53 protein-coding genes (2 of these 53 cut by a window edge) are annotated in these 57,671 nt (G+C 56.2%); 23 read left to right on the plus strand and 30 right to left on the minus strand.

All coding sequences use genetic code 11. The annotated features are described in order from the left end of the window. Positions 1 to 510 carry the 3' portion of a metallophosphoesterase family protein gene (locus ACR3EH_RS09815; RefSeq protein WP_171676889.1) on the plus strand. It extends 432 nt beyond the left edge of the window, so 510 of the gene's 942 nt are visible here — the last part of the coding sequence; its start codon lies off the left edge, out of view; it ends in the stop codon at positions 508 to 510. Here ACR3EH_RS09815 and ACR3EH_RS09820 read toward each other — a convergent pair whose 3' ends face one another. Continuing rightward, the gene (locus tag ACR3EH_RS09820; RefSeq protein WP_170428316.1) at positions 511 to 1,269 is read right to left on the minus strand and encodes a DUF4956 domain-containing protein; all 759 of its coding nucleotides are present in this window, start codon (positions 1,267 to 1,269) and stop codon (positions 511 to 513) included. 182 nt (positions 1,270 to 1,451) lie between these two features. Here ACR3EH_RS09820 and ACR3EH_RS09825 point away from each other — a divergent pair, with 182 nt between their 5' ends. Further along, positions 1,452 to 2,381 carry an SdiA-regulated domain-containing protein gene (locus ACR3EH_RS09825; protein ID WP_171676891.1) on the plus strand — a complete coding sequence of 310 codons (930 nt, stop codon included), beginning with the start codon at positions 1,452 to 1,454 and terminating at the stop codon, positions 2,379 to 2,381. An 88-nt stretch (positions 2,382 to 2,469) separates the two neighbouring features. On the opposite strand, the gene ACR3EH_RS09830 is transcribed toward ACR3EH_RS09825, so the two are convergent. From ACR3EH_RS09830 to ACR3EH_RS09860, 7 genes are all read right to left on the minus strand, one after another. Continuing rightward, entirely contained in the window at positions 2,470 to 4,842 is a 2,373-nt protein-coding gene (locus tag ACR3EH_RS09830; RefSeq protein ID WP_480634831.1) for an autotransporter family protein, read from the minus strand. Between the two features lie 713 nt (positions 4,843 to 5,555). Continuing rightward, entirely contained in the window at positions 5,556 to 5,753 is a 198-nt protein-coding gene (locus tag ACR3EH_RS09835) for a DUF3955 domain-containing protein (RefSeq protein WP_170428322.1), read from the minus strand. Positions 5,754 to 5,809: 56 nt separating this feature from the next. After that, the gene (locus ACR3EH_RS09840) at positions 5,810 to 6,523 is read right to left on the minus strand and encodes a FadR/GntR family transcriptional regulator (RefSeq protein WP_371810741.1); all 714 of its coding nucleotides are present in this window, start codon (positions 6,521 to 6,523) and stop codon (positions 5,810 to 5,812) included. A gap of 49 nt (positions 6,524 to 6,572) precedes the next feature. Next, complete coding sequence (locus tag ACR3EH_RS09845; RefSeq protein WP_170782139.1) at positions 6,573 to 7,523, minus strand: ABC transporter ATP-binding protein; 951 nt, start codon at positions 7,521 to 7,523, stop codon at positions 6,573 to 6,575. Next, a complete protein-coding gene (locus ACR3EH_RS09850) occupies positions 7,523 to 9,412 on the minus strand; it encodes a dipeptide/oligopeptide/nickel ABC transporter permease/ATP-binding protein (protein ID WP_171676424.1) in 1,890 nt (629 codons plus the stop codon). Before ACR3EH_RS09850 ends, ACR3EH_RS09845 begins: the two co-directional genes overlap by 1 nt. After that, entirely contained in the window at positions 9,409 to 10,356 is a 948-nt protein-coding gene (locus ACR3EH_RS09855; RefSeq protein WP_170782137.1) for an ABC transporter permease, read from the minus strand. The genes ACR3EH_RS09850 and ACR3EH_RS09855 overlap by 4 nt, the downstream gene beginning before the upstream one ends. A gap of 122 nt (positions 10,357 to 10,478) precedes the next feature. Then, the gene (locus ACR3EH_RS09860; RefSeq protein WP_171676422.1) at positions 10,479 to 12,059 is read right to left on the minus strand and encodes an ABC transporter substrate-binding protein; all 1,581 of its coding nucleotides are present in this window, start codon (positions 12,057 to 12,059) and stop codon (positions 10,479 to 10,481) included. Positions 12,060 to 12,226: 167 nt separating this feature from the next. On the opposite strand from ACR3EH_RS09860, the gene ACR3EH_RS09865 reads away from it, so the two are divergent. Together ACR3EH_RS09865 and ACR3EH_RS09870 are read left to right on the plus strand one after the other, a co-directional pair. Then, positions 12,227 to 12,910 (plus strand): DUF1028 domain-containing protein, encoded by a 684-nt coding sequence (locus tag ACR3EH_RS09865; protein ID WP_216601673.1) that lies wholly within the window; start codon positions 12,227 to 12,229, stop codon positions 12,908 to 12,910. A 16-nt stretch (positions 12,911 to 12,926) separates the two neighbouring features. Beyond that, positions 12,927 to 14,180, plus strand: a complete 1,254-nt coding sequence (locus ACR3EH_RS09870) for a M20 family metallo-hydrolase (protein WP_171676418.1) — start codon at positions 12,927 to 12,929, stop codon at positions 14,178 to 14,180. Here the strand turns inward: ACR3EH_RS09870 and ACR3EH_RS09875 are convergent. The 3 genes from ACR3EH_RS09875 to ACR3EH_RS09885 all read right to left on the minus strand — a co-directional run bounded on the left by ACR3EH_RS09875 (position 14,154) and on the right by ACR3EH_RS09885 (position 17,849). Further along, the gene (locus tag ACR3EH_RS09875; protein ID WP_253762162.1) at positions 14,154 to 14,690 is read right to left on the minus strand and encodes an adenylate/guanylate cyclase domain-containing protein; all 537 of its coding nucleotides are present in this window, start codon (positions 14,688 to 14,690) and stop codon (positions 14,154 to 14,156) included. The genes ACR3EH_RS09870 and ACR3EH_RS09875 overlap by 27 nt on opposite strands. 54 nt (positions 14,691 to 14,744) lie before the next feature. After that, a complete protein-coding gene (gene gyrB / locus ACR3EH_RS09880) occupies positions 14,745 to 17,162 on the minus strand; it encodes a DNA topoisomerase (ATP-hydrolyzing) subunit B (RefSeq protein WP_171096492.1) in 2,418 nt (805 codons plus the stop codon). 114 nt (positions 17,163 to 17,276) lie between these two features. Then, complete coding sequence (locus ACR3EH_RS09885) at positions 17,277 to 17,849, minus strand: TetR/AcrR family transcriptional regulator (protein ID WP_171105908.1); 573 nt, start codon at positions 17,847 to 17,849, stop codon at positions 17,277 to 17,279. Between the two features lie 99 nt (positions 17,850 to 17,948). Here ACR3EH_RS09885 and ACR3EH_RS09890 point away from each other — a divergent pair, with 99 nt between their 5' ends. Continuing rightward, the gene (locus tag ACR3EH_RS09890; protein WP_171188061.1) at positions 17,949 to 18,515 is read left to right on the plus strand and encodes a carboxymuconolactone decarboxylase family protein; all 567 of its coding nucleotides are present in this window, start codon (positions 17,949 to 17,951) and stop codon (positions 18,513 to 18,515) included. On the opposite strand, the gene recF is transcribed toward ACR3EH_RS09890, so the two are convergent. The 6 genes from recF to mutM all read right to left on the minus strand — a co-directional run bounded on the left by recF (position 18,512) and on the right by mutM (position 25,143). Next, the gene (gene recF, locus ACR3EH_RS09895; RefSeq protein ID WP_171188063.1) at positions 18,512 to 19,609 is read right to left on the minus strand and encodes a DNA replication/repair protein RecF; all 1,098 of its coding nucleotides are present in this window, start codon (positions 19,607 to 19,609) and stop codon (positions 18,512 to 18,514) included. The two genes, ACR3EH_RS09890 and recF, sit on opposite strands and share 4 nt — an antisense overlap. A 59-nt stretch (positions 19,610 to 19,668) precedes the next feature. Further along, positions 19,669 to 20,790, minus strand: a complete 1,122-nt coding sequence (gene dnaN, locus ACR3EH_RS09900; RefSeq protein WP_171188064.1) for a DNA polymerase III subunit beta — start codon at positions 20,788 to 20,790, stop codon at positions 19,669 to 19,671. A gap of 225 nt (positions 20,791 to 21,015) precedes the next feature. Next, positions 21,016 to 22,401 (minus strand): chromosomal replication initiator protein DnaA, encoded by a 1,386-nt coding sequence (dnaA, locus tag ACR3EH_RS09905; RefSeq protein WP_171188066.1) that lies wholly within the window; start codon positions 22,399 to 22,401, stop codon positions 21,016 to 21,018. 555 nt (positions 22,402 to 22,956) lie between these two features. Continuing rightward, entirely contained in the window at positions 22,957 to 23,220 is a 264-nt protein-coding gene (rpsT, locus tag ACR3EH_RS09910) for a 30S ribosomal protein S20 (protein ID WP_039541017.1), read from the minus strand. 228 nt (positions 23,221 to 23,448) lie between these two features. Next, entirely contained in the window at positions 23,449 to 24,225 is a 777-nt protein-coding gene (locus ACR3EH_RS09915) for an enoyl-CoA hydratase (RefSeq protein WP_171188067.1), read from the minus strand. Positions 24,226 to 24,291: 66 nt separating this feature from the next. Continuing rightward, on the minus strand, positions 24,292 to 25,143 hold the full coding sequence (gene mutM, locus ACR3EH_RS09920) for a bifunctional DNA-formamidopyrimidine glycosylase/DNA-(apurinic or apyrimidinic site) lyase (RefSeq protein ID WP_171648593.1): 852 nt from the start codon (positions 25,141 to 25,143) through the stop codon (positions 24,292 to 24,294). Positions 25,144 to 25,229: 86 nt separating this feature from the next. On the opposite strand from mutM, the gene ubiE reads away from it, so the two are divergent. Continuing rightward, on the plus strand, positions 25,230 to 25,982 hold the full coding sequence (gene ubiE, locus ACR3EH_RS09925) for a bifunctional demethylmenaquinone methyltransferase/2-methoxy-6-polyprenyl-1,4-benzoquinol methylase UbiE (RefSeq protein ID WP_171188069.1): 753 nt from the start codon (positions 25,230 to 25,232) through the stop codon (positions 25,980 to 25,982). Next, positions 25,982 to 27,511, plus strand: a complete 1,530-nt coding sequence (ubiB, locus tag ACR3EH_RS09930; protein ID WP_171188070.1) for a 2-polyprenylphenol 6-hydroxylase — start codon at positions 25,982 to 25,984, stop codon at positions 27,509 to 27,511. The genes ubiE and ubiB overlap by 1 nt, the downstream gene beginning before the upstream one ends. A gap of 94 nt (positions 27,512 to 27,605) precedes the next feature. Here the strand turns inward: ubiB and ACR3EH_RS09935 are convergent, their stop codons facing one another. Further along, positions 27,606 to 28,781 carry an acetyl-CoA C-acyltransferase family protein gene (locus tag ACR3EH_RS09935; protein ID WP_171676416.1) on the minus strand — a complete coding sequence of 392 codons (1,176 nt, stop codon included), beginning with the start codon at positions 28,779 to 28,781 and terminating at the stop codon, positions 27,606 to 27,608. 113 nt (positions 28,782 to 28,894) lie between these two features. Here ACR3EH_RS09935 and ACR3EH_RS09940 point away from each other — a divergent pair, with 113 nt between their 5' ends. From ACR3EH_RS09940 to ACR3EH_RS10005, 14 genes are all read left to right on the plus strand, one after another. Next, on the plus strand, positions 28,895 to 29,458 hold the full coding sequence (locus ACR3EH_RS09940) for a helix-turn-helix domain-containing protein (RefSeq protein WP_171096511.1): 564 nt from the start codon (positions 28,895 to 28,897) through the stop codon (positions 29,456 to 29,458). A gap of 110 nt (positions 29,459 to 29,568) precedes the next feature. Beyond that, positions 29,569 to 30,753, plus strand: a complete 1,185-nt coding sequence (locus ACR3EH_RS09945) for a glycine C-acetyltransferase (RefSeq protein ID WP_171676414.1) — start codon at positions 29,569 to 29,571, stop codon at positions 30,751 to 30,753. A gap of 14 nt (positions 30,754 to 30,767) precedes the next feature. Beyond that, positions 30,768 to 31,796, plus strand: a complete 1,029-nt coding sequence (gene tdh / locus ACR3EH_RS09950; RefSeq protein WP_171648608.1) for an L-threonine 3-dehydrogenase — start codon at positions 30,768 to 30,770, stop codon at positions 31,794 to 31,796. Positions 31,797 to 31,859: 63 nt separating this feature from the next. After that, positions 31,860 to 32,738, plus strand: a complete 879-nt coding sequence (locus ACR3EH_RS09955) for a tryptophan 2,3-dioxygenase (protein ID WP_171648582.1) — start codon at positions 31,860 to 31,862, stop codon at positions 32,736 to 32,738. Between the two features lie 3 nt (positions 32,739 to 32,741). Then, complete coding sequence (locus ACR3EH_RS09960; protein ID WP_171648580.1) at positions 32,742 to 33,569, plus strand: alpha/beta hydrolase; 828 nt, start codon at positions 32,742 to 32,744, stop codon at positions 33,567 to 33,569. Positions 33,570 to 33,842: 273 nt separating this feature from the next. Next, positions 33,843 to 34,946, plus strand: a complete 1,104-nt coding sequence (locus ACR3EH_RS09965; protein ID WP_171188079.1) for an MHYT domain-containing protein — start codon at positions 33,843 to 33,845, stop codon at positions 34,944 to 34,946. 148 nt (positions 34,947 to 35,094) lie between these two features. Next, complete coding sequence (locus ACR3EH_RS09970) at positions 35,095 to 35,949, plus strand: FAD binding domain-containing protein (protein WP_171648578.1); 855 nt, start codon at positions 35,095 to 35,097, stop codon at positions 35,947 to 35,949. A gap of 11 nt (positions 35,950 to 35,960) precedes the next feature. After that, entirely contained in the window at positions 35,961 to 36,455 is a 495-nt protein-coding gene (locus tag ACR3EH_RS09975) for a (2Fe-2S)-binding protein (protein ID WP_152457016.1), read from the plus strand. Beyond that, positions 36,452 to 38,878, plus strand: a complete 2,427-nt coding sequence (locus ACR3EH_RS09980) for an aerobic carbon-monoxide dehydrogenase large subunit (RefSeq protein WP_171188082.1) — start codon at positions 36,452 to 36,454, stop codon at positions 38,876 to 38,878. The genes ACR3EH_RS09975 and ACR3EH_RS09980 overlap by 4 nt, the downstream gene beginning before the upstream one ends. A 59-nt stretch (positions 38,879 to 38,937) precedes the next feature. Then, complete coding sequence (locus ACR3EH_RS09985) at positions 38,938 to 39,813, plus strand: AAA family ATPase (protein ID WP_171188084.1); 876 nt, start codon at positions 38,938 to 38,940, stop codon at positions 39,811 to 39,813. Beyond that, positions 39,810 to 40,997, plus strand: a complete 1,188-nt coding sequence (locus ACR3EH_RS09990; RefSeq protein WP_171188086.1) for a vWA domain-containing protein — start codon at positions 39,810 to 39,812, stop codon at positions 40,995 to 40,997. Before ACR3EH_RS09985 ends, ACR3EH_RS09990 begins: the two co-directional genes overlap by 4 nt. Beyond that, positions 40,994 to 41,779 carry an XdhC family protein gene (locus ACR3EH_RS09995; protein ID WP_171676412.1) on the plus strand — a complete coding sequence of 262 codons (786 nt, stop codon included), beginning with the start codon at positions 40,994 to 40,996 and terminating at the stop codon, positions 41,777 to 41,779. Before ACR3EH_RS09990 ends, ACR3EH_RS09995 begins: the two co-directional genes overlap by 4 nt. 103 nt (positions 41,780 to 41,882) lie before the next feature. Then, positions 41,883 to 42,335 carry an SRPBCC family protein gene (locus tag ACR3EH_RS10000; RefSeq protein ID WP_171188091.1) on the plus strand — a complete coding sequence of 151 codons (453 nt, stop codon included), beginning with the start codon at positions 41,883 to 41,885 and terminating at the stop codon, positions 42,333 to 42,335. A 202-nt stretch (positions 42,336 to 42,537) separates the two neighbouring features. Next, entirely contained in the window at positions 42,538 to 43,206 is a 669-nt protein-coding gene (locus tag ACR3EH_RS10005; protein ID WP_171676411.1) for a hypothetical protein, read from the plus strand. 173 nt (positions 43,207 to 43,379) lie between these two features. On the opposite strand, the gene ACR3EH_RS10010 is transcribed toward ACR3EH_RS10005, so the two are convergent. The 4 genes from ACR3EH_RS10010 to ACR3EH_RS10025 all read right to left on the minus strand — a co-directional run bounded on the left by ACR3EH_RS10010 (position 43,380) and on the right by ACR3EH_RS10025 (position 47,108). After that, positions 43,380 to 44,048 carry a hypothetical protein gene (locus ACR3EH_RS10010; RefSeq protein ID WP_171188095.1) on the minus strand — a complete coding sequence of 223 codons (669 nt, stop codon included), beginning with the start codon at positions 44,046 to 44,048 and terminating at the stop codon, positions 43,380 to 43,382. A gap of 354 nt (positions 44,049 to 44,402) precedes the next feature. Continuing rightward, entirely contained in the window at positions 44,403 to 45,383 is a 981-nt protein-coding gene (locus ACR3EH_RS10015) for a CobW family GTP-binding protein (RefSeq protein ID WP_171188097.1), read from the minus strand. 14 nt (positions 45,384 to 45,397) lie between these two features. Then, positions 45,398 to 46,864 carry a guanitoxin biosynthesis MBL fold metallo-hydrolase GntH gene (gene gntH, locus ACR3EH_RS10020; RefSeq protein WP_216600504.1) on the minus strand — a complete coding sequence of 489 codons (1,467 nt, stop codon included), beginning with the start codon at positions 46,862 to 46,864 and terminating at the stop codon, positions 45,398 to 45,400. A 10-nt stretch (positions 46,865 to 46,874) separates the two neighbouring features. Then, positions 46,875 to 47,108 carry a hypothetical protein gene (locus ACR3EH_RS10025; protein WP_171188099.1) on the minus strand — a complete coding sequence of 78 codons (234 nt, stop codon included), beginning with the start codon at positions 47,106 to 47,108 and terminating at the stop codon, positions 46,875 to 46,877. A gap of 99 nt (positions 47,109 to 47,207) precedes the next feature. On the opposite strand from ACR3EH_RS10025, the gene ACR3EH_RS10030 reads away from it, so the two are divergent. Beyond that, the gene (locus tag ACR3EH_RS10030; protein ID WP_171188101.1) at positions 47,208 to 48,527 is read left to right on the plus strand and encodes a tetratricopeptide repeat protein; all 1,320 of its coding nucleotides are present in this window, start codon (positions 47,208 to 47,210) and stop codon (positions 48,525 to 48,527) included. Between the two features lie 140 nt (positions 48,528 to 48,667). Here the strand turns inward: ACR3EH_RS10030 and infB are convergent, their stop codons facing one another. From infB to pip, 6 genes are all read right to left on the minus strand, one after another. Next, positions 48,668 to 51,142: a translation initiation factor IF-2 gene (gene infB / locus ACR3EH_RS10035; protein ID WP_171188103.1), complete on the minus strand. Its 2,475-nt coding sequence runs from the start codon at positions 51,140 to 51,142 to the stop codon at positions 48,668 to 48,670. Between the two features lie 8 nt (positions 51,143 to 51,150). Beyond that, positions 51,151 to 51,774 (minus strand): RNA-binding protein, encoded by a 624-nt coding sequence (locus ACR3EH_RS10040; protein WP_171188104.1) that lies wholly within the window; start codon positions 51,772 to 51,774, stop codon positions 51,151 to 51,153. A gap of 22 nt (positions 51,775 to 51,796) precedes the next feature. Further along, positions 51,797 to 53,416, minus strand: coding sequence for a transcription termination factor NusA (gene nusA, locus ACR3EH_RS10045; RefSeq protein ID WP_171676409.1), 1,620 nt, complete (start codon positions 53,414 to 53,416; stop codon positions 51,797 to 51,799). Then, the gene (rimP, locus tag ACR3EH_RS10050; protein ID WP_152459779.1) at positions 53,416 to 54,006 is read right to left on the minus strand and encodes a ribosome maturation factor RimP; all 591 of its coding nucleotides are present in this window, start codon (positions 54,004 to 54,006) and stop codon (positions 53,416 to 53,418) included. Before rimP ends, nusA begins: the two co-directional genes overlap by 1 nt. Positions 54,007 to 54,165: 159 nt before the next feature. Continuing rightward, complete coding sequence (locus tag ACR3EH_RS10055) at positions 54,166 to 54,987, minus strand: ABC transporter substrate-binding protein (RefSeq protein ID WP_171188108.1); 822 nt, start codon at positions 54,985 to 54,987, stop codon at positions 54,166 to 54,168. After that, positions 54,984 to 55,961, minus strand: a complete 978-nt coding sequence (pip, locus tag ACR3EH_RS10060) for a prolyl aminopeptidase (RefSeq protein ID WP_171188110.1) — start codon at positions 55,959 to 55,961, stop codon at positions 54,984 to 54,986. The genes ACR3EH_RS10055 and pip overlap by 4 nt, the downstream gene beginning before the upstream one ends. 48 nt (positions 55,962 to 56,009) lie before the next feature. On the opposite strand from pip, the gene ubiG reads away from it, so the two are divergent. Beyond that, positions 56,010 to 56,756 (plus strand): bifunctional 2-polyprenyl-6-hydroxyphenol methylase/3-demethylubiquinol 3-O-methyltransferase UbiG, encoded by a 747-nt coding sequence (ubiG, locus tag ACR3EH_RS10065; RefSeq protein WP_171105911.1) that lies wholly within the window; start codon positions 56,010 to 56,012, stop codon positions 56,754 to 56,756. 3 nt (positions 56,757 to 56,759) lie between these two features. On the opposite strand, the gene ACR3EH_RS10070 is transcribed toward ubiG, so the two are convergent. After that, complete coding sequence (locus ACR3EH_RS10070) at positions 56,760 to 57,200, minus strand: MarR family winged helix-turn-helix transcriptional regulator (RefSeq protein WP_171188112.1); 441 nt, start codon at positions 57,198 to 57,200, stop codon at positions 56,760 to 56,762. Between the two features lie 14 nt (positions 57,201 to 57,214). Beyond that, positions 57,215 to 57,671 carry the 3' portion of a carbon-nitrogen hydrolase family protein gene (locus ACR3EH_RS10075; RefSeq protein WP_171188113.1) on the minus strand. 374 nt of this gene lie beyond the right edge of the window, so only the last 457 of its 831 coding nucleotides appear in the window; its start codon lies beyond the right edge, outside the window; its stop codon occupies positions 57,215 to 57,217.

Here is a 57,671-nt window from a genome sequence, read left to right on the forward strand (position 1 = left end):
CCGTTCTTCTACGCTTTTGAGATGCAGGGCGTAACGTTTGCGTCTTTGGACGCTACGACCTTGGGACCTCTATCCGGCGACCAGCAGGACAGACTTGAGGAACTGGGGGCAAATGGAGACCCGATTGTCACTTTCAGTCACCTCCCACTCTGGCCCTTCGCGATTCAGCGCGAACGCGAAATCATCGGTGACCCAACACTTGAAAAAATCTACCTGGAAAGCGGTGTCGTACTGCATTTGTCAGGGCACCATCATGCCTTCTATCCAGGTTGGAAAGACGGCGTGGCTTACGTCTCTCAAGCTTGTTTGGGAGGTGGCCCGCGACGGCTTATCGGCTCAAAAGCCAGATCACCTCACAGCTTCACTCATGTTACGTTCCAGCCAAACGGAGAATTTGGGATAGCAGTATATCGTGGACCCGATTTCGAAAGGTCGGTAAACTTCAAGTCGCTACCGAAAGAGATCAGATCCCCGAATGCGGTATTAAAGCGCTTAGACCTTGTGAAATGATTAGAGGTTGAGTTTCAACTCAACTTTTTCAGGGACCAGATCGTTTATCATCTCTTCGATCCGAGCTTCCGACAATCCACCCGAAGTGATGAAAAGCAAAGAAACGCGAGATTTTCCAGGAACGTGGTGTTTTCGGACCAACTTCCAGCCAGCGTCTGCGGCCATGGCTTCAATGTCCCCGCTGACTTTCAATGAGTGCTCTTCGTTTGAAGCCTTGAGCGAAATTTCCACGCCCTTGTTTCGCCCACCGAGCCAAATGAAACACCAACATACAACCGCCACCAGTGTGGCCATCAAGGGCAAGCCCAGCCCTACCGCCAGCCCAAGCACGGTGACTATAATCATTTCCACCGTGTCGACCGGGTCATCCATATTTGATCGGAACCTTAACAGAGCTCCTATTCCAAAAATCACGAACCCGATCATCGATCCGTGCTGTACGACCAGAAACCCAACCGCCATGCCGACAAGCGCATAAAGGAAGAACAGTCGCGGCATGACGATATCGCTGACACTTCTACGGGCTTTACGTCTCACCGGATGATAGACGATCAAGCCAGCCAGAATGATCGTAACGATCACATCGAGAGTAAAGAAATACAGTTCCTGTTTGCCACGAAACTGCGTCCACCGGCGTTCGATAACGATTTCCGACCCCGAAGCCCCGGCCAGCATCGTCGCAGGGTCGACTTGTGACACCGCAGCACCTGGCAACAGCAGCATCAACAACACGGTCACAAATGTGAGGGTCGTATTCAACTTGTCTTCCTTCCTGCTCACGCCAAAGGCTTACGCTTCACCAAAGGCACATCGTGCCCTATTCAATTCAATCGCAACAGGCGGGATCAGGTAAAGAGATTACCGTGCATTCTTCGGACATCGCGTCCGGACTGTGATACGAACGCTGATACAAGGATATGGTCCAAGCGCGAGAAAACCCAATGTCAGAACACAAGCTGCTTCGGTCGAAACTTGGGTTTTCACGGTGCTTCCCCAAGCTTGGAACACTAGCTTCTTTTGCAAGCGCTACTGTTGCATTTCTTGCATGGATCGAGCTCGCCCACGCCGAGAGTCCCGGTTTGACTCTCATCGACTCCTTCAAGGTGGCGGATAAATCGGAAGGCTTCTCGGAGCCTTCCGGATTGTCTCTGTCCAACGCGGAAGGCTTCTTATGGTCAGTAAGCGACGCTGAACCTAAACTGCACCTACTTGGAATCGACGGGGCATTAGGAAACTCATTCAAGCTGCCTTCATTGGCGGGATCAGATCTGGAGGGCGTCGCATCACGAAAAGATGGGTCTGTTTTAGTACTTCAGGAAACTGATCGATCAATTCTAGTCGTTCACCCGACAGACCCCATTCAACTAACTACAATCCCTCTCACATCTCTCACGGGCTACTCGGACGCCTCTGAATTTCTCGTCGGCAACCCTTTGAACAAGGGACCCGAAGGCATCGCCGTTGACCCGGAATCTGGGCGGGTCTTTGTTGGCATTGAGGGACAACCAAGGTTGTTAATGGTGTTATCGCCAGAACTAGACGAAATTGTTGAGATTATTCCTTTAGCCCGCGATGCAGGTTTTATCTCCGAACGTGTAGATGATAATGAACTGGATTTGAGTGGCCTGGCATGGTCTCGGTCCTCGCGTTCACTTTGGATTGTGAGTGACAAAAGCCGTCAGATCTTCGTCTACAATCCAAAATCCAAGTCAGTAAAGTCTATCAGTTTGACGTTCTCAGAAGATGGCAAACAAAAGGAAGTTAAACATCCCGAAGGAATCGCTCTCGATGAGACCAAAGGGCTTCTCTACATCCTGACAGACGATGCCAAGAAATCGCGGCTCTATGTTTTTAATATCCCCAAATTTTGATCGCTGGGGAATGAAGCTCACATCGCCACAATAGCTTCCGCAAGTTGTTGCAGCTAGATTACTACTCCTCTTCGTTGGTGCGCCCTAATCAGAACCGAACACTTAAGTTTGCACCGAGGCCATGCTCTTGGCCGTTGGAGCGAACTGAATAGCCATATCCTGCCGTTAGTCTGGCCAGATCAGAGATCTGATACCCTAGCCCCAGGCCAAGAACGAAGCCATTTGCTCCTCGGTTTTGACCGACTTGCGTGAACGTGCCAAATATCGGGCTTGTTACAGTGATTTCGTGCTCACTGTCTTTGTTGGCAAAGAAGTCATATTCATACCGGGCAAAGGCGATTGGTGTTAGCAAACCATTCTCTGTCAAGAAGTCCCGTTGGTAGTCAAACCCAATGGAAGCGACCAGAGACTCTGCATCCGCTTTTTCAATTGAGTAGTTGAAGTCACCACCGCCAGTCTCTGTGCCTGAACCTTGTTGAATACGCCCGTAGTTCAATCCAAAAACCGTAGAAACCCTTGCACCGCTGTCCAGGTTAAACAACTTCCGTGCCTGGATACCGGCGTGGATTCCCTCTTGGTCCAAATCGGACTTTGCCTCGCCTCCGGTAAAGCCATCAACAGAAGGGTTATTCCGCTTGGCGTCGGTTTCACCGAACATGTAACCGATCAGTCCGGAGAACTCCCAAGTTCCGGTTGTTGTACGCCCATAGACGCCCACATGATAACTGTCGGTCGAAAAGTCCTGATTGACTTGATCGTGTTCATCCATGGAGGATGTCCCAAAACCTGCGTACACGCCTACCACACCTCTATTGGTACTTGCGACATCCGCTCCGACCAAAATGGTGCCCAGCGAATAGTCGAATGTCCCAAGGCCGTTGCTTCCATCAACGTCCCCGCTCACATACGCTGTGTCGATCCACCAGCGCCGATCAGAGCAGTCTATTGCTCCGCTAGGGCTCTGGGCCAAGTCGATGTCGCCTGCTGCGACGGGTTGATCCTCGTTGCTGAAGCCAACTGCTTGATACTTGCGGCAGTCAGCGTGGCTCAGCACGGTGTTGGTTATCAGGTCAAGTTGCTCCAGCCCAACGGTCAAATTGGAGGAATAGGGTTCTGCGTGCACACGATTAAACCCAGCTAAACCTGAATTGGTGAGCGTGTTAACGGTATTACCCAGGGTTGAGCCGTTGGTCAGGTTGGTTCCAGGTGACGTGTTTGTGGTGTTAGCCACCGCACCAGCAAGGTTGCTTGCATTGGGAGATCCAACAACTGATGGATGTTGCGGTAAACTCGAGACGGGGAGAGTCGAAAACATTATGTCGATTCTACCGTCCGCGGTTAGCGTGTTTGAGATACTCAGACTGGATAGGGCGGGCAAAGATCCTCCGGCAACAAGAGTTGGGGAGTTTCCATCGAAACGCGAGGCTTGAAAAACCGTGTAGTCGTTGCCAGCAGCATAGTCCTGCGCAGTCAGGCCGGGACGAGCGGCTTCGACTTGTATGGTGGCGCGGTTAATCCCTGTAACGGGCCCGCTGGATGACACCAAGTCGGCTTTCTGACCGGCCGTCGGATCGACTTCGCTTAAAAGTCTTGACCCAGTTTCAAAAGCGATTCCGCCACTATTGTTGAGCGTACCAATTGAAAAGCCCGGCGAAAGCACCCCTCCGTTCTTAACTGTGAAGTTGAATGCGTTCACGGTTCCCGTTCCGGCAAGCGTGCCAAAATTCTCAAAGTTTACGGTGTTCAAACTGCTTGCGGCATCAAGCCGAACAGTCGTGCCTGCGGCTATCGTCATGTCACTGGTTGAAGAAATCGAACTATTCGTCAGTGTGAAATCAGAAGCCTCAGCAACTCGGGTCTGAATATTATATGCCCCAAAGACTACTTCGGTGGCTCCCATAACGGTAAGGTTGTCGTAGGTTAACGGTCGGTCTGACTGGAAGTAAACTTCAGTGGGGTCGATATTCGCGCCGTTGAACGGAACGAACGTCATTGATCTGCCGGAACCAATCGACGTTCCGATGAGGTTCACTCTGAGCTTCCCGTTGATGTTTGTTGCCAACGCTTCCCGGGATACAAAGTCTCCGCTGCCTGCGGCGACATCAACATTCAGAAGCGTCAAAACTGAAGCATTGCTTGGAACGGTATTTTGGCCAGGAACATACAACTCAATTTCACCTGAGGACGTGATTGAGGAGTTTCCAATTGTAAGCCCTGTAATGGGCCCGTTTGGGATCGGGAGACACGTGCGTTCGGTCGTTGAGATTGTTTGATTGACACGAGTGCTTTCAGATCCAGAAGAGTACTCAATTCGAGGAGAACCTAATTCTACACAGGCCTGTGAGCTTTGGGCTTGTACTTTGATTGGCGACATCAAATAAGCCAAGATTAAGAATGCGATATTCGCCAGAGTGATGCGCTGAGCAATTCGACTTAGTGGGAACGGCCTATTGTTTGTCACCAACTTTCTCCTCTCGCGGTACAAGCGAAGCTACCTCAACTTAGGACTTGAAAAACAAAGTTTATCATTTTGGATTTTTTGTTGTGGCATATGAGCAAGCTCACAACACGGGAAGGTCTGCGCAATGCAGACCTGCTCGTGCATTTACTGCGAGGCAAGACAAGCCGGGTTTTACATTCCGACCATACCCACCTTTGCGTAAAAGCAATCGCAAAAGGTCAAGCCTTGAAACGATTTTCCCTAGCTTGATGGGCGCTGAACAGCGCCATTGAGTATAGGCATGGATCATTGGATTTAGGAGTCGATAGCTAAGATCAATGCAGATGCTCACCGCTCCGCCGATACGCACCTTCTCAAGCTAGTAGGCCAAAACTTCTGGACCGAGATTGATCTGATCGAGGGAGCGTCCCTTATTCAGAAACTCGACGAAACCAATTTGAAGTTTGAGTTTCAGAGTTTGCCAATTTTCGACAAGATCTGAAAGCTGGTTGACTGACACCAAGAGAATGAAACAATAAACTGAGCAATGACACGGAGTACGAAGATACTGTTGGCGCTCACCGTATTGACGGTCGGGTTATGCATGTTCCTAGCGGGACGTGCGGTCGAACGTTACCAATATGAGGAGGCCTGCCTAGACTTGGGCGGAGGTCGCCATCCTGGAGATTACCCGATTTGCGTTTTGGAACAGCGTTCTAACTGACGGACACGTTTCAGTCACGCTGCGATTGGAACAAAGAAACTACGAGCACAACGACGCCAATTGCTGCGAGAATGAAAGTCAGCGGCAAAAAGAAGCTTTCTTGCAGAACGCCGTTTGGGTCGACAACGCCAAAAAACAGGTGCTCTGAAAGCCCACTTAGTGCTGCAAGGAAAAGGATGACGATACCAAAAAGGCGAAGTTTGGTCATGTCAGCTCTCCTAGGGAATGGACCAATAGTTAGCATCGTTTTTCATAGCCATCCCCTCAATAGGCTTCAGAGATAAACTTCTTGTTTACCTGGAATTCTTGGTTTTGCATTTGCTGGAATGCAAACTCCATGTGACGCAGCATAATTTTACGGGCGGTTGCACCATCACCTTTGGAGAGGGCCTCAATCAACGCAAGATGAGAATCCCGTCCGAATTTCCATAGTTCAAAGTTGCGCGGTTCATAAAGGCCGCGGACAAGCGTAACGTCTGATAACGCACGAGAAACAAAGGAAATCACGAAACCCAAAAGTTCGTTATTGGCGTACTCGGCCAGCTTTCCATGAAACTTGAGCGACTGCACATGGTGGGCGCGTTCCGCGTCGAGGTTTTCTGGTGGCGCATTATAGCTTTCCACAATCGTCCTGAGTTCTTCGATTTGATCCTTGGAAATATTACCTGCCAGCCCCGCCGCCATTTCAGGCTCAAGCAAAATCCGCATCTGATACAGGTCGCCGATGTTTAGGTCCTTAAAGTAGAAATAGTTTCCCAATAGAGCCGTTGCGCGTTCGCGGCTGACGGCGTGTATGAAAGCGCCTCCGCCGGGACCTGTACGTGTCTTTAAGAGGCCCTGAGCTTCCAGCAATCGCGTTGCTTCGCGGATCGTGCCCTTGGACATGCCAAAGCGTTCAATCAATTCCGGCTCTGCCGGTAGCCGGTCGCCGGGCTTCAGCCCTTGTTCGACCACCCAATTCTTGATTTCTTCGGCCACCTGAACAGGTCTCGAACGCTTTGCCATTTTTCTCCCTCAATTCAGGCTTTTATGCGTGATGGCATGCCACATGATGGCTGTCATTCGTTATATTCAGATTGGGTTCGGTTGTGCGACACAATTCCGTGGCCATTTCACATCGTGCGGCGAACGCACAGCCTTTGGGCGGGTTCATCGGGTCAGGCAATTCGGCATTCGCGGCCTCGGTACGTCGTACATTGGTTCCAACAACAGGCGCGCTTTCCGCCAAAAGCTTGGTGTAGGGGTGGCGCGGATTGGTGAAAATCTCGCGTGCGTCGCCCATCTCAACAATTGAACCAAAATACATGACGGCGACCCGGTCACAGACGGCTTCGACCACGGCGAGATCGTGACTGATAAAGACATAGGTCAGGCTGAGTTTTTCTTTAAGGTCGGCCAGGAGGTTAATGACCTGCGCCTGAACGGATACGTCCAGCGCCGAAACAGGTTCGTCCAGGACAAGAATCCGGGGATTTGCGGCCAATGCCCGCGCTATGCCGATCCGCTGCGCTTGGCCTCCGGAAAACTCGTGCGGACGGCGGTTCAGGAATTCTGGCCGCAGGTTTACCTGGCCGAAAATTTCCAGAATACGCGCCTCTCGTTCGGCTCTCCTCATGCTGTGCAGATGGATCAAAGGTTGTTCGATGATCTGGCGTATCGTTTTGCGTGGATTGAGCGAACTGATTGGATCCTGAAAAACATACTGGATCATGCGCCCGAACTCGGCAGGTGCCTTGCCGTCCAGCGTTTCGCCCTCTACCTCAAGATGCCCTTCGGTCGGGGCCAGAAGTCCAACCAGCATACGGGCCAAGGTGGACTTGCCGCAGCCGGATTCGCCAACGATGCCCAGCGTGTCACCGGTTGCTACATCCAACGAAAACGGTCGCACCGCGTGTACATATCCCTTGGGCTTTCCAATCAGGTTACGACCTACAGCATAGGTCTTTGCGAGGTTTTCGAGTTTCAGAGCTACGGTCATCACATGGCCTCCTGTGCCAGCGAACTAATCTCGGGGCGGAAACAGCGTACAGCGCGACCATCTTTGGCGACCGGTTGTGGGCGCCCGGCAAGGCAGGCCTCATTGGCACGATCACAGCGGGCCGAAAACGCGCATCCCTTTGGTAAGTCCGAAACGATGGGCGGAAGGCCAGGGATGGCCTGCATCTCACGTTGGCCACCGCCCAATTCGGGAACGCAGGCAATCAGCCGACGGGTATAGGGATGCGCAGGCTGGTTCAGAACCTCATCTGTTGGGCCTTCTTCCACGATATTGCCCGCATACATGACTGCGACGCGACCGCAGAGTTGCGACACAACTCCGAAGTCATGCGTGATAAACAGGATCGACACTCCGCGTTCGCGCCGCAGGTCATCAAGCAAGGCCAGAATTTGCGCCTGAACGGTTACGTCCAATGCGGTAGTCGGCTCATCCGCGATGATGACTTCGGGTTCGTTAGCCAAAGCCATAGCGATGGCCACACGTTGCCGCATCCCGCCCGACATTTCGTGTGGGAAAACATCAATTCGGCTCTTGGCGTTGGGAATACGAACGGCTTCAAGCAGTTCAATTGCGCGTTTTCTGCCTTCGGCGTTGGAGATGGACCGATGCGAGCGGATCGCTTCGATCAACTGATCCCCGACACGGTGCAATGGATGCAGGGTCGAAAGAGGATCTTGGAAGATATACGCAACTTTCCGACCACGCAGGCTGCGGAGCACTTCGTAGGGGGCACCGATCAACTCTGTACCATCCACCTTGACCGAACCGCCGGTAATCACACCCGGAGGTGATGCCACTAAGCCCATTATAGACAAGGCAGTTACGGATTTGCCCGAGCCGGATTCGCCGACCAGCCCGAGCGCCTCACCTTCACGGATCGAAAACGAGACCCCGTTGACCGCTTCATAGACCCTTGGGCCAATTTCAAACCGTGTTTCGAGCTGTGTCACCGCAAGTGCCGCACTATCATCGGTGGTCTCTGGTGCGGGCTTATCACGGCGTACGAGGGTTGCAGGACGGGGGCGGGTCAGAGCGCCAGATGCAAGACGCGGGTCAAGCGCGTCTCGCACGCCGTCGCCCAAGAGATTTACGCCCATGACGATGACAAAGATCATGACTCCCGGAACTATTGATACGTGAGGATGCGTAATCAGCGCAGCGCGCGCTTCGCCCAGCATCGAGCCCAGGTCAGCCTGCGGCGGCTGCGAGCCAAGTCCAAGGAAACTAAGGCCTGCCGTCTCAAGGATCATCCAGCCAACAGTTGTCGACATCGCCACGATAATGACGGGTGCCACGTTGGGCAGAATTTCGGTCAGGATGATACGGGTGTGTGACATCCCCGACAGCCTTGCGGCTTCGATGAATTCACGATGTGCGAGGCCGACGGTGACGCCGCGAATGTTGCGCGCAAAGAACGGGATGTTAACAGCCGCCACAGCAATCAGGGCGTTGATTAATCCGGGCCCAAGCGCGGCAACAATGGCAAGCGCCAGCAGGATGTAGGGAAATGCCATCAGCATGTCCACGCCGCGCATTATCAGGTTATCCGTACGACCACCAAAGTAACCCGCGACGATACCGATGGCCGAGCCAATGACCGCCGCACCAATGGCCGCTCCGGCACCAACTGCGAGCGACAGGCGCGTGCCCCACAGAAGCCGCGATAGTAGGTCACGCCCTAAATGATCCGTACCCAATATATGGGCTTCGGAGCCGAATGGCAGGAACCGGTTAGCGGTGTTTGTCACGTCAGGCGAAGGCAACCCAAGGAACGGTGTTAGCAGCGCAAGCGTGACGACAAGCAGTATTAGAACACCGCCAAAACTGGCCAGTTGGTTGCGCGATAGCGATACAAGAAATGACTTCATGCCTTGATCCTCGGGTCAAGAAGGCTCTGCGCCACATCGACGATAATGTTGAAAAGCACGTAGCAGGTCGCGACGAGGACGACGCCGCCCTGCACAAGAAGGATGTCGCGCGTTAGGATCGCGTCTACCAGCATTCGGCCCACACCGGGCCACTGAAACACGATCTCGATATAGACCGCGCCGGACAGGACAAATCCTGCCTGAATGCCCAGAACCGGGATTATTGATACCATCGCCGCCCGCAATGCATGGCGGCGTAGAACGCGGCCCTCACGAACGCCCTTGGCTCGGGCGGTACGGATGAAATCCTGACGCAGCACTTCGAGCATTGCTGAGCGAGACAGGCGCGCAATCACGCCCGTTGCGACCACCGCCAAAGCGGAGGCGGGCAGAATGAGGTGACGTAACAGGTCCGGCAAATCGCCACCGCCCCAAACGGCATACATGCCCGAAGCAGGGAGCCAGCGCATTTTGACAGCAAAAAACAGGATCATCATCATCCCGAGAAAGAACGATGGAACGGAAATGCCGATCAGAACAACAAAGGTGATAGCTTTATCCGCCAGACCATACTGACGGGCAGCTGAAATCATCCCGGCAAGTATGCCGAGCACGGAACACAGCACAAAAGACGTACCTGCAAGGATCAGAGTCGCATTAAAGCGTTCTGAAACCTCATCAATCACAGGACGGTTGAGCGAGAATGAGGTGCCGAAATCTCCTGTCAGCATGTTGCCAAGCCAGATGAAGTATCTCTGAACCAGAGGTTTATCCAAACCAAGATCTGCGTTCAGCTTGGCGACATTTTCAGGTGTCGCATATGAGCCAAGAATGGCAGTTGCCGGATCACCTGGGATGAGCGCCATGATGACGAACACAATGATTGTTACGCCAAACAGGACCGGGATCGCAGACAATAGACGCTTGAGGATATAGGCACCCATTAACTCTCTCCTTTGCGGCACCTGCCGCATGGTTTTAACAATCGCTTGCGAGACTTATTTGTAAGGAGGGCGCGCCTGCCTATGCAAACGCGCCCTTTTTCAGTGGCAACAAAGCCAGCCTATCAGTTTTTCTCTACGTCCTTGAGCAGGAGCAGGAACGACGGTTCGAGAGAGAAGTTGCTAACACGATCCGATGTTACGGCGTTCTGCTTCCAGTTGGCGACGAAGACCCAAGGTGCATCTTCCTGTACAATGGTCTGCATCTCTTTATAGAGCCTGGCGCGCTCAGCCTGATCGGTCGACGAACGAGCAGCTTCAAGTAGTTTGTCTACTTCTGGGTTGGAGTAGTAGCCCGAGTTAAAGCCACCCTTGTCTGGCCAAGCGTCAGTGCGCAGCGCCAGATACGGCAGTGTGTCCGGATCGTTGGTCATCCAAGCCATTTCTGCCATGTCTGCCTTGCCTTCAAGGCCAGGATTTACCTCGCCAAGGAACGAGTTCCATTCATAGGTTTCGATCTTAACGTCCAGACCAACTGCCTTCAGGTCCGCTTGGATCGCTGTGCCCATGGCGACCGGGTCCAGCATGCCTGAACCACCTTCGGTGACATAGAACGTCAGTTCCGCGCCTTCGGCACCTGCCTCGGCCAGCAGAGCTTTGGCTTTTTCTGGATCATACGGATAAGGTGACAGCTCCTCGTTGTAGGCCCAAGCGAACGCAGGTGGCGTTGGCCCAGCAGCGACTTCTGCAGTGCCTTCGAGAACGTCATTGACCAGCGCGGTCTTGTTGATCGCATAGTTCGCTGCCTGACGCACACGTTTGTCAGCGAACGGACCCTCCTTAGCGTTCAGGATCAGGAACCAGACATGCGGGCCGGCCTGTTCATTGACGGTGTAGGCGTCACCTGCAAACTCTGACAGAGCAACGGGTGGAACCTCAACCATCATATCAATGCCACCTGAAAGCATTTCCGCAACACGAGTGTTCGCGTCAGTGATCGGACGGAACAGAACTGCTTCGGATTTTGCTACGCCGTCCCAGTAGTCTTCATTGCGCGTTACGACGACCAGTTCGTTGGATTTCCACTCTGCAAACTGGAAAGGTCCGGTGCCGACGGGATTGCGGCCAAATTCGGTGCCCTTCGCGGCAACCGCGTCCGAGGAAACGATAAGCCCGGTCGGGTATGCAAGGTTCGACAAGAACGGTGCATAAGGCGCGTTCAGTTTGAATTTGACGGTCTTTTCGTCAATTGCTTCGACAGTCTCAATCGCTGAGAAGAAGAACGACAGCGGGAACGGGCCCGTATCATGTTCGGGGTGGTCTTCGTTCAGCATCCGCTGGAAGGTGTAGACAACGTCGTCGGCGTCAAATGCCGTTCCGTCATGGAACGTCACGCCTTCACGTAGGTCGAATGTGTATTCGGTGCCGTCTTCGGAGATCGTCCAGCCAGTCGCCAACGCGGGCTCCACTTCAAGGGTGCCCGACTTGTAGCGTACAAGACCGTCATAGACGTTCATGAGTATGCGAAAATCATTTACTGCGGTCACGGTCGACGGATCCAGCGACTTGGGTTCCGCGATCTGGCCTATCACCAGAACACCCGGAGGGGTCTGCGCGATTGCTGGAACGGCTGTGGTCATCCCAAGTAGCGTCGCAGCGCCAGCTGCGGCCATCAACCCGCGACGTGTCATCTTTAAGAGTTTCATCTCTCGGTTTCTCCCAGTTGTCGTCTGTGTATAGCGAAATTACGATGCCACCATATTTATCATTATAAATTGATCAAGAAAAATTTTCATGATAAATTCGATTTTGGACTTAGAGTTTGCCGAGTGATTTTGGCTAAACCGAACAAAGCCCCTGAAAAAATAGGGGGATGGGGGATGAAGTGACATTTTCTATTCTGGCGTTTGACGACGAGACCGGAAGAATTGGCGGCGCTGCTGCAACTGGAAATCTCTGCGTCGGCGGTTGGGTCTTGCGCGCTGATTCCCTGGCCGGTGCGTCTGCAAGTCAGGGTGCGTATCCAAGTACGCTCTGGGGTGAGGAGGCGCTCAGGATGATGCGGAACGGCAAAACTGCAACTGAAACGCTTGGAGCTCTCGTGTCTGCCGACACGGGTGCCGTGCATCGCCAGTTGGCCCTGATGGATACCCAGGGAAAAACTGCGGTTCATACCGGAATTGAAAATGTCGACGCCAAGCATGCCATTGCCGAAGATGGATTGGTTGTTTCGGGAAATATGCTCAAAAGCGTGGACGTCATCGAAGCGATTTTCTCTACCTACAAAGCCAGCGGAATCCAGCCGTTCGAGGACCGGCTGATCAAGGCAATCGAAGCAGGCCAAAATGCCGGGAGCGATTTCCGCGGTCTCATGTCCGCAGCGCTGAAGATAGTCGGTCGCAACTGTGCGCCCTATGACTTGCGCATCGATTATCACCAGGCGCCCATAAAGGCGCTTCGTGATCTGCATGAGCGCGCGCAATCGCCCGAATATCACCAATGGCTAGATCGCGTGCCGACCGAGGACAACCCGAACCGACCTGCTGACGGCGAGTAGAAGATTGACCAGTGAAATGACAGAAATCAAAATCGATACGGCATATTGGGGGCAGCGCGCCTTCGGCATGCTGCAAGAGCTTGCAGCATGTTCCGAAAATAATGGCGGCCCTTTGGGTGAAGTTGGCGTAACGCGTCTGCCTTACACCGAACAGCACAAGGCGGCTAACGAACTCCTGTCTGAATGGATGGCCGAAGCAGGCATGTCCGTGTCGTTGGATGCAGCTGCGACGCTGATCGGCCGTCTGGCAGGTCAAAACGACAGCAAAATACTGCTTTTAGGTTCGCATCAGGACAGCGTACGGCAGGGCGGTGGATTCGACGGGATCATGGGTGTCGTCTTGCCCATTGTTGTGTTGCTAGCGCTTAAAGAGGCCGGTTGGAAACCTTCTTTTTCAATCGAGATTCTGGCTTTTGCAGATGAAGAGGGCGTCCGGTTTCCCACAGCCCTTACCGGTTCTCGAGCGTTGGCTGGCACATTGAATCCTAGTGTTCTGCAACTGCGAGACCGTGACGGAACCCGTTTAGGAGAAGCTCTTACGAACTTTGGAGGCGACGAGAAACAAATCGTGACTATCGCCCGATCTGCTTCCGATCTCCTGGGCTATTTGGAAATTCATATTGAACAGGGGCCGGTGCTGGAGGATCAAGATCAGCCATTGGGCATCGTCACTGGCATTTGCGGGATTGAGCGTCACGAAATCGTAGTAACCGGTGTCGCCGCGCATGCGGGGACAATGCCAATGCACCTTCGTCAGGACGCAATGGCAGGCGCGGCCCGGATTGTTGCACATATCGAAGAAATGGCCCACTCCGATGACCGGCTGCTGGGTGTTGTCGGAGAATTGAACGTGTTTCCCAATGCGGTCAACGCCGTTCCGGGTCGGGTGGAACTGACAGCGGAATTGAGGTCCGTTGACGATGAAACACGTGAGGGAGCTGGACAAAGGCTACGAGATTTTTGTTTGGACCTCGCGAACGAGCGTGGATTGGAAATCCAAATTGAACGCACCTATTTCCAAGCCGCAACGCCTTGTTCAGGTGCGCTCCAAAGCGCGCTGCAAGACGCGTGCCCCAGCGCGCCAAGGATGCCTTCCGGTGCCACCCACGACGCCTCTGCAATGGCCGATCTCTGTGACATTGGAATGCTCTTTGTGCGGTGTCGCAACGGTATCAGCCACAATCCGAAAGAATGCGCGACGGGTGAGGACATGGGGCAGGCAATCCAGGCGCTGGCGAAATTCTTAAGCCACACGGAAAGCCAGCTCTGACAACCGGACAGTACCTTTTGCGGTTATGCGTGACGCTTTGTTGACCACAGTGCCAAAAAAATCTCCACGAGATTGCACGACATCACCAGTATGAATCCCAATCCGGACACCGAAAGATGGCTCCTCGGAAGCCGATGCAATGGCCCCCTGAATCTTGATAGCGGCCGTTAGTGCTTCTTTCGCGGACGGAAAGACGGACAACGTTCCGTCTCCAAGGGATTTCACGAACTGGCCATGATACTTTTCGATGATCGCCGCCAAGACTTGGAAGTGGTTTTCGATCAGCACCGACCAACGCTGATCGCCCAACGCCTCCGCCAACGTTGTGCTGCCCTCCACATCAGTGAAAAGTACCGAAGCCAAACCTTCGGTTTGGACCAGCTCGGGTCCATCTTCACGCGCAGCATCCACCAGTTTTTGGATGGCCAGCTGTTCTTTACCCACGAGTTCAATATTTGGAGTGGGTACTGAAGCGTGGCGATTGATGATCTTCCAGGCCGCACCCTCCAAGACAAAAATCAGAACGGTGCGGTAAAAGACGGCTTCATCAAAGCCGACAACCGGTCAGAAATCAAGATTCTCCACGCTCAGGGCGTTTTTCTGGATGAACTCCCGACGCGGCTCGACAACGTCGCCCATGAGCTTGGTGAACAGATCATCTGCCTCGACCATGTCATCGACGCGCACCTGCAACAGCGTGCGGGCGTCCGGGTCAAGCGTTGTTTCCCACAGCTGGTCTGGGTTCATCTCACCGAGGCCTTTGTAGCGTTGCAGCGACAAGCCCTTTTCACCCTCTTCCAAAATGGCCCGCAGCAGGTCCAGAGGGCCGTGGATGACCTGAGATCGGTCACGGCGGATCAGCGTCGCAGGCGTGTTATACACCTCTTGCAGGCTTTGAGTGAAACTGCCGGTCTTACGCGCCTCACCCGAGCGCAACATGGGGCCATCCAGTGTGCGCACCTCTTCCACACCGCGCAGGATGCGGGCCAGACGGATGCCGTGGTCCTGAGTAATCCGACCTTGCCAGCCGCGCTCGTATTCCAACGCGATCAGGTCAAGACGGGCAGCAACTTTGTCGGCCACGCCTTGCAGGTCGGCATCAACCGCACCCGGCACGAAAGCCCCCGCGACGGCAGCCTGTTCCAGAATGTGACGCGGGTAATGCGTCGGGAAGGCGTCCAGAACGCGTTTCAGCTGGCGCGCTTCGTCGACCACTCGGGTCAGATCCTGACCGATGATCTCTTCACCCGAGCCAAGCTTCAACACGGCCCCTTCGACGCCCTGATTGATCAGATAGTCGTCCAGCGCCGCCTGATCCTTCAGGTAAACCTCTGATTTACCACGCGAAACCTTGTATAGCGGTGGCTGTGCGATATAGAGATACCCACCCTCGATCAGTTCCGGCATTTGCCGATAGAAGAAGGTCAGCAGCAGCGTCCGGATGTGTGCACCGTCCACGTCGGCATCGGTCATGATGACGATCTTGTGGTAGCGCAGCTTTTCGATGTTGAACTCATCGCGGCCAATACCAGTGCCCAGCGCCATCACCAGGTTGCCGATTTCCTGCGACGACAGCATTCGATCAAACCGCGCGCGTTCCACGTTCAGGATTTTCCCACGCAGTGGCAGAACAGCCTGAGTCAGACGATCCCGACCTGTTTGCGCGGAACCACCTGCCGAGTCCCCCTCGACCAGGAATACTTCGGTTTTGGACGGGTCTTTCTCGGAACAATCTTTCAGCTTCCCGGCCAGATAGTTCACATCCATCGCCGTCTTGCGGCGGGTCAGTTCACGGGCCTTTCGGGCAGCCTCACGGGCCAGAGCGGCCTCGATGATTTTGCCGACGATACCCTTGGCTTCATTGGGGTTTTCTTCAAACCATTCGGCCAGTTTTTCGTTCATCAAACCTTCGACCGCAGGTCGCACCTCGGACGAAACCAGCTTGTCCTTAGTCTGAGACGAGAATTTCGGATCCGGCACCTTCACTGACAGCACGCAGGTCAGGCCCTCACGCGCGTCGTCACCTGTAAAGCTGACCTTTTCCTTCTTTGCGATCCCGCTGGACTGCGCATAGTTGTTGATCGTCCGTGTCAAAGCGCCCCGGAAACCGGCGACATGCGTACCACCATCCCGCTGCGGGATGTTGTTGGTGAAGGGCAGAACCGTCTCATGGTAGCTGTCATTCCACCACATCGCGATTTCAACGCCGATGTCGTCACGCTCGCCCTTGATATAGATCGGCTCGGGCATAGCCGGGGTCTTGGACCGATCGAGATACTTGACGAATTCCTTGACGCCGCCTTCATAAAACAACTCGGTTTCCAACCGCTCAGCAGGGCGTTCATCAATCAGGATGATCCGTACGCCTGAGTTCAGGAAGGCAAGCTCGCGCAGACGCTTTTCCAGCGTTTCAAACGAGTACTCGAGGTTCGAAAACGTGTTGGTCGAGGCCAGAAACCGCACCTCGGTCCCGGTGCGATCGCCGCATTCACCCACGACCTTCAGATGTTCAGCCGTTTCGCCGCCCTCAAAGCGCGCGACATGTTCCTTGCCCGCACGCCAGATGCGCAATTCCAGCCAATCGGACAGGGCGTTCACGACCGAAACACCCACGCCGTGCAGACCGCCCGACACCTTGTAGGAATTGCTGTCGAACTTACCGCCCGCGTGCAGTTGGGTCATAATGACTTCAGCCGCTGAAACACCTTCTTCCGGGTGAATATCGACCGGAATTCCGCGCCCGTTATCACTGACCGAGACGCTGGAATCCGCATGGATTTTTACGGTTACATGGTCAGCATGACCCGCCAAGGCTTCATCGATCCCGTTGTCGACCACCTCATACACCATGTGGTGCAGACCAGAGCCATCATCCGTGTCCCCGATATACATGCCGGGGCGCTTTCGAACAGCCTCCAACCCTTTGAGAACCTTGATGGAATCTGCGCCGTATTCTTGAGGAGCCTGTGCGTCTTCGGACATTCAGTCAGTACCTATATTATTTTGGTAACTTATACGTTTTCTGGTGGGGAATGTCACGCGATCCCCCAAGATTTTGTGTTTGCGAGGGTCGTTTTTTGCCTGCTGGTTACAGGCTCACAAGCGATCAATGTCAGCGGCGATGTCCGCAGCGATTTCATCTGCGTCGACATCCTCGCGCTCAGCAGACAATCGCAATCCAAGAATGTCCGACTGATACCGCGCCGCCAGTCGATCCGGGTCATGTTCAGACCGGATTTCACCAGCATTCTGAGCGCTTCGGAACAGCTCGGCAAAACACGCTTTCATCTCAGTCATGTGCCGCGCGGCCTGATCCGCAAGGTCGTGATCTTTCGCCTGCAACTCCGCATATGTCTTTGCCAACATGCAGGCTTTCGTCGGGTTCTCGACCGCTTCGATCACCAAACGGGGCTGCGCTTTCAACGCCCCTTTTGGCCCCAACTTTTCAGCCAAAGCCTTTAGGCGTGCCACGCCTTCCCGTGTGTAGCTTTCCATTGTCAGCGCATAGAGCGCGTCCTTCGAGCCGAATGCCGCATAAAAACTGCCGGGCTTTAGTTTCAATTCCCGCTCCAGATCCTTCAGCGACGTCCCGGCCCAGCCCTGACGCCAGAAGATGTCCTTTGCTTTAGCAATCAGAGCATCACGATCATATGCGGGTTTCCGAGGCATCAACATCACCAATTCTTGAACGTTCACTCAAATATATACTTGAGTGATCGCTCAATAAACCCTAAATACGACTCATCGCGCCAAAACAGGAGTTCCGACATGGCCAATTTTCCGTCGCACGACCTCGAATCCGCCCCTGAAGGGTCCAAACCTCTTCTCGAAAAATCACAGGCCGCGTTTGGTCGCTTGCCCGGTTTGCACAAGGTGATGGCCGAAAGCCCGCAGCACCTGGAAGGTTATCAGGTTCTGCATGGCCTCTTCTTGCAAACCGATTTCGACAATGATGAGAAAACCGTTGTTTGGCAGACCATCAACGTAGAAAATGAATGTCACTACTGCGTGCCAGCGCACACCGGTATCGCCAAGATGATGAAAGTCTCGGACGAAATCACCGAGGCGCTGCGCAATGAAACTCCGCTGCCTTCGGCCAAGCTCGAGGCACTGCGCACCTTCACTCTGCAAGTGATGGAAACACGCGGCAACCCGACCGAGGAGCAGTTGCAGGCGTTTTTCGACGCGGGATATTCGCACCGCGCGGTTCTGGATGTGGTGCTGGGCTTGGCTCAGAAAACAATGTCGAACTACGTCAACCACATGGCCAAGACACCGGTCGACGAGGTTATGCGCGGCTTCCTGTGGGAACGCAAAGTCAGCGAACTAGCCTAAGCGGTCACGACCGAGCCCTCATCGCTTTCGGTGACAACCACCGTCTGGGCCCGGTCCCCCAATTCAGCAAACAACTCAGGCCCGGTGCCCGTCATCCAGGCCTGAGCCCCCAGAGCGCAAATTTCGTCATAAAGCGCCGCGCGCCGATCTGCGTCCAGATGGGCGGCCACTTCGTCCAAAAGAACAATCGGAGGTGCCCCAACCATCTCTGCCAGCGCCCGCGCGTTCGACAAAATCAAAGACACAAGCAACGCCTTCTGCTCGCCGGTCGAACAATCCTTGGCCGGAACGCCCTTTGCAGCGAACACCCCATACAGGTCTGACCGATGCGGCCCTACCAAAGTCCGGCCCGCCGCCAGATCCCGGAAGCGACTCTCGTTCAAGGCGTCACGCAGATCCTCTGCTGTCTGAGGCATCGCACCTTCTGTCTGGACCAATTCCAACTCAGCTGACGGAAAAGCCGTCTCCGCCCGATCCTGCGCGGCGCGCAAATAATCCAGCGCCGCAACGCGAGCGGCATGTATGCGATGCCCGGACTCCGCCATCTGACCCTCCAGGGCCGCATACCAATGGGCATCCCGCGCCTGCTCTTTCAGCAAACGGTTCCGCTCGCGCATAGCTTTTTCATAAGTCAAAGACGCTTCGGCATGGGCTGGGTCAAAACTCAGCGCGATACGGTCCAGAAATCGCCGTCGCCCTTCGGCTCCTTCAATCCAAAGCCGGTCCATCGAAGGGATCAGCCAAACAACCCGCGCCAGTTTCCCCAGCTCGATCTGGCTCGAGGTCTTTTCGTCAATCCGAACCTGCCGCGCCGCGCCACCCTCGGACCAGGTTTCCACCTCGTAACGCTGGCCCTGCGCATCCAATATCCCCGACAGCTTCCACCCCAACGCCTCGGGCCGACGTGTCATTTCGGCCGCGCTTGCCCGCCGCATCCCACGACCGGGCGAAAACAAAGAAACTGCTTCCAGAATGTTGGTCTTGCCCGCCCCGTTGGGCCCGTGAATCGCAACCGGCCTCCCGTCCAGCGACAGGCGCGCCAGCTTATGAGACCGAAAATGCGAGACCGTAAGCTCGGTCAGGGCCAATCCCATGACCCCTCCCTTCATCTTTTCAAAAATACTCCCGCCGGAGGCGTCGCGCGTCAGCGCGATCAGACGCGCATCGGCATCACAACATAAACCGCGCTTTGATCATTGCCTTCACGCATCAGGGTCGGATCACCTGCCGAGTTGAACAGGAACACAGCATTCTCACGATCGACCTGAGACGCAATCTCCAGCAGATACTTGGCGTTGAACCCGATCTCCAACCGTTCATCCCCATAGGCGACGGCCAGTTCTTCTTCAGCCGCACCACTATCCGGAGCATTGACCGAAAGGACCAACTTGTCGCCATCCAATTGCAGCTTTACCGCACGCGACCGTTCGGACGACACTGTCGCGACCCGGTCTACGGCCTGCGCAAACTCGGCAGCATCGACCTCAAGCTTGCGGGTGTTCCCTTGCGGGATGACGCGTGTGTAATCGGGGAAGGTGCCGTCGATGACCTTCGAGGTCAGGGTGATATCCGGCGTGGCAAAACGTACCTTGGTTTCGCTGACCGAAACGGCGATATCCATTTCATCGTCGTCCAGCAGCTTGCGCAGCTCGCCTACTGTTTTGCGTGGCACGATCACACCAGGCATATCTGCGGCCCCTTCAGGCAGGTCCGCATCAATACGCGCCAGACGGTGGCCATCGGTGGCAACGCAACGCAGCACTTTACCGCCATCCGAGCTGTCAGCGACATGCATATAGACACCGTTCAGATAGTACCGCGTCTCTTCCGTCGAGATGGCGAATTTCGATTTGTCGAACAGCCGGCGCAGCAGCGCGGCAGACGCGGTGAAATTCGACTGATATTCCGAGGACGCCATAACCGGAAAATCCTCTTTTGGCAGCGTTGCCAACGAGAAATTTGACCGGCCCGCCTCGACGGTCAACCGGCCTGCGGCACTGTCTGCGGTCAGCGTTACCAGCGCCCCATCCGGCAGCTTGCGTACGATTTCATGCAAAGTGGTCGCTGCAACCGTGGTCGCCCCGGCTTTCTCGACCTGCGCAGGCGCTTTGTCGACCACTTCGATGTCCAGATCAGTGGCGCGGAATTGGGCCACATCGCCCTCGGCCTCAATCAAAACATTCGCAAGTATGGGTATGGTGTTGCGCCGTTCCACAACGGATTGGGCCTGCGAAACGGCCTTGAGAAGGGTGCCGCGTTCAATGCTGATCTTCATACCCTCAGTTCCTCTGACTTGCGTACCGACATGGGCGGGACTGGCACGTTAGCGGTTCCACCCTGAGGCACAAGGATTTTTTACGGATTTCTGGGTTGGAAAGCCCTTAGCGTCAAGGGCATCGTGCCCAACAAGCCTCAGTTCTGGTCCAACCGTGGATTAATGCGCACAAGAAAACACCCCGGACGCAAAGTTCCGGGGCGTTTGCTTCATGAAATGCTCAGATCAGGCTTCCAGCGATCGCCGCAGCATTTCCACATCTTCAGCGATCTGACCGTCGGTCAGCTTCAGCTCTTCGATACGCTTCACGCCATGCATGACAGTTGTGTGGTCGCGCCCGCCAAAACGGCGGCCAATTTCGGGCAGCGAACGGCTGGTGAGCTGCTTGCACAGATACATCGCAACCTGACGCGGACGCGCGTATGACCGCAGACGTTTGGGGCCGATGATGTCAGACAGACGGATATTATAGTACTCGGACACTTTCCGCTGAATCTCTTCAACGCTTATTTTGCGTTCCGACGCGCGCAGCACATCAGCCAGACAATCCTGTGTCAGCTCCATATCGATTTCGCGGCCCACCAGCGATGCGAAGGCGAACAGACGGGTCAAAGCGCCTTCCAGAACGCGGACATTGGTCGAGATGCGGTGGGCCAGAAACTCAAGTACACCGTCAGCAATCTCCAGATCAGGATAGGTGCTGCTGTACTGCTGCACCTTGTTCTGCAGAATGCCCAGGCGCAGCTCGTAATCGGTCGGATGCAGGTCGACGACCAGACCGCATTGAAGACGCGATTTCACACGGTCTTCCAGATCCTTGATCTCACCCGGGGCGCGGTCGGCGGAAATGATGATCTGCTTGTTCTGATCCACCAGCGCATTGAAGGTGTGGAAGAATTCCTCCTGGGTTGAATCCTTGCCTGCGATGAATTGCACGTCATCCACCATCAGCACGTCAACCGACCGGAACAGGTGTTTGAAATCCATCATCCGGCGTTCGCGTAGGGCCTGAACAAAACGGTACATGAATTGTTCGGCGGACAGGTAGAGCACGTTCAGCTCAGGATGCTTGGTTTTCAATTCCCACGCGATGGCGTGCATCAGGTGGGTTTTGCCCAAGCCCACACCGCCATACAGCACCAGCGGGTTGAATGTGACCGGACCACCTTCGGACACACGGCGCGCAGCGGCATGTGCCAGTTCGTTGGGTTTGCCGACAACAAAACTGTCAAACGTAAAACGGGTGTCCAACGGCGCAGCCTGCAAAGACTCGAGCGCATCCTGCGCAACCTCTGTCACAGGCGCGGCAACAGGATCTGCACGCACCTCAGGAGCAGCTTGTACAGCAGGTTTCGGACGCGCGGGCGAGTTCGCGGGAACCCGAAAATCCAGCCGCTGCACAGTTTCCCCTGCCGTGTTCAATTCATACAATATGAGGTCTGCAAAGTTCTGGCTGACGTAGTTGCCCATAAAATTGGTCGGCACGGAAAAAACCGCCACACCGTTTTGCAGCTCTTTAAATTCCAAAGGCTCAATCCAGGTGGTGTAGTTATTCCGACCGACGGCCTTCAGCAATTTGTTACGCAGTAGTCCCCATTTCTCTTGTGTCATTCAGCGCCTCACGCATCCCATTCTTATTGGCCTGTCGGCCTTATTCATACGAATCCGGTTGCCCGGTTATGCATTCACGCACGCAAAGGTATCCCTGCGCCAAAACCTGCCCGGTTTGGCGGGATGTCTTTCGAATGCACACATGTCCCGCAGAACACCCGAAAATAGGTGAGCGTCCGGAAAACCGGGTTGCACGTAGCACTCTCAATTTTTTAGACAGGGCCGAGAAGACCGGGTTGCACCCGGGTTTCACGACAGATCGGCAGCCTGGCATCAGCCAGTCGTCGCCCATTTCCTCAAATCGATCTGATGCCCGTCAGTTCGACCAAAGAAACAGCCTGTCCCCCCAAGCGAGTGAATCGCTGATAACAGTGGTAACAACTCCAAGCGGGGCGCGGCAACGAAACTCTGATGTTGACTCGGTTCTTTGGCCGAAAGAATCTCTCAGTTTTGTGAAGGCGCGGTTTTCCGGCAACACGAAAAAAGGCGCCGCTCGAAGCGACGCCTTAAATTTAGATCAGCCTTGCTGACATGACCATTGGTCAATTTGCAGCCTTAGCCCAGCGCTTTGACGCGGGCCGACAGACGCGACATTTTGCGAGCTGCTGTGTTCTTGTGGAAAACACCTTTGGTGACGCCGCGCATCAGCTCGGGCTGAGCAGCGCGCAGAGCGGCAGTTGCTGCGTCCTTGTCACCAGAAGCAATCGCTTCTTCGACTTTACGCAGATAGGTGCGGATGCGCGAACGACGCGCTTTGTTTACTGCGAAACGCTTTTCGTTCTGACGTGCGCGTTTCTTTGCCTGGGGCGAATTTGCCATGTGTCTCTAACCTTCGTTCGGTACGGTTATCTTGGTTTGCGCGCCACGGACGTATCCGCACCGGATCAGAAATCACGAGTGTGAGTCGGGCCAAGCGGGCCGCACGCGCATGTATGGCGGCGGTATGTATCCAAGTTTTTCAGGTTTGCCAAGCCGATTCTCAGACCCACCAAAATGAAAACAAAAAGGCGGACACATGGCCCGCCTTCGAACTTGATCTGGAAGGTTTTACTTGTCGCGAAATTGCGCCGCGCGCTTTTCGAGGAATGCAGCCATGCCCTCTTTCTGGTCTTCGGTTGCAAACATCGAATGGAAGACACGACGCTCAAACAAAAGCCCTTCGCTCAACGGCAGTTCATAGCTGCGGTTCACAGCCTCCTTGACGGCCCCAGCTGTCAGCAAGGATTTTTCCGCAATCTTCTGCGCTGCACCCATGGCTTCTTCGATCAGTTTTTTGGCTGGAACGACACGGCTAACAAGACCGGCACGCTCTGCCTCTTCTGCATCCATGAACCGACCGGTGAGGTTCATATCCATCGCCTTGGACTTGCCAACAAAGCGCGTCAGGCGCTGTGTTCCGCCAATACCTGCGACAACACCCAGATTGATCTCGGGCTGCCCAAACTTGGCTGTATCTGCAGCAATAATGAAGTCACACATCATGGCCACTTCACAGCCACCGCCCAGAGCATACCCCGCCACGGCCGCTATGATCGGTTTGCGAATGGCCGAGACGCGGTCGTTTACCGAAGCAAACAGATCTGCGCTCAAGACATCGACAAAGCTCATCTCGGACATTTCCTTGATGTCCGCGCCTGCGGCAAATGCTTTGTCGGACCCGGTGAGCACGATGCACCGAACCTTGTCATTACGATCTGCTTCTTCCAGCGCATCGCAAAGCTCTCCCACCAATTGGGAGTTCAATGCGTTCATCGCATCCGGTCTGTCGAGTTTGATGAGGGCGACGTGGTCTTCGATTTCGACGATGATCGTCTCAAAAGCCATGAGTTGAAAGCTTCCGGTTGTTCCGTTCAGGTATGATTCCTTATCACGCGAATTCTCTGGATCAAGCTATCTTTGGCATTGCGCACAATAGAAGGATGAGCGTCCCGATTGAGTGATTCTCTTAATTTTGGCACCACAGCCCTCGGTCCGACAAGGCTCACCCTCGCGTCCATAGACATCAAAGCTGTGTTGAAAATATCCAAGCTCTCCATCGGCTTGGCGGAAATCTCGCAAGGAAGAACCGCCCGCTTCTATGGCGTCCTGCAACACTTTCCGGATGATCGGAACCAATGCGGCAACACGTGATGCAGAAATCTGCCCGGCTTTGCGACGTGGCGACACCTTGCCGCGATAAAGCGCCTCGCAGACATAGATATTGCCCAATCCGGCAACGATTCCCTGATCCAGAAGTGCGGATTTGACCGGAGTGTTCCTGCCTTTGAAGGCCTCGATCAGATGGTGTTCGTGGAAGTCATTGCCCAGGGGCTCTGGCCCCAGAACCGACAGCAGCTTGTGGTCATCTGCCTTGGCCGTCGGCAACAGATCCATCGCTCCGAACCGGCGCGGATCATTGAAAGTGATGCGCGCGCCGTTGGCCATGTGGAACACGACATGATCGTGTTTCTCCGGCATCGGATGCGTATGCACGAACTGACCCAGCGGATCACCCGAAACCGTCATCCGCCCGGACATACCCAGATGGATTAGCAATGTCTCACCGCTGCTGAGATCTGCCAGAATGTACTTCGACCGCCGCCGCAACCGCTCAACCCGCTGCCCGGTCAACCGTTCTGCCATTCGATCTGGGAAGGGCCAGCGCAGATCGGGGCGGTTCACATCGGCCCGTTCTATCACCACCCCTTCCATAGCAGGACTCAGGCCGCGTCTTACTGTCTCGACCTCGGGCAATTCGGGCATTACACGGCTCCTAATCCAAAGGGCCGCATTGTGCCCGCCTCTTATGGCCCTATAACAGAGGCGAAATTCGACAAACGGCAAGGCAAATGTCCGACAAAAGCGACAAGACCACTCATTTCGGGTTCGAAACCGTACGCGAGGCTGACAAGGCCGGACGCGTGCAGGGCGTGTTCAACTCGGTCGCCTCGAAATATGACGTGATGAACGATGTCATGTCGATGGGCATCCACCGCGTGTGGAAGGATGCGATGATGGACTGGCTGGCGCCACGCCCCGGCCAACGTCTTCTGGACGTCGCAGGCGGTACGGGCGACATTTCTTTCCGCTTCCTCAAGCGCGCAGGCCATGGTCACGCCACCGTTCTGGATCTGACCGAACCGATGCTGGTCGAAGGCCGCCAACGCGCCGAGGCCGACCAGATGGCGGATAGCCTGAACTGGGTGGTCGGCGACGCCATGGCCCTGCCGTTCGAAGACAACACCTTTGACGTCTATACAATCTCGTTCGGCATCCGGAACGTGACCCGCCCGCAAGAAGCGCTGAACGAAGCGTTCCGCGTGCTGAAACCCGGCGGCCGCCTGATGGTGCTGGAATTCAGCCAGTTGCCCAATGACGGGCTGCAGAAACTCTATGATCTCTACAGCTTCAACGTCATCCCGCGCATGGGCAAGCTGATCGCCAACGACTTCGACAGCTATCAATATCTAGTGGAATCGATCCGCAAGTTCCCTGATCAAGAGACGTTTCTGGGCATGATCCGCACCGCCGGGTTCGAAAACGCCAAGTATCGAAACCTGAGCATGGGCATCGCCGCGCTGCATTCCGGCTGGAAGATCTGATGCGCGGTCCTCACAACATCATCCGCCTGATCCGCACAGGCGCCACTTTGGAGCGCACCGGTGCCATGAATGTGGTGCTGGACGCTTTTGAGGCTCCCCGGTCGCTGCGGTTTATTGCCCATGCGCTGGGCAAACCGTTCCAATGGCTGGGTTACAAGGGTGATCCCGATATGCCACCCGCCACGCGTGCTCTGACGGCGCTTGGCCCGGCCTACATCAAGTTTGGTCAGGTACTATCTACCCGCCCTGATGTTGTCGGCAACGAATTGGCCGAGCAGCTGCGCGTGCTTCAGGACAAACTGCCCCCCTTTTCCAAATCCGAAGCCATGGCCGAGGTGGAAAAGGAACTGGGCCAGCCTGTTGCCGAGATCTTTAGCGATTTCAGCGAACCCATTGCCGCCGCATCTATCGCGCAGGTCCATAAAGCCAAACTGGTCAGCACTGGAGAGGATGTAGCCGTCAAAGTCCTGCGCCCCAATATCGAACGCGCGTTCCGCAAGGATGTAGACGCTTTCTATTTCGCGGCCCGTATCGTACAGCTTTTCGCCCCCGGCGCGCGCCGCTTGCGCCCAATGGAGGTGATCGAACATTTCGATGGCGTTGTCCGTGGCGAACTTGATCTGCGGCTGGAAAGTTCTGCCGCATCGGAATACGCCGCCAACACTAAGGACGACGCCGGGTTCTGGTTGCCGCCCGTGGTTTGGTCGCTGTCTGCGCGTCGCGTGATGACACTCAGCTGGGCCGACGGTATCCCGCTGGGCGATAACGCAGCTCTTGACGCAGCAGGCCACAACCGCCGCGACCTGGCCGAACGTGTACTACGCCTGTTCCTGCTGCACGCCCTACGCGACGGCTATTTCCATGCCGACATGCACCAGGGCAACCTGAAGGTCGCCGCCAATGGCGATATCATCGCCTATGACTATGGCATCATGGGCCATATCGACGAATACACCCGCCGGGTCTATGCCGAGATCCTCTTTGGCTTTATCCGCCGCGACTACAAGCGCGTGGCCGAGGTACATTTCGAAGCAGGATATGTCCCCGCAAACCAGGACGTAGATGAATTCGCCCGCGCCCTGCGTGCAGTTGGCGAACCCATCTTCGGCATGGATGCTTCACATATCTCGATGGGCCGTCTGCTGAACTACCTCTTCGAGGTGACCGAACGGTTCGGCATGGAAACAAGAACCGAGCTGATCCTGCTGCAACGCACCATGGTGGTGGTTGAAGGCGTGGCGCGCTCGCTCGACGACCACATGAACATCTGGGAGGTCGCCCGCCCCGTGGTCGAAGACTACATCAAGCGATCTATCGGCCCTCGCGCCGCTCTACGGGATTTTGGGAAAACCGCGATGGTTCTTGCCCGTTTCGGCCCGCGCCTGCCAGCGCTGGTCGAAAACGCATTGATCGCCCAGACACAAAAAGACGACCAAAAGAACAATGGCCTCAGCGCGTATGTCCTGCCTGCCCTTCTCGGTGCCGGGTTTGGCGTAGCCGCAACTCTTATTGCCATAGCACTCAGCTAAGACAAACCGCCCGCTTCATCTGGCTAAAAATACCTTCGGGGGGAATTGCGCATGGCGCAATGGGGGGCAAACAGCCCCCCTGCTCCATTCTGGCTCAGAGCCGCTCGATGGCAAGGGCAATCCCCTGACCACCGCCGATACACATGGTGATCAAAGCTTTTGTCCCACCCGTACGCTCCAACTCGTACAGCGCCTTGAGGGTGATGATCGCGCCGGTCGCGCCAACCGGATGGCCCAGCGCAATGGCACCCCCGTTGGGGTTTACCTTGGCCGCGTCCAGACCAAGCTCCTGATTGACGGCCAATGCCTGTGCGGCGAAAGCTTCGTTGCTTTCGATTACATCGAAATCACCTGCCGACAAACCGGTCTTCTTGAACAGGTTTTGAACAGCCGGGACCGGGCCAATACCCATGACTTCGGGCCGCACACCCGCATGGGCACAACCAATGACGCGTGCTTTCGGTTTCAGACCCGCTTTTTCTGCCGCGTCCGCCGTTGCCAGAACCATCGCCGCCGCGCCGTCATTGATGCCCGAGGCATTCCCAGCCGTGACGCGCCCGTCTTTTTTGAACACTGGCCTCAAACCTGCCAGCGCCTCGGCTGTAGTCGCTTTTGGGTGTTCATCGACCTTGAAGTCGACCATCTCGCGCTTGACCTTAACCTGCAGCGGCGCAATCTGGCTTTCGAAAAAACCGCCCTCAATCGCCGCTGCCGCGCGGGTCTGGCTGGTTATTGCAAACTCATCCATCTGCTCACGGCTGATCTGATGTTCGTCTGCCACGTTTTCCGCGGTGACACCCATATGCCCTGTGCCAAACGGGCAATTCAGTGCGCCCAGCATCATGTCCAGCGAGGTAACATCGCCCATCTTCGCGCCCCAACGCGCCTGCGGCACGATGTAAGGGCTGCGCGACATGCTCTCGGCACCGCCCGCCACAGCAAATTCCGCATCTCCCAGCATTAGGGACTGCACGGCGGATACAATGGCCTGAGCCCCGGACCCACACAGACGGTTCACATTCATCGCTGGCGTACCGTTGGGGATACCCGCCTGCATCGCAGCCACGCGCGATAAATACATGTCGCGTGGTTCGGTGTTGATGACATGACCAAAGACAACGCTGCCGATCTGCGCGCCTTCAACACCCGAACGTTCAAGGGCCGCTTCGGTGGCAACAGTGGCCAGATCAATCGGAGCGGTCGAGGCCAAAGCGCCACCAAATGTGCCGATGGCGGTACGCGCACCATCCAGAATCACTACGTCAGTCATATTTTCTCCTCCAAAACCCGCGCGCATTATGCACTTGCAGCATGATCTTCAAATTAGACTCACTGTCACGCCCGGAATTGACATTACGTTGCGCAACACGCATGGATTCCGTCATGACGGAAAACACAGACGATATCCTGAACCTTCTACCTGCTCGCCTGAAAGAGGCACGCCGGGCAAAAGGACTGTCGCTTGAGGCGGTTGCCAACCTCAGCGGCGTTTCCCGGTCCATGGTCAGCCAGATCGAGCGCGGCGAAAGCAGCCCTACGATCTCGACCCTGTGGAATTTGACTCGCGCCTTGCAGGTGGATTTTGCCGGTCTGTTGGAAGGTGCAAAAGCCAGTGACCAGATCGAGGTTCTGCGAAGCTCTGAGGTCCCCAGTATCGATAATATGGGGCAGAACTGCCGGATTCGCATTCTGTCCCCACCAGAAGAAGCCGGAGGTCACGAGGTTTACGATATTGAGTTCGACAAAGATGGGGCTTTGAACAGCCAGCCCCATGCCCGCGGTGCGCGTGAACAGCTGACAGTTCTGGAAGGTTCGGTCCGGGTCACATCGGGCAGCGCTATCTCGGATCTCAGCCAAGGGGACACCGCCCGCTATGCCGCTGATATTGTGCATTCCATTTCAGCCAAAGGGCCCGCGCGGGTCTTTTTGATCGTAAAGAACGCATGATACCGGCGATTTTCCGCCTTCACGGATTTTTTTCCTTCATATTGTAATTCCCCTATTTGGGAAATTCATCCGCTATGTTAGATGTGCGACTCAGTTGAACGGAGGTCGCCATGGCAGATGCATTCTTGTCCCACATCACGGACACACTCGCGCAAATCGAATCCGAAGGTTTGTACAAGCGCGAACGAATGATCACCTCGCCTCAGGGCGGTGAGATATCCGTGGGCGGCAAGCAGGTGATCAACCTGTGTGCCAATAACTACCTGGGTCTGGCCGATCACCCCGTGCTGATCGACGCCGCAACGAACGCAATGGGCCCAAAAGGCTTCGGCATGGCGTCGGTCCGGTTCATCTGCGGCACGCAAGACATTCATCGCGAACTGGAGCAGAAGCTGGCCAAGTTCCTGAACAAGGACGATGCGATCCTGTTTGCTGCCTGTTTTGATGCCAACGGGGGATTGTTTGAGCCTTTGTTAGGGCCTGAAGACGCGATTATCTCAGACAGCTTGAATCACGCCTCGATCATCGATGGGGTGCGGCTGTGCAAGGCAAAGCGCTATCGCTATTTGAACAATGACATGAACGACCTCGAAGCCTGGCTGAAACAGGCACGCGAGGACGGGGCGCGACACATCATGATCGCAACGGATGGCGTGTTCTCGATGGATGGCTATCTGGCCAACCTGCCGAAGATTCGCGAACTGGCGGACAAGTACGACGCCATTGTCATGGTTGATGATTGCCACGCCACCGGCTTCATGGGGCCGAACGGTGCGGGCACGCCGGATCATTTCGGTGTTGATGTCGACATTCTAACAGGAACTTTGGGCAAGGCACTTGGGGGGGCAATCGGCGGTTACATCGCCGGGCCGCAGCCAGTGATCGACCTGCTGCGGCAGCGGGCGCGGCCCTATCTGTTCTCAAATTCGCTGCCGCCCTCCATCGTCGCCGCAGGGCTTGAGGCGATCCGTCTTGTAGAAGAAGGCGACATGCTGCGTGCTCAGCTGTTTGGAAACGCAAAATACTGGCGTGCCGGATTGGAGAAACTGGGGTTCGACCTGCTGCCCGGCGAACACCCGATCATCCCGGTGATGTTGGGCGAAGCGACGCTGGCGCAGGACATGGCGTCAAAGCTGTTTGATGAGGGTGTCTATGTCTCGGGTTTCTTCTTCCCGGTTGTTCCACGCGGACAAGCGCGGATCAGAACCCAAATGAATGCGGCTCTGACCAAGGATGAATTGGATCGCGCGCTGACCGCCTTTGGCAAAGTCGGCAAAGAACTGGGGGTGATCTGATGCACCCCAACACCATGAAGGCACTGGAAAAATCCAAACCCGAAGAAGGCCTGTGGATGGTGCAGGCCTCGGTGCCCGAGATCGGGCCGGAAGAGGTGCTGATCAAAATCAACAAAACCGGTATCTGCGGGACCGATATTCATATCTGGAACTGGGATGAATGGGCCTCTGCCACTGTGCCGGTTCCGATGATCACCGGCCACGAATTCGCCGGTGAGATCGTCGAGATCGGGCGCAACGTGACGGGGCTTGAGATCGGTCAGCGGTGTTCCGGAGAGGGGCATCTGATCACCACCGACAGCCGCCAGAGCCGCGCGGGCAAGTTCCACCTCGACCCCGGCACTCGGGGCATTGGCGTTAACGAACAGGGTGCTTTCGCGCAGTATCTCAAGCTACCTGCTTTCAATGTGGTGCCCTTGCCGGATGACGTTCCGGATGAAATCGGAGCGATCCTTGACCCGCTCGGCAACGCGGTGCACACCGCGCTGAGTTTCGATCTGCTGGGAGAGGACGTGCTGATCACCGGCGCGGGCCCGATCGGCATCATGGCCGCCGCCGTTGCGCGCCACGCCGGCGCACGCCATGTCGTGATCACCGATATCAACCCAGACCGCCTGAAACTGGCCGGGCATGTGGTGCCGACGCTGCGCACGGTTGATGTGTCCAACGAAGACCTGCAGGACGTCATCAAGGACCTTGGCATGAAAGAAGGCTTTGACGTGGGTCTCGAAATGTCTGGGTCTCAGGCTGCGCTGGACCAGATGGTTGAGGCATTGGTCATGGGCGGTAAGATCGCCTTGCTTGGAATTCCACCGGGAAAATCTCCGGTCGATTGGTCTCGTATCGTCTTCAAGGCGATCACCATCAAAGGCGTTTATGGGCGTGAAATGTTCGAAACATGGTACAAGATGATCGCCATGTTGCAGAACGGTCTGGATGTCAGCCGCGTCATCACACACCAAATGAAAGTCGATGATTTCGCTGAGGGTTTTGCCGCAATGAAATCTGGTCGGTCGGGCAAAGTGGTTCTGGACTGGACATGAGACTCTGGCCCTGCGCCACGTCACCCCCTAAACAGGGTGAAACAAAAGCGTTTGGAGGGGCACATGGGCGACAAGGACAGGTATCTGGAACGCGGGATCGAGGAGTCACTCGTTACCGATTTCGCGCAGACCCATCGCAAGAGCTATGGCGATTTTCTGCAGCTTAAGACCCTGCTGAATCTGCAAAAGACCTTTCAGGACCCTGCGCAACCCGATGAGATGCTGTTCATCATCATCCATCAGGTCAGCGAGCTGTGGTTAAAACTGATGCACCACCAACTGGTTGAGGTGCGTCATTACCTGCAACGAGACGAATTTGGCCCGGCGATGAAGAACCTCGACAGGGTCAAAGCAATCCAGCGCCAGTTGATTTCGGCTTGGGAAACGCTGCTGACCATGACGCCTGCCGATTACATGACCTTTCGACAGGCGTTGGGCAGTTCCTCTGGGTTTCAAAGCTATGGCTACCGTCAGATCGAATTCATTCTTGGAAACAAGGACGCAGCAACCCTGAAAGTACATGAGCATGATCCCGAAGTGATGGGGATGCTGAATGATGCCCTGACCAAACCGTCCCTTTACGACGAAGTTCTGTTCATGCTGGCCCGCCAAGGGTTCAATGTGCCCCAAGACCTGCTAGAGCGCGATTTTGCACAGCCCTATTCCGGCGACCCGCGTGTGGTGAAGATCTGGGTGCAGGTGTTTCAGGACGCTGGTACATATTGGGATCTCTACGCACTGGCTGAAAAGCTGATGGATGTGGAATCCCTGTTCCAGCGTTGGCGCTTTGATCACGTCACGGCGGTCGAGAGGGTGATCGGCAATCAACCCGGTACCGGCGGTTCCAGTGGCGTGTCGTTTTTACGCAAAGCCTTGGATCTGCGCTTTTTCCATGATCTCTACGATGTACGAACCGAATTGATGTATGCGGATCAGGAGTAAGCAATGCTGTATCGGGGGTTCACACAGGCCGAGTTGGATCAGGAGTATTCCCCCTCTTCAATGATCGGCGGAGACCTCACACCCTATCTGGACAGCTACGCCGCGCTCAGCGCACAACACCGCGCGCAGATGGAGGTGATCGGGAACATCTCTTACGGTGATGCAACCGCTCAGGTTCTGGATTTCTTTCCCGCAAAAGGGGCCGGTGCGCCGCTGCATGTCTTTATTCACGGGGGCTATTGGCAAGCCCTCAGCCAACGCGATTCGGCGATGATGGCACCTGCGCTGATCGAGGCTGAACAGTCGTTTGCGACCCTGAACTACACACTCGCACCAGATGCGCGGGTCGGAGAGATGGTCGAAGAATGCCGCGACGCATTGCTCTGGCTGGCAACCAATGCGTCTGATCTGGGTTTTGACCCATCGCGGATCACGTTGTCCGGGCACAGCGCCGGGGCGCAATTGGCAAGTATGGTCATGGCCAGTTCAGCCAACGACCTTGCCCGCGCGGGTTTGCGCGTGCGCGACGTGATCCTGATCAGCGGCGTTTATGATCTGGAACCGATCAGCCAGACGCCGATCAATGACCCGCTGCAACTGACCCCGGTCGAGGTGAACGACCTGTCGCCCATCCGCCACCTGCCGCCCCCCGGCCCGCGCTATCACGTGACAGTGGCGGAAAGGGACACACCCGAGTTCATCCGCCAGAGCCGGGATTATGCGGAACTGCTGCGCAAGGCCGGGCATTCGGTCAGTTTCGATTTGAAGAAAGGGATGCAGCATTTCGACATCATCATGCATCCGGGGACGTTTTTGCCCGAGGCTCGATAGTCAAGGATATCGGACGTCGACCAGATTTGCCCCTTTCGCCGAAGTCCAAGTTGACAAACAAGCACCGAGGTTTTGCCAGAGATGGGGATGTCGGCTCAGAGCCCACAGGTGTCGACAGCTTATACCGTTGCGACCCTGCCCAACGACCAAAAAAATCGATAGACGCGTGCCCTGGATGGCAAGGGGCGCCTGGGCGTTGTTCCTGCCAGATGAGCCGTCACAAGGCATAGGCAAATATTGAAATAAGAAACCTGCTGCGGCATTGTCCAGCCTATGGAATTTCTGGACTTCGGACATAACCCTTGGTTGGTGGTTACATCGTTCGTTGTGGCGCTTGTTGCAGGTGCTACGGGATTGTCTTTGACGAGAGATTTGTCCGAAAAGTCGCTTTCACAACGCAGGTTGGCCATCGCGTTGGGTGCCATTGCTTTGGGTGGCGGTATTTGGTCGATGCACTTCGTAGCTATGCTTGGCCTAAAGCTGCCCATCCTGTTTTACTATGACGCAGCAATCACGCTCGCATCCGCGCTTATTGCGATCCTTATGGTCGCCCTGGCACTTGTGCTTTTGCATTTCACTGAGCGTTCCAGGGGGATCATCATTGCCGCCGGAGCAATCGTAGGCGCGGGCATCTTGGCGATGCACTATGTCGGAATGGCTGGCATGCAGCTTTGCAAGCCCGTTTATACCCTGCAAGGTGTGCTCGGGTCGTCGGTATTGGCTATTGTCCTTTGCATTCTCGCTATCGGCATTGCGTATAATGAGCGTTCCAACAGGACCATCGCGATCGGCACACTGTGTTTCGGCGTAGCCGTCTTTTCAGTGCATTTCCTGGCCATGGCGGGAACCAATTTTGTGGCCTTGCAAAACATCCGAGAGTTTGGGCCCGTCATCAGCAACGAAGTCATGGCCGTTGGAGTGATCCTATCAAGTTTTATAATCTTCGGCGCATTCTTGTGGGTCGGCACAACTTATCTTGTGCCTACGCAAGCTACAAAGATCTCGACGATGGACGTCGCCCACGATGAGCCTTCACCAGACCAGACCTCGCCCATTCGTATCCCTTGTGAAAGAGACGGAGGCAAAGTCTTTATCGCCGCGCCGGACGTTGTATTTGTCAGGGCGGATGGTCACTACACGCAGGTCTACACCCGAACGGAAAAGTACTTTTGCGTCTGGCCGATCACTGAAGCGGTTAAACGGTTGGAGCCAACTGGTTTCTTGCGCGTGCACCGCAGCTATATCGTGAACCCCAAAAAGGTCTCGCGGTTTGAACGGACCAAAGACAAGGGACAATGCACCTTTGGTGAAGCCGATCTTCCCCCGGTACCGGTCAGTCGATCGAACCTGAAAGCAGCACTGACCGCCTTCGGGTAACGTTCGGTATCCCCGGCGGCGCAACTCGTGCGTCCTGAGGCGCATTTCGTGCAAAATTAGCGAAAACAAAGTGTTTTCTCGGGTCAAACACCCCACCGCGCGCGAGCTTCTCTAGCAGCCAGAACAGTTGCTGCAGGGAGGAGAGGCAATGATTCCAGCTGCCTTTGAATACTATAGACCAAAGGATTTGGCGGATGCTCTGTCCGTTTTAGTGGAGCATGGAGATGACGCACGCGTGCTCGCAGGGGGGCACAGTCTGATACCCATGATGAAGCTCCGCATGGCCGAAGTGCCACATCTGATCGACTTGCAGGATTTGGAGGGTTTGAGCGGCATATCCATTGAGGGGGATAGCGTCCGCATTGGCGCGATGACAACGCAACACGATATCATCGACAACGCTCAATTGGCGGCAGTAGCTCCGATCATGCGCGAGGCCTCATTGCAGATCGCTGACCCGCAAGTGCGCTACATGGGCACGGTTGGCGGCAATGTTGCCAACGGCGACCCGGGCAATGACATGCCGGGCTTGATGCAGTGCCTGGACGCGACCTTCACCTTGGTCGGCCCGGACGGTGAACGCAAAGTCGCGGCCCGCGATTTCTACGAAGCGGCTTATATGACTGACCGTGAGGATGAAGAGATCCTGACAGCGGTGGAGTTCGATGCGCCAAAGGGCGGGTACGCCTATGAAAAGCAAAAGCGCAAAATCGGCGACTACGCCACCGCGGCTGCTGCGGTCCTTTTGACTAAGGAAGGTGTGGCTTGCACCTCGGCTTCCATCGCGATGACCAATCTGAGCGATACACCAGTTCATTCTGAAAAAGCTGGTGCTGCCCTTGTCGGCACGTCTGTGGATGATGCGGCAATCAAAGCGGCCGTGGACGCCATGTTGGACGACATCGATCCAACACAGGACAACCGCGGTCCCATCGAATTCAAACGTCACGCAGCGGCGATTATCCTGCGCCGTGCGATCGAAAACGCCTGGGCCAGAGCCTGAGGAGAGAGATCATGTCAAAGAAGAAACATTTCACTCTTACCGTGAATGGTGAGGAGCAAGAGTTCCTGGCTGAACCGCGCGAACTGCTTATCCACACCCTGCGCGAAAGGCTGCGCAAGACCGGTCCGCACATTGGCTGTGAGACCTCGCATTGCGGCGCTTGCACCGTGACCATGAACGGCAAATCGGTAAAGTCCTGTACCGTGTTTGTAGCGCAAGCTGACGGTGCCGAAATCACCACTATCGAAGGGCTTGGTAACCCTGACAGCCTGCACGTGTTGCAGGAAGCGTTCAAAGAACACCACGGTCTTCAATGCGGCTTCTGCACACCGGGTATGATCACCCGCGCATCCAAGCTTTTGGAAGAAAACCCGAACCCAACCGAGGAAGAGGTGCGCTTTGGCATGGCGGGTAACCTCTGCCGCTGTACCGGGTATCAGAACATCGTCAAATCTATCCTCGCTGCCGCGGCCGAGATGAACTCTGCGAAGGAGGCGGCACAATGAACAAGGAACTGACCCGCGAAGAACGCGCCGACGCGCTAGGAGGAATGGGTTGCAAACGCAAGCGCGTTGAAGATGCCAGGTTTACCCAAGGCAAAGGCAATTATGTCGACGACATCAAACTGCCCGGCATGCTGCATGGTGATTTCGTGCGTTCGCCCTATGCCCACGCCAAAATCGTTTCGATCAATGCCGAGGCCGCATTGGCGCTGGACGGCGTTATTGCTGTACTGACGGCCGAAGACCTCGCCCCTCTTGGTCTGCACTGGATGCCGACGCTGGCTGGCGACAAACAGATGGTTCTGGCTGACGGCAAAGTGCTTTTCCAAGGTCAGGAAGTGGCATTTGTGGTGGCAAAGGACCGTTACATTGCAGCCGATGCAGTGGAGCTGGTCGAAGTTGAGTATGAAGAACTCCCCGTTTTGACCGATCCCTACGCAGCCTTGGAATCCGACGTGGTTCTTCGCGAAGACCTGATGGGCGAAGGTGGAGCGATTCCAGATGGGGCCCACGGCCCCCGTAAACACCCTAACCACATCTTTACCTGGGAAGTCGGCGAGAAGGACGCGACCGAGCAGGTAATGGGGGAGGCAGACGTGGTCGCTGAAGAGATGGTGTATTACCATCGCACGCACCCATGCCCGCTCGAAACCTGTGGCTGCGTGGCCTCAATGGATAAGGTCAACGGCAAGCTCACGCTGCATGGCACGTTCCAGGCGCCTCACGCTATCCGCACCGTGGTTAGCCTGATCTCGGGCATTGAAGAGCACAACATCCGCGTGATCTCGCCCGACATTGGCGGCGGCTTTGGCAATAAGGTTGGGGCTTACCCCGGCTATGTGTGCTCGGTCGTGGCATCGATTGTCACCGGCGTTCCGGTGAAATGGGTCGAGGACCGTATGGAAAACCTAATGACCACCGCCTTTGCCCGTGACTACTGGATGAAAGGTAAGATCAGCGCCACCAAAGAGGGTAAGATCACAGGTCTTTGGTGCCACACGACAGCAGACCACGGCGGTTTTGACGCCTGTGCCGACCCGACCAAGTTCCCGGCTGGGTTTATGAACATCTGCACCGGGTCTTACGACATCCCGACCGCGTATTTGGCAGTGGACGGCGTCTACACCAACAAGGCGCCGGGCGGGGTCAGCTATCGCTGCTCCTTCCGTGTAACCGAAGCCGCCTATTTCATCGAACGCATGATCGAGGTTCTAGCGATAGAGCTGGACATGGACGCGGCCGAACTACGCCGGATCAACTTCATCAAGAAAGATCAGTTCCCCTATCAGTCCGCGCTTGGGTGGGAATATGACTCGGGCGACTATCACACTGCTTGGGATAAGGCGCTAAAGGCTGTCGACTACGAAGGGCTGCGTGCAGAACAAGCTCAACGGGTCGAGGACTTCAAGGCGGGCAAAACCCGAAAGCTGATGGGCATTGGCCTGACGCATTTCACCGAAATCGTCGGCGCTGGACCCGTCAAAAATTGCGATATCCTCGGCCTCGGCATGTTCGACAGTTGTGAAATCCGCATCCACCCGACCGGCTCAGCGATCGCACGCCTTGGCACCATCTCGCAAGGCCAGGGCCATGCCACGACCTTTGCGCAGATCCTCGCAACCGAGATCGGTCTGCCGGCAGACAGTATTACCATCGAAGAAGGTGATACGGATACTGCGCCCTACGGTCTTGGAACATACGGCTCGCGCTCGACGCCGGTAGCCGGTGCCGCGACCGCGATGGCTGGGCGCAAGATCCGCGCAAAGGCTCAGATGATCGCGGCCTACCTGCTGGAAGTGCACGACGATGATGTTGAATTCGACGTGGATCGTTTCGTGGTTAAAGGCGCGCCTGAAAAGTTTAAGACGATGAAGGAAATCGCCTTTGCCGCCTACAATCAGGCCATTCCGGGCATCGAGCCGGGGCTGGAAGCGGTCAGCTACTATGACCCGCCGAACATGACCTATCCCTTTGGCGCCTATGTCTGCGTGATGGACATCGATGTGGACACCGGTGTGACCGACATTCGCCGCTTCTATGCGCTGGATGACTGTGGCACCCGCATAAATCCGATGATCATCGAGGGCCAGGTGCACGGTGGTCTGACCGAGGCGCTGGCCGTCGCTCTGGGGCAAGAGATCGCCTATGACGAAATGGGCAACGTCAAGACTGGCACGCTGATGGACTTCTTCCTGCCGACCGCATGGGAAGTGCCGAATTACGAGACCGATCACACGGTTACCCCCAGCCCGCACCACCCAATAGGTGCCAAGGGTGTCGGCGAAAGCCCCCATGTGGGCGGCGTGCCCTGTTTCTCCAACGCGGTGAATGACGCCTTCCGTGCTTTCGGCCTGCGTCACACCCATATGCCGCACGATCACTGGCGGATCTGGAAGACAGCAAACGAACTGGGCCTTCACGGCTAAGCTTCTGGCGCGCGCAGCAGGGATGGCGGCGCGCGCCTTTTAAACCACTTGAGGCTCTGATGACCTGGACCGATCTCCAATCTGCACTTGTAGAACAGAACTACGTCGCCTCAGACGATCTGGCGGTGTCGCTGCATTTGGCTTTGTCATTGCACCGTCCTCTACTGCTGGAAGGTGCAGCGGGCGTGGGAAAAACCGAGGTTTCCCGAGTACTGGCCGCGGCTCAGAACACGCAATTGATCCGTCTGCAATGTTATGAAGGTTTGGACGCCTCTCAGGCAATCTATGAGTGGAATTACCAACGGCAACTCCTGGCGATCCGTGCGTCCTCTGAAGCAGGCGAGACCGGCAAGGCGGTCGAGGATCGGATATTCTCGCGCGAGTATTTGTTGGAACGCCCCTTGCTGTCGGCGATCACGCAAGACGTTTCTCCAGTTTTGCTGATCGATGAAATTGACCGCGCAGACGAAGAGTTCGAAGCCTTCCTGCTCGAGATCCTTGCCGATTACCAAATCACGGTGCCAGAACTTGGCACCATCAAAGCCACCACCGTGCCAACAGTTATACTAACCTCGAATGGCACCCGCGACTTGTCGGACGCGCTAAGGCGCCGCTGCCTTTTCGCTTATGTCGATTATCCTGACAGGACGACGGAACTCGCGATCCTGAAGGCCCGTTGTGCTGGGATTGAAGCGCTGCTGGCCGATCAGGTGATCGGGTTCGTCCAGGCGTTGCGCAAGGAAGAGCTGGAGAAAGTGCCCGGAATCGCGGAGACACTGGATTTTGCCGCCGCTCTTATGGGGTTAGGGATTGCCGATCTAACGGAAAACCCGGCAGCCCTCCAAGCCACACTCACGACACTTTTAAAAACTCAGGGCGATCGCGCACATATCACCACCGAAGTGGCACAACGCATTGCGGGGAAGGCCGCATGACCCGCGTAACCCGCTTTGCTGGCCGAGATCCCGGCGCCACAGCGCGTATGGCGGGGTTCCTGGCCCATTTGCGAGAGAATGGCCTGCGCCTTGGCGTGCAGGAAACCGAAGCGGCTCTGGCGGCCTTGACCCATGTTGAGGCAGCCAACCCCTCAGAGGCGAGATGCGCCCTCAAGGCGGTCTGCACGGGATGCAAGGACGACGCGCAGAGGTTTGATTTGCTGTTCGACAGTTTCTGGATGGATGCTGGTCGCGTGCGAACAAAGGTCATGCCGAAAATATCGGCCCCTACCAAGGGCGACGACAGCGTACATTCGTCACGAGATGCCAAAGGAGAAGACGTTGGAGGCGCTGGCGATGCGACAGCGCCGGACGGAGGTGAAGGTGATGCGGAAAGCAATGGCGACGGCAAGCTGATCGCCACCGAGATGCGAAACCTGTCCCGGCGCGACCTACGTGAGCTGGTACGGGCGGAAGAGATTTCCGAGGCCGAAGAGGTTGCCCGCCGCCTCGGACAAGCGCTGCGCGACCGCCGCTCCCGCCGTCGCATCGCTGCCCGTAAAGGGGACCGCCTGCATTTCCGCAAAACAATCCGGCGCAGCCTGGCAACAGGGGGCGAACCCATCCGACTCATTAAGCGCAAACGCCCTGATCGTAGCCGCAAAATCGTAGCCCTATGCGATGTTTCCGGCTCTATGACCGTATATGCGCAAGTGTTCCTGGCCTTTTTGGCCGGCCTGATGCGCGGAGATCCAACCGCCGACGCGTACCTGTTTCACACACGCCTCGTGCGGATAACCGAAGCTTTACGCGATAAGGACGCCATGCGCGCCATCGGACGGATGTCCTTGATGGCGGATGGGTTCGGCGGAGGCTCCAAAATCGGGGAAAGCCTGGACCGTTTCGCGGCTACATATGCGCGTCGGTTCGTCGATGGTCGTTCGGTCGTGATGATTCTTTCGGACGGCTATGACACCTCTTCCCCTGACCACATCGACGCCGCGTTGACCAAGTTGCGCAAACGCGGCTGCCGCATTCTTTGGCTGAACCCTCTCAAAGGCTGGCGCGACTATGCGCCCGTCGCTGCGGGCATGAAAGCAGCATTGCCTCATTTGGACCGCTTTTATGCAGCCAGCACTTTGGCGGACCTCGCCGCGTTGGAGAAGGAGCTGGTATCGCTATGACCCCCGCTGAGTTGTTTTCTTCAGACCTGGCAGAAACAGCCCTGTCCCTGCGCGCCAAGGAACAACCTTTTGCCTTTGCCACAATCGTGCGCACTGCGGGAACCACTGCAGCTAAACCCGGCGCAAAGGCAATCATAGGTGCGGATGGCACTATCTTGCATGGGTTTCTTGGCGGCGGCTGCACCCGTGGCGCTGTGAGGCGAGCCACCTTGGAGGCTCTCGAAACCGGCGCACCTAAACTTGTGTCGGTCGCGCCGGAAGATTTTTTAAACGATATCGGCGTCAGTGCCGGAGCAATGATGGAGGGCGTACTCTATGCGCGCAACGGTTGTCCCTCTCGTGGTACCATCGACATCTTCATTGAGCCTTGTCTTCCGATGCCAGAGTTAACAGTACTTGGGAACTCGCCGGTCGCAGAGGCTTTGGCACAAATCGCACCACATTTTCACTGGTCGATCACGCGTGCCCTTGATGGAAAGAGTGCACTTGGAAAGATGAGCGCGGTCGTCGTTGCGACGCAAGGGCAGGGCGATCTGGACGCCTTGCGCGACGCGCTTGCGTACGATGCAAACTATGTCGCCTTTGTCGGCAGCAAGAAGAAGTTCGCTGCCCTGTCTAAAAAGCTCTCTGAAGCCGGTGTGCCCGAGATCACACTTGCGACCGTCTCAGCCCCAGCCGGTTTGGACATTGGTGCTGTCACGCCAGAAGAAATCGCGCTCTCCATTCTGGCGGAACTGGTCACCGTGCGCAGGAATTCCGAAGAAAGAGATCCAAATGCGTAAACTTTACAAAATCTTAACTCGTATCTTCAAGCCCTCTAGTGAGCAGGCTGAGGTGCTTGCAAAGATCAAATACCCCTGTTGCTGAACAAAGGAAGGAACCGCCATGGAACTGGCTGACGAAATTCTCATCGATGCCCCGCGCGACGTGGTTTATGCAGCGTTGAACGACCCCGAGATACTGAAACGCTGTATCCCCGGGTGCGAAGAGCTGATCAAGAAGTCTGAAACGGAACTTGAAGCCAAAGTTGTTCTTAAAGTTGGACCCGTGAAAGCGAAATTCAGCGGAGATGTGGTCCTTAAAACCGACGGCGCGCCAGAGACATTTTCGCTGGAAGGCCAAGGCAATGGTGGCGCAGCTGGCCATGCAAAAGGCGGCGCTGACGTAACTCTGACCGAAAATGGCTCTCAGACCATTCTGCGCTACGAAGCCAAAGCCGTGATCGGCGGTAAGTTGGCGCAACTTGGAAGCCGTCTTATTCAGAGTACAGCCAAGAAACTTGCGGCCAAGTTCTTCAAATCCTTTGCAGACGTCATGTCGGAAGAACCTGTTGCTTGACCCTCACGTTTATCTGGGCGAAGAGATGGAGGAAACCGCATGACCCTTCTCTTTGCCATATCAACGGAAAGCTGCGCCCTTTGTCGCGCCTAACCTCCATAAACGAAAAGCTGATCGAAGATTGGCTGGATGCCGCAGAGTGATACTGGCCCACGCGGACCTATTTTGATCGACATTTGTTTTATGTCTATTGGGACGTCCTATGACAATCATCCGGACCTTAATCTTCTTAGCCGGCTGGATTTACGCCATTTCTCAGTTTGGATTTTTTCTTGGTGTTTCGCTTGGCTGGATACCCGCCTTGCTGTTTGCATGGATTATTGAAACCGTGCTGGTTTTTGTGCTGGTCGTAGTTGCTTCCGCAATGCCCCAAAAGAAAGCCTCTATCTCAGCCCAGCCAATAAAGACCGACGCGGTTAGTACAGAATTTCTGTCCGAACGCCGTTTTTTCTCAATTGATGGTTCATTGCGCGAAGCAAGAAGACTGTTCAAGCGATGGAGCCCATATTTTCTGACAATTGCCTTACTTTGCGGTGCTTGTTGGTTGGTATCTGTTGTTTTCCAGAATGAATACTCTGGTGCATGTAAACGGGTGTTTGAAACGCGGATCGAACTTATGGAAATTCAAGCATCCTATATAGGCAATGGCATCGACCTAAGTGACCTCGATGGCTTTAGCTATGGCGTGCTTTTGTATAAATACGGCGGTGAAGTTGCGAATAATAGCTATCGTTACCTGAACGTTGAGCAAGATGCCATTTACGCCGAACAACGCCTCGAATGGCCTTACCTTTGCCCGTTGACACATCCATCGATGGTTGCTGATTGTGTCAGGCAGTCGCGCGGGCTTGCAAAAGGGTTAGTCTGTTGATGCTTATCGCGAATTGTACCACAGCATGCCGATTTTTAGGGTCGTTTGGCTGAGCATGTAGCGGCAAGCTGCGATTAGGCCCATTTATTGGCGTACAACAATGAAGTGCCTACAATCGGTCCGATCGAGTGTTTTCGACTAAGTATTCATTGCAGCAAAATCAAAGGAGTTTCTTAATTGGGTTTTGTTATAAACAAGCTGGTTTCAGGGTTCAGATCGTCATTTGGATCCGTCAGAATACCAGCCGGAAAAGACACTGATATAGGTCGATCCTTTGTATCGAGGCAGAGCATGTGGTTATTGTCTCCGTCGCCCAGATCAGCAAGCGCTGCGGGCGTCACAATGCGCTGAGATCCATCTTCGGCCTCTACGAGGATACTGTACAGATCACGTTCCAAATCGCCAGGTTCCTTGCCGTTGGCCAGCGTGACCCCACCCGCCCAAGTTACCCGAATGGCCTGAACAGTGTTGTCACTTGGACAAAGGCTTCCTCTGGTTCGGCGTGGCCCCAAGTTTCCGACCAAAGTCCAATCCTCAACAACCTCGGCAAAGATCATTGAGGGCCCGTCTTCCAGCGGAGTTACGGCTACTGTAGCACCTCGAAAATCAAGTGTCCCGTCGATGGAATGAAGGTGTCCAATAACTTCGACTTCGATGGGGGGATCGTCGGGAAGGTTCCCAAAATCCCCTATGAGAAGCACCGTGCGCAATTCACCGGGATCGGTAGCAGGCAACACTGACGCGCAGTGCATTACTCCGATCTGGCCTGACTTTGTTTCAACTCTGAAGTCACCTGCCTGCAGAGTTTCCAGATCTACCTGGGTAGAAAAAATGACAGGCATCCCGTGTTTGCCCCTGGAACCTCTGCAAATGAAATTTGCCACTCGGGGCAACGCCTCGAGCCCATGGAAACCAGAAAGCAACTCGGCATCTTGTCCTCCGGCTGAACTCGGCAATCCGAGGTTTGGGGTTGTATCTGCAAGTTCTCGACTCGAGACGTCCTGCGCGCACACAGTCGTACCTGACAACACAAACGTAGTGGCAGGTGCAAGCAGTGTGATCGCTTGAATCCAATTCCTAAACTTCTTCAGCAATAAGGTTATTCTCCTCGTTTGGTCTCCGGCGCCGCGGACTTTCGAGCTGCTGCGTGTTGGAATTAAAATAACACACGCAAACACATTTGGTCGAACTTGCCGCTACGCAGGTTCCAACAACGCTTCGGAAAGCTCGTATTCCGAAAGGGCTCCTGGTGCACCTATTGCAACAAGCCTTGTTTCGGGTTTTCGGTGGCCCCATGCGCCATCCCTTGCGATGTCCATGCGTTTTCCGACAACCTGTACAAGAATGCGATGATCCGGATCCTCCTCACTGAAGACAAAACCCTTGAGACGATAGACATCTCCGGGAAGTTTCCGAATAGCGCTACGAAGAGAGGATAGGCTTATTGGTCGGTCAGCTTTCATCATGGTTGTTGAAAAGCTGTCTGAGTGATCAGAGTGGTGACAACCGCAATCTGGCCCATGCTCATGATGATCAGGTATTTCTGTTTCGAGCTGTTCGGCGGCAAAGCGACCAACAGAAAGAAGTATGTCCAGTGGGACGTCCGCATTGACAGCTTCGACCAATCGATATCGGCGGAAACGAGACCCCAGCCAATCGTGCACCTTCTGAACTGTGGCCCTGTCGACAAGATCAACCTTGTTCAGAATTACCATGTCCGAAAACGCAATTTGTCGGAGTTTCAACTCCATTTGTTCCGGCGCGGCAAATAGTTGTTCCGCGTCGACAAGACACATGAGGCTGTCCAAACGGATCATGTCCCGGAACCGTTGATCCGTAAACGTCATCGCGATTGACGATGGGTCCGACACGCCGCTTGCTTCAAGAACGATATATTCCGGTTTCTCAGGTCGGGCGAGAACGGCCTCTACCGTTTCGATCAGGTCATCTCGGATCGAGCAGCAAACGCAACCATTTGCCAAACTCATCACGTCCTCTTCGAGGCCAACCACCAAGTCAGCGTCAACGTTTATTGATCCAAAGTCATTCACCAGAACTGCAACCCGCAACCCGTGATTGCCTGTCAGGATGCGGTTCAAAAGTGTTGTCTTACCGGCGCCGAGAAAGCCGGTAAGGATCGTTACGGGGATCGCAGAAGTCGAACCAAATTCAATCATTGTTCGATCTCCTCTCAGTCTTCATCACGCGGGCCGATTACATCCGAAACTTTGATGGTAAAGTCCTGCGGCCAGTCCCCGCCGGGTGCTCGGAAAACGTCGGTTGGGTAGTATTCGCGTGGATCGATCTCCATATCGCGGTACTTTTGGTCTTGCTGATCTGCTCGAGTGAGCCTCGGATTCGGCAATGTGATTTCATCCGGGAGCTCAATACGCCCGGCCTCGGCTGCCGCAGCCAGTTCACGAAATGGTGGCACAGTACCGGATTTTCCGGGCAGTGCAGCTTTCCTGTACCAGATCGCATCCTTGGTCACGTTCACAACGGCTACATCGAGACCCCATTGGAACAGACCGTCATAGTGGGCGCGAATACCAGCCAGCATTTCAGCGTCGATATCCTCGTCCTGTGTATAGTGCGTCACCATTCCCAACCGCGGCCTTGCGTCAGCAAAGAGCTTACCCACGGCATAGTGGGAGGTATGATGCGTATCGATTGTGTAATTAAACAGATCCTGTGGGATACCGTATTTGTAGGTCATCAACTGACCAATATCCTGTCCCGACATTTCGGTTACAAAAACATCGACGCCTTCGCCGTATTTCCGTGAAAGCTCATCCGGGCGACCATCGCCTGTCCATACGAAGCTCAGACCATTCCAATCGAGCCGATACCCAACTGCGCCGTCCTTGGCGTGGCTGCGCGGCCAGGACCGAACAGTCACACCATCTTGGTCATAAACGATACCGCCTTCTTGGCTGAAATCGAACTCGTTGACCTCGATCTCATAGCCGTCACCAATTGGGAACACATCGAATGCTTCGAGGTGCCATTTGAGCATTTGCTGCATGCCTTTGACCATCCCAGCTGTGCCAAGCTCGGGTGTCCGACCGGACGGGCCGTGAATACGAAGTGGAGTGTACCCTCCTGACCAAGCCCGGAATGGGTAGATGTAAGGGATGTCGGCATAGTGGTCGACATGCAGGTGAGAGATGAAGATGTCGTTGATCAGCTGCCCCGGCACCTGCATGGCAATGATGTTACGGACACAACCGGATCCAAAGTCGAAGAAGAACCGTTTTCCATTTCCCAACTCTACCATGATACACGTACCCGCCTGATCTTCGCGCGGTGGATAGGGTGTCGAGCCACAGAATGAGATGCGCATCTCATCTGGTCCCAACTCCTCACTAAGTGGAAAATAGTTCGCGTTTGAGCCTGTCATGTATTTGGTTGGGCGGAAATACTCTGGCAAAGAGATACCACCTGCGGGTCGCCCACCGTATGGGTTCTTGAGAGTTTCTCCCAGCGGGCCGTCTCCTTCGTGGGCCTCGGCACTCCCCGCCGCAAACCCAGCCGCCCCTGTCGCGGCAGCTCCAGTGGCTAAACCCTTAAGAACACTCCGTCGTGAGGGGTCTTCAATTTGGTCTGTCGCCTGAACTTGTTTGTTCTCCAGGTCTTGCCCATTGTCTTCCTTGGTCATGGTTCGGTCCTCAGTTAAAAGTGTTACGAAGATTGCGCTTCACCATCCGGCGAAGCTCGTTCACGAGTTCAGATCTGATGTGGGCCCATTCCGCACGCTCTGGCGCTGTAATCGATGTGTCATCCAGCAGCGCAGTAACTTTCTTTAGGTCTGCAATTGCCTCGCTGAGTAACGCATCCGTTTCGATACGCCCGGAAAGCGCATCGGAAAGCTCTGGAAGCTCGTCACTTAGTTCCCACGTCACTGGATAATCCTCGGTTTCCACTATCTATTCTCACATCGAGATGAGTGCGGTTGACGGCACACGCCAAGTGAGTCACCGTGAGTTGGGGGTGAGTTTGCTTTGAACCAAGCTAATGAATTGCCGATAGATCAAGATGTTGCACAGCCATCTCCGGAGCTTGTCCGACAGGCACTTCAGAGCGTTGTTTCCAGTGCCGCGTTCCAGGCTTCGCCTCGACTCCAGCAATTTCTTACTTACGTGGTCGAAGAAACGCTCGCGGGTCGCGGTGCTCAGATTCGTGGCAAAGCAATCGCCGTCGAAGTCTACGGTCGGAGCATTGATGGCACCGGTGGTCGGAATCTCGTTCGCGTTGAAGCCCGACGGTTGCGTCGGCTGCTACAGGAGTTTTACGAAGATCAATGGAACGGTGAGGGCGTTCGCATTTTTGTTGATTCCGGCGGATACAAGCCACGGTTCTCGCTAGACAGCACTTCAGGAGTGCGAAACAGCGATGCGCTTGGAAGGCATCCGCTTTTAACGCAACTGCTGCCGGTTGGATTGGTTTGCGTTGTATTGATTGCTGGAATTGGGTTTTGGTTTGCTCAGAATAACGAGGCGGTTTCGCCCGCGACTCGATCCACGGAACAGGCTGAGCGAGCGGCCCTTGGTGAGCAGTCTTTGACGAGACTTCAGGCGGCCAACCTTGCGGATCAGGCCCGCGGCATGTTTTTTCCCGTCTTTGATGTCAAGCGTCAGCAAATAGCGCTGGGAATGTTCCAGCATGCCACCGAGCTCGACCCAGCTCTCTCCGATGGCTACGCCGGTTCGGCACAGGTCCTAGCAACTCTGGCTATGTTGTCCCCGGACAAATCACAAAGAGAAGACCTCTTTAGCCAAGCTGCGGAGATGTCGGGAAAGGCGCTTGATCTATCTCCCACCGATGCATGGGCAAACGGAGCAAATGGTTGGGTATTGGCCACCCAGTATAAACCAGTTGAGGCACTGAAATACGCAAGACTGTCGGTCGAGCTTGCGCCGAAGGATGGTCATATCCTGGATCTAGTTGGCATCACCGCCATTATGGCCAACACTCCGGATCTTGCGGCCGAGGTTAGCGACCCAGAAAGACTAAGGTCAGGATCGGGCCGCTTTGGCGCACGAAATATTTGGGGTGTATCGCAACTGATGCTCGGGAATTACGAAAAGGTTGTCGAGGCATTTAAAGGAGCGCCCGCTGCCGGTGCGCCTGTAAGTGCTCCTTCTCTCCTGTTCCAAGCCGTTGCGAACGATCAGTTGGGACATACGGAAGAGGCGCAAAGACTTGTTACCGAAATGCGCAAAACATGGCCGGAGTTTCCATCTGAGTTTCTTGCAGGCAGGATCTTCCACAATGATGCCGCAACGCGACAAGCGATACTGGATACTCTGATCAGATACTGATGAAACACGTCGCATCGTTGCCGATGCAGAGTGTTCCAGATTCAAGCACTCATGTCCGCTCAGCAGACCTTAAAACCCAACAAGAACCCACAAAAAAGCGGCCCAGGAGGCCGCTTTCTCTAAATTCGATCTGAACCGGATCAATCCAGTGTCCGGGTGACCTCTTCGCGCTCGAAGATTTCGATCACGTCGCCTGCGCGGATATCGTCGTAGTTCTCGAACGCCATACCGCATTCTTGACCCGACTGAACCTCGGCGACTTCGTCCTTGAAGCGTTTGAGCGTCTTCAGCGTGCCTTCGTGGATCACCACGTTGTCGCGCAGCAGGCGGACGCCTGCGGAACGGCGGGCAACGCCTTCGGTGACCAGACAGCCGGCAACCTTGCCGACACCTGTGACCTTGAAGACTTCACGAATCTCGGCATAGCCGATGAACTTCTCTCGAATCTCGGCGCTCAGCAGGCCGGAAGCAGCCGCCTTCACGTCGTCCACAAGGTCATAGATCACCGAGTAATAGCGGATCTCGACACCTTTCTGGTTCGCGGTGTTCCGCGCCGATGCGTTGGCACGGACGTTAAAGCCCATAACTGGCGCGCCTGACGCTTCGGCCAGGCCAACGTCGGTTTCGGTGATCGCGCCCACGCCCGAATGCAGCACGCGCACGCGCACTTCGTCGTTGCCGATCTTTTCCATCGCCTGAACGATGGCTTCGGCAGACCCTTGCACGTCAGCTTTGACGAGGATCGGCAGCTCGGCCACGTTCTCGTCTTCTTTCGCCTTCTGCATCAGCTGCTCAAGGGTGGTTGCGGCACCAGCGGCGGCACGTTTGTCCTTGGCGGCTTGTTCGCGATAGGCGGCGATTTCGCGGGCCTGCGCTTCGGTCTCGGTCACGTTCAATACGTCACCGGCCTCGGGCGTGCCGTTCAAGCCCAGAACCTCGACAGGAACCGAGGGGCCAGCTTCTTTGACGCGGTCGCCCTTGTCGTTGATCAGTGCACGGACCTTACCGTATTGCTCACCCACAACGAAGATGTCGCCCTGGCGCAACGTGCCGTTCTGAACCAGAACGGTGGCCACAGGACCGCGGCCCACATCCAGCTGCGCCTCGATCACAGCACCTTGGGCGGCGCGGTCGGGGTTGGCTTTCAGTTCCAGAATTTCGGCTTGCAGCGCAATGGCTTCCAGAAGCTCGTCCAGACCCTGACCGGTGATGGCGGACACTTCGACGTCCTGAACCTCACCCGACATTTTCTCGACGATCACTTCGTGTTGCAGCAGATCGGTGCGCACCTTGTCCGGGTTTGCATCCGGCTTGTCGACCTTGTTGATCGCCACGATCATCGGCACTTCTGCCGCCTTGGCGTGGTTGATCGCCTCAATCGTCTGCGGCATCACTGCGTCGTCAGCCGCAACAACCAGAACCACGATATCCGTGACCTGCGCACCGCGCGAACGCATCGACGTAAACGCCGCGTGGCCCGGTGTATCCAGGAAGGTCAGTGTGGTGCCGCCCTCGGTTTTCACCTGATAGGCGCCGATATGCTGGGTGATGCCACCGGCCTCGCCCGCCACAACACGCGCATCGCGGATTGCATCCAGCAGAGAGGTTTTACCGTGGTCAACGTGACCCATGATGGTGATGACCGGCGGGCGCGGCTTCAGATCTTCATCGCTGTCTTCGACCTCTTTGATGACGTCTTCAACATCCGAATCAGAAACACGCGTGACCTTGTGGCCAAATTCTTCGATGATCAGTTCAGCCGTGTCAGCGTCGATGGTCTGGTTCTGCGTGACCATCATGCCCATCTGCATCAGCGATTTGACAACGTCAGCTACGCGCTCGGCCATACGGTTGGCCAGTTCCGAGACCATGATCGCCTCGGGCAGCTGTACGTCGCGGATCACCTTTTCCCGCTCAACCGTGCCGCCCATGGCTTTCTGGCGCGCACGCTCTTGCTTGCGCTTCATCGCAGCCATCGAGCGTTGGCGGTTGCCTTCGCCACCAGTGGCCTGACCCAGTGTCAGCTTGCCCGAACGGCGGTTATCGTCGCGACCTTTGCCGCGACCGCGCTGCTCGCGCTCACGATCCTGCTTGCGCGGGGTCGCAGCGGGTGCAGGCTTGCTGGCCGGGGCGCGTGCCGCTTTAGGCTCTTCCGGTGCGGGCGCTGTAGCGGCGCGTTTGGCGGCTTCTTCCGCCTCTATGCGCTTGCGCTCTTCCTCTTCCGCCTTTTGACGGGCGCGCTCTTCAGCCTCACGCTGTTCACGTTCCTTGGCTTCCTGTTCCGCACGGCGGCGGGCACGCTCTTCTTCGCGCGCCTTTTCTGCAGCCTCGCGGGCGGCGGCCTCTTCAGCCTCGCGGGCCTTGGCGGCCTGCAATGCCTTCATCCGGCGTGCCATTTCCGCGTCGGAAATACCCGCAGGGCGACGCGACGGATCACCCGAAGGTGCAGCACCGCCACCCGGCTTTGCCGCGCCCGGCTTGGGGACCACCACGCGCTTGCGTTTGGTTTCCACCACGACATTCTTGGTGCGTCCGTGGCTGAAACTCTGTTTCACATTTCCGGGGCGTGCCCCGCCACGAAGACCCAATGTCTTTTTGCCGTCATTATCGCTCATAAAGCTTCTTACCCTTCCGCGCGGCCCCTGCCGCCGTCATCCGTTTCGCGCAAGCCACGCAGGCGCTGCGCTTCCTCTACAACACGTTTGGCGAGTCCGCCAGAGGCCATGGCAGCATGAATCACTGTTTGGCGCCCAAATGCCTGCCCTAATTCGTCCGCAGTCAGCCAACCGATGTATTTTCCGAAGTGCGGCGTGCTGAGTTTGGACTTGCCGCGCCCCGATCCATCAATGGCCTGAAGCAGCACTTGCGCCTCTTCCCGGTCCAGCCACGTCTTGACCTTTTCATATCCGGCAACCGCGTCACCGGATTTACGCGCCAGGCTGAGCAACTCAACCACGCGACGCGCGATCTGTTTTTCGACTTCGTCGCTCAGATCCTTCGACACAGAAACCTGTGCCTTGAACCCGCGCGCAAACAGTTTCTTGCCAACGGCCTTGTCCAGTGCGGCACGATCTGCCGCCACATAGACCCCGCGCCCCGGCAGTTTTGCCGCAACATCGGGATAAACCTGACCGTCCGGTCCCGTCACAAAGCGGATCAGCCCGTATTTTGGCTGAACTTCGCCCGTGGCGATGCACTTGCGTTCGGGTCCGTCAGACCGATCCTTATGGACGCCACCGCGAGCCATACGCGCCACCCGAGGCCTGAGATCAGGCCTCGACCTCCTCGTCTTCTGCGTCGCCGTCGATGTCTTCTTCCGCTTGCTCCAGCTCGGCCGGATCAACCCAACCCAGCAGGATACGTGCGGTCATGACCATGTCCTGCGCTTCTTCCAGCGTCACACCGAAAGGTTCAAGTATACCGTCATCCTTGATGCGTTCGCCATCGACTGTGGTCCAGCCACCGGCCAATTCCCAGTCGGCGCAGGTTGCGAAGTCTTCCAAGGTCTTCACATCATCCTTGGCCAGCGCTTCTACCATCTGGGGTGTCAGGCCCTCAAATTCAATAAGACTGTCCTCGGCGCCCAGTGCACGGGCCGCGTCCAAAGCCGCTTTCGCCTGTGCTTCCAGGAATTCGCGGGCACGTGTCTGCAGTTCTTGCGCGGTGCCTTCGTCAACACCGTCAATGACCAACAGTTCATCGATTTCGACATAGGCGACCTCTTCGAGGTTGGTAAAGCCTTCCGAAACCAAGAGTTGTGCAAAGAATTCATCCAGATCCAGGCTGTCCATGAACAGCTTGGTGCGGGCTTCGAACTCTTTCTGGCGACGCGCCGATTCTTCTGCTTCGGTCATGATGTCGATGTCCAGACCGGTCAGCTGGCTTGCCAGACGTACGTTCTGACCGCGGCGACCGATGGCAAGGCTCAGCTGCTCTTCCGGCACGACAACCTCGATCTTGCCGGCTTCTTCGTCCAGAACCACCTTGGAGACCTCGGCGGGCTGCAGCGCGTTCACCAGGAAGGTCGGCTGATCTTCGTTCCACGGGATGATGTCGATCTTTTCGCCCTGCAGTTCGTTCACAACGGCCTGCACGCGGCTGCCGCGCATACCGACGCAAGCACCAACCGGGTCGATTGACCCGTCATACGATATCACGGCAATCTTGGCGCGCGAGCCGGGGTCACGAGCCACGGCCTTGACCTCGATGATGCCGTCATAGATTTCCGGCACTTCCATTTTGAACAGCTCGGCCATGAATTCCGGCGCGGTACGCGAAAGGAAGATCTGGTGGCCACGCACTTCGCGGCGCACTTCCTTGATATAGGCGCGCACGCGGTCATTTGGGCGATAGCTTTCGCGACCGATCTTGTCATTGCGGCGCAGAACAGCCTCGGCACCACCCAGATCGACAATGACATTGCCAAATTCTTCGCGCTTGACCGCGCCGTTGATGATGGTGCCCGCACGATCCTTGAATTCTTCGTACTGACGATCACGTTCCGCTTCGCGGACCTTTTGCAGGATCACCTGTTTCGCGGACTGCGCCGCGATCCGGCCCATTTCAACCGGCGGCACTTCTTCGACGAAGACGTCACCAACCTCGGGCGATTCCATGTACTGGCGCGCCTGCTCGACGGTCATCTCGGCCTGATAGTTCTCAAGCTCTTCATCCTCGACCACAGTGCGCACGCGAGTGAAGGTCGCCTTGCCGGTCTTGCGGTCGATGGACACGCGAATGTCCATTTCCGCGCCGTAACGGCTCTTGGCGGCACGGGCGAGCGATTCCTCCATCGCTTCGACAACCAGACCGGGGTCGATCATCTTTTCGCGGGCCACGGCCTCGGCGGTCTGCAGCAGCTCCAGCTGGTTGGCTGAGGTGATTGCCATCAGTTCGTCTCCTCTTCGGACCCTTCGGTCTCAATCTCGTCGAAAGCGTTTTCGTTCAGGGCGCCCGCGTCTTTGCGCTGGCGCAGCATTTCCTTGATCAGATCATCGGTCAGGACCAGCTTGGCGTCGCTCAGCCAGTCGAATTGCAAACCGATGGTGATCGTCTCGTCCCCCTCGGGGATGTTGATCAGAACCTCATCCCCTTCGATCCCGGCCAATTCACCCTTAAAACGGCGGCGGCCGTCGATCAGTTCGGCGGTCTCGATCTTGGCCTCATAGCCTTCGAAGGTCTCAAAGTCCTTGAGGCGGGTGAGAGGGCGGTCGATTCCGGGGCTAGAGACCTCAAGCGTATACGCATCAAGGATCGGATCCTCGACGTCCAGCGTGGCGCTGACCGCATTGGAAATCTCGGCGCAGTCGTCCACTTCGATGCCACCGTCTGGCTTGTCAGCCATGATCTGCAGCGTGGTCTGCTTGCCACTCATCAGGCGAATGCGCACAAGTTCATACCCCAGATCCTCAATCACGGGGGTGATGATCTCGGCCAGTCGCCGGTCAATGGCAGCTTTGGCTATCAGGTCGTTTGTCATCTGGTTCTCTACCCTTCAATCGGGCACAAAAAAACGGGCGCGCGGCCCGTCGAATTTTCCGGTGGAGCCTTGAACCAGAAGTCCAACGCGCCGCTGTTGAAACTGCATATACGCAGGATGGTCCGAGTCTGCAACCCCCGGCGGGAGTCGCAATCAGATTTACGCCATCCACCACCGTTCTGCGATACGGCCATCGTCCAGCACCGACGACCCGGCAATCTGGCGTGGCATCCCGACAGCGCCAGCTACAGCAAGGGCCAGGTCCGCCTCGGACGGGTGAAACCGAAGACCGCGCACGCCCTGCATTTCCGCGTTATCCGGCAGAGCCGCCACATCTACATAACCATCGCGCAGCGCTTCGGCTCGTACTTTGGCATCCGGGATCACGATGACCTCTATCGCATCGACCCATCCGGCCTGACCATCCTTGTAATGCCCAGCCACGCGGCGACCGAGGAAATGCCGTCCATCCTCGGCCCGTTCTACGCGGTAACAGCCAGTGCCGTTGGCGGCGTGCAATGGCGACACAGTTTGCCCCGCTCGCGTAATAACAAACCGGCTGTCCGCCAACATGAACGGCAGACCCGGACTGGCCTGAGCCAATTCCAAGTGCACGCGATTGGGGGCCATGGCTTCGGCACGACCAACTTCCGCTAGAACGGACAAAACGTCGGCAATTTCCAACGGCGCGCTGTCGTGGAAGACCGCATCATCGCGCAGATCAAAGGTCCAGATCCGTGCGTCGGCATCGGTCTGCCACCCTGTTGCAAGCTCACCCCGCAACGTTCCGTCAGGCGCGATCTCGGTCAGAGTGTCGAAAACAGCCCCGCGTGCAACTTGTTCAAGGCTGTCGTCGCGCGGAACGGCCAGCCGCAACGTGCCGCCTTTCTTCGGCGTATCCGCCAAGGACGCACCGGTCGCCGCCAGCAGCGCGGCAGCGGCACCCGAGGCAAACAAGGCACGGCGGTCAATCCGGGTCATGCCACACCCTCCGCCACGCGATCCATGATGCGCACAAGCTCGGCGCTGATGCCGGGTTCAGACAGCGCATGTCCCGCCTGCCGCACCATCTTCAACTCGGCATTGGGCCAGCGCTCAGCCAGATTCCATGCAGCCTGAGGCGGGCAGATCATGTCATACCGCCCCTGAACGATATGTCCGGGAATATCGGCGATCCGGTCCATCTGATCCAGAATCTGCCCATCCCTCTCCAGAAACGCCTTGTTGATGAAATAGTGATTCTCGAGCCGCGCAAAGGTGCGGGCGTATTCACCCGGACTTTCGCCCACCGATCCGTTGGTATGGATCGAGGCCAGCGCGTTTTCCCAATGCGACCAGGCGCGTGCATACAGGATCTCGGTCGCGCGATCGCCCGAGAACAGGCGCTTATTATAAGCGGCAATTGTATCGTCCAGCTCACCCTCGGGCAGCAGGGCAGTGAACTTCTGCCAGTGCTCGGGCCAGAACCGCCCGGCCCCGCCGCCATAGAACCAATCCAGCTCGGCCTGCGTGGCCAGAAACACACCGCGCAGCACCAGACGGCTGACCCGATCCGGATGCGTCTGCGCATAGATCAACGCCAGCGTCGCCCCCCAGCTTCCGCCAAACACGATCCACTCATCAATTTCGAACAGTTCGCGCAGCCGCTCGATATCAGCGACAAGATGCCACGTCGTGTTGTTTTCGACCGATGCGGTGGGTCTGGACCGACCACATCCGCGCTGATCAAACAGAATCACCCTGTACGCACGCGGATCAAAATAGCGCCGCATAGCAGGGCTGCAGCCGCCCCCTGGACCGCCGTGAAGGATAACAACCGGTATCCCATCGGGATTGCCGCATTGTTCCACATAGATACGGTGCCCATCGCCCATATCGACCATGCGCTGATCGAACGGGTCGATCGGCGGGTACAGATATTGAACTGCGCGCTTTTGGTCCGGGTACTTGTCCATTATGGCCCTATATAGTCCTTAAGCGTAAAAGAGCACACGGAGACAGGAATGCAAGCGCATCCGAACACGGTGGACCCATCCGAGATCGCAAAATTCGAGGCGATGGCGGCAGAATGGTGGGATCCTCACGGGAAATTCAAACCTCTGCACATGCTGAATCCGTGCCGTCTGGATTATATCACACAGCAGATTGCAGGTGAGTTTGACCGTGATCTGACCGCGCCGAACCCGTTCGAGGGCCTGCGCCTGCTGGATATCGGCTGCGGTGGCGGGCTGCTCAGTGAACCGATGGCGCGCTTGGGTGCGACGGTCGTGGGCGCCGACGCAGCCGAACGCAATCTGCCTGTCGCCCGCATCCATGCGGAACAATCGGGCTTGGAGATTGACTATCGCCACACAACGGCCGAAGACATGGCCGCCGCTGGTGAGCAGTTCGACGTTGTGCTGAACATGGAAGTTGTCGAGCATGTCGCCGACCCGCAAAGTTACCTGACCGCCACGCAACACTTGCTGAAACCCGGCGGGCTGCAGATTTGTTCCACCATCAACCGCAATCCGAAATCCTATGCGATGGCCATCTTCGGGGCCGAGGTCGTCATGCGCTGGCTGCCCCGCGGCACGCATGAGTGGAACAAGTTTATCACACCTGACGAACTGTTCGAGCTACTGCGCCAGGCCGGGCTGGACCCGGTGGATCGCAAGGGGTTCGTGTTCAACCCGATTCTGTGGAGTTGGTCGATCTCAGACCGGGATCTAAGCGTGAATTACGTGACGGCGAGTGTGAAGCCGGGGTGAATCCTACTCCCCCTCTAACTGCAACCGTAAATCTCTCAGTACGGGCAGCGTGCTGCGGACACGCTCCAGCCCCAGCTCTCCGACCACGCGGTTGATCAGCGGGGCAATCGACGAAATCGCCTGATCCCGTGCCCGCCGACCGGCGGGGCTGATCGCCACCATCTTGCGGCGGGCGTCGTCCCAGTCGGGGCGGATGTGGATGTATCCGGCCCATTCCAGCTTGGCCAAGGTGTTTGTCATGGCTCCGCGCGTGACGTGGAAGGTGCTGGCCAGTTGCGCCGGGGTCCGCTCATCCCCAACAAAGACAAGATGATTCAGCACCGAGAAATGCGAGATTTCCATGCCCTTGGGCAGCACCCGGCTCAGCCGGTTGCGCAACAATTGGTCTGCAGTCAGAATCTCGCTGAACAGCGTGACCGCCAGGGCATTTTTTTCGTACGTCATAGCTCAGTTCTGGATCATGGCCCTTCGAAAGGCCGCACATGCGTCAAGGAGGGCACACGCCGGCGCGCCTCTGTCACAGAACTATCATCCAAATCGAAAATGTGAATGCCCGGATCGGTACCTGCGTCGATCAGCACCTCCCCCCACGGGGCGACAACCATGCTGTGGCCGTGCGTGTAGCGGGTTTTTCCGCGCGTCTTGGGATGTTCTCCGGTCTGTGCCGGAGCCAGCACCCAACACCCGGTCTCGATCGCGCGGGCGCGCAACAGCGATTCCCAATGCGCGGCACCAGTCACAGGTGAAAACGCTGCTGGAACCGTCAGGATGCGTGCCCCCGCCTGCGCCAGAGCAGCGTGCAAATGTGGGAAGCGGATATCGTAGCAGATGGTCAGCCCCACCTTGCCAAAATCGGTCTCAGCCACAACCGCGCGGTCGCCGGGCCGGTAATTGGCCGATTCGCGGAAGGTCTCG

The sequence above is a fragment of the Ruegeria sp. BG7 genome (assembly GCF_056535685.1).

Bases quoted from the DNA above. Each gene is read 5' to 3' on its own strand.
- ACR3EH_RS09825 (WP_171676891.1), top strand. From the start codon at position 1,452: ATGTCAGAACACAAGCTGCTTCGGTCGAAACTTGGGTTTTCACGGTGC.
- ACR3EH_RS09835 (WP_170428322.1), bottom strand. From the start codon at position 5,753: ATGACCAAACTTCGCCTTTTTGGTATCGTCATCCTTTTCCTTGCAGCA.
- ACR3EH_RS09845 (WP_170782139.1), bottom strand. From the start codon at position 7,523: ATGACCGTAGCTCTGAAACTCGAAAACCTCGCAAAGACCTATGCTGTA.
- ACR3EH_RS09850 (WP_171676424.1), bottom strand. From the start codon at position 9,412: ATGAAGTCATTTCTTGTATCGCTATCGCGCAACCAACTGGCCAGTTTT.
- ACR3EH_RS09855 (WP_170782137.1), bottom strand. From the start codon at position 10,356: ATGGGTGCCTATATCCTCAAGCGTCTATTGTCTGCGATCCCGGTCCTG.
- ACR3EH_RS09860 (WP_171676422.1), bottom strand. From the start codon at position 12,059: ATGAAACTCTTAAAGATGACACGTCGCGGGTTGATGGCCGCAGCTGGC.
- ACR3EH_RS09865 (WP_216601673.1), top strand. From the start codon at position 12,227: ATGGGGGATGAAGTGACATTTTCTATTCTGGCGTTTGACGACGAGACC.
- ACR3EH_RS09870 (WP_171676418.1), top strand. From the start codon at position 12,927: ATGACAGAAATCAAAATCGATACGGCATATTGGGGGCAGCGCGCCTTC.
- gyrB (WP_171096492.1), bottom strand. From the start codon at position 17,162: ATGTCCGAAGACGCACAGGCTCCTCAAGAATACGGCGCAGATTCCATC.
- ACR3EH_RS09885 (WP_171105908.1), bottom strand. From the start codon at position 17,849: ATGCCTCGGAAACCCGCATATGATCGTGATGCTCTGATTGCTAAAGCA.
- ACR3EH_RS09890 (WP_171188061.1), top strand. From the start codon at position 17,949: ATGGCCAATTTTCCGTCGCACGACCTCGAATCCGCCCCTGAAGGGTCC.
- recF (WP_171188063.1), bottom strand. From the start codon at position 19,609: ATGGGATTGGCCCTGACCGAGCTTACGGTCTCGCATTTTCGGTCTCAT.
- dnaN (WP_171188064.1), bottom strand. From the start codon at position 20,790: ATGAAGATCAGCATTGAACGCGGCACCCTTCTCAAGGCCGTTTCGCAG.
- dnaA (WP_171188066.1), bottom strand. From the start codon at position 22,401: ATGACACAAGAGAAATGGGGACTACTGCGTAACAAATTGCTGAAGGCC.
- rpsT (WP_039541017.1), bottom strand. From the start codon at position 23,220: ATGGCAAATTCGCCCCAGGCAAAGAAACGCGCACGTCAGAACGAAAAG.
- ACR3EH_RS09915 (WP_171188067.1), bottom strand. From the start codon at position 24,225: ATGGCTTTTGAGACGATCATCGTCGAAATCGAAGACCACGTCGCCCTC.
- mutM (WP_171648593.1), bottom strand. From the start codon at position 25,143: ATGCCCGAATTGCCCGAGGTCGAGACAGTAAGACGCGGCCTGAGTCCT.
- ubiE (WP_171188069.1), top strand. From the start codon at position 25,230: ATGTCCGACAAAAGCGACAAGACCACTCATTTCGGGTTCGAAACCGTA.
- ubiB (WP_171188070.1), top strand. From the start codon at position 25,982: ATGCGCGGTCCTCACAACATCATCCGCCTGATCCGCACAGGCGCCACT.
- ACR3EH_RS09935 (WP_171676416.1), bottom strand. From the start codon at position 28,781: ATGACTGACGTAGTGATTCTGGATGGTGCGCGTACCGCCATCGGCACA.
- ACR3EH_RS09940 (WP_171096511.1), top strand. From the start codon at position 28,895: ATGACGGAAAACACAGACGATATCCTGAACCTTCTACCTGCTCGCCTG.
- ACR3EH_RS09945 (WP_171676414.1), top strand. From the start codon at position 29,569: ATGGCAGATGCATTCTTGTCCCACATCACGGACACACTCGCGCAAATC.
- tdh (WP_171648608.1), top strand. From the start codon at position 30,768: ATGAAGGCACTGGAAAAATCCAAACCCGAAGAAGGCCTGTGGATGGTG.
- ACR3EH_RS09955 (WP_171648582.1), top strand. From the start codon at position 31,860: ATGGGCGACAAGGACAGGTATCTGGAACGCGGGATCGAGGAGTCACTC.
- ACR3EH_RS09960 (WP_171648580.1), top strand. From the start codon at position 32,742: ATGCTGTATCGGGGGTTCACACAGGCCGAGTTGGATCAGGAGTATTCC.
- ACR3EH_RS09965 (WP_171188079.1), top strand. From the start codon at position 33,843: ATGGAATTTCTGGACTTCGGACATAACCCTTGGTTGGTGGTTACATCG.
- ACR3EH_RS09970 (WP_171648578.1), top strand. From the start codon at position 35,095: ATGATTCCAGCTGCCTTTGAATACTATAGACCAAAGGATTTGGCGGAT.
- ACR3EH_RS09975 (WP_152457016.1), top strand. From the start codon at position 35,961: ATGTCAAAGAAGAAACATTTCACTCTTACCGTGAATGGTGAGGAGCAA.
- ACR3EH_RS09980 (WP_171188082.1), top strand. From the start codon at position 36,452: ATGAACAAGGAACTGACCCGCGAAGAACGCGCCGACGCGCTAGGAGGA.
- ACR3EH_RS09985 (WP_171188084.1), top strand. From the start codon at position 38,938: ATGACCTGGACCGATCTCCAATCTGCACTTGTAGAACAGAACTACGTC.
- ACR3EH_RS09990 (WP_171188086.1), top strand. From the start codon at position 39,810: ATGACCCGCGTAACCCGCTTTGCTGGCCGAGATCCCGGCGCCACAGCG.
- ACR3EH_RS09995 (WP_171676412.1), top strand. From the start codon at position 40,994: ATGACCCCCGCTGAGTTGTTTTCTTCAGACCTGGCAGAAACAGCCCTG.
- ACR3EH_RS10000 (WP_171188091.1), top strand. From the start codon at position 41,883: ATGGAACTGGCTGACGAAATTCTCATCGATGCCCCGCGCGACGTGGTT.
- ACR3EH_RS10005 (WP_171676411.1), top strand. From the start codon at position 42,538: ATGACAATCATCCGGACCTTAATCTTCTTAGCCGGCTGGATTTACGCC.
- ACR3EH_RS10010 (WP_171188095.1), bottom strand. From the start codon at position 44,048: ATGCCTGTCATTTTTTCTACCCAGGTAGATCTGGAAACTCTGCAGGCA.
- ACR3EH_RS10015 (WP_171188097.1), bottom strand. From the start codon at position 45,383: ATGATTGAATTTGGTTCGACTTCTGCGATCCCCGTAACGATCCTTACC.
- gntH (WP_216600504.1), bottom strand. From the start codon at position 46,864: ATGACCAAGGAAGACAATGGGCAAGACCTGGAGAACAAACAAGTTCAG.
- infB (WP_171188103.1), bottom strand. From the start codon at position 51,142: ATGAGCGATAATGACGGCAAAAAGACATTGGGTCTTCGTGGCGGGGCA.
- ACR3EH_RS10040 (WP_171188104.1), bottom strand. From the start codon at position 51,774: ATGGCTCGCGGTGGCGTCCATAAGGATCGGTCTGACGGACCCGAACGC.
- nusA (WP_171676409.1), bottom strand. From the start codon at position 53,416: ATGGCAATCACCTCAGCCAACCAGCTGGAGCTGCTGCAGACCGCCGAG.
- rimP (WP_152459779.1), bottom strand. From the start codon at position 54,006: ATGACAAACGACCTGATAGCCAAAGCTGCCATTGACCGGCGACTGGCC.
- ACR3EH_RS10055 (WP_171188108.1), bottom strand. From the start codon at position 54,987: ATGACCCGGATTGACCGCCGTGCCTTGTTTGCCTCGGGTGCCGCTGCC.
- pip (WP_171188110.1), bottom strand. From the start codon at position 55,961: ATGGACAAGTACCCGGACCAAAAGCGCGCAGTTCAATATCTGTACCCG.
- ubiG (WP_171105911.1), top strand. From the start codon at position 56,010: ATGCAAGCGCATCCGAACACGGTGGACCCATCCGAGATCGCAAAATTC.
- ACR3EH_RS10070 (WP_171188112.1), bottom strand. From the start codon at position 57,200: ATGACGTACGAAAAAAATGCCCTGGCGGTCACGCTGTTCAGCGAGATT.